At 63.2% G+C, this 56299-nt stretch carries 51 protein-coding genes (1 of these 51 cut by a window edge); 24 read left to right on the plus strand and 27 right to left on the minus strand.

The window, feature by feature from the left end; all coding sequences use genetic code 11:
- The first annotated feature begins 214 nt into the window (after positions 1-214).
- Positions 215-832 carry a hypothetical protein gene (locus MKD49_RS24125; protein WP_252697555.1) on the plus strand — a complete coding sequence of 206 codons (618 nt, stop codon included), beginning with the start codon at positions 215-217 and terminating at the stop codon, positions 830-832.
- A 352-nt stretch (positions 833-1184) separates the two neighbouring features.
- Here MKD49_RS24125 and MKD49_RS24130 read toward each other — a convergent pair whose 3' ends face one another.
- From MKD49_RS24130 to pcaH, 4 genes are all read right to left on the minus strand, one after another.
- Positions 1185-2447, minus strand: a complete 1263-nt coding sequence (locus MKD49_RS24130) for an alpha/beta fold hydrolase (RefSeq protein WP_252697556.1) — start codon at positions 2445-2447, stop codon at positions 1185-1187.
- Between the two features lie 52 nt (positions 2448-2499).
- Positions 2500-3867: a 3-carboxy-cis,cis-muconate cycloisomerase gene (gene pcaB / locus MKD49_RS24135; RefSeq protein WP_252697557.1), complete on the minus strand. Its 1368-nt coding sequence runs from the start codon at positions 3865-3867 to the stop codon at positions 2500-2502.
- A 100-nt stretch (positions 3868-3967) separates the two neighbouring features.
- Entirely contained in the window at positions 3968-4480 is a 513-nt protein-coding gene (locus MKD49_RS24140; RefSeq protein WP_252697558.1) for a protocatechuate 3,4-dioxygenase, read from the minus strand.
- A gap of 19 nt (positions 4481-4499) precedes the next feature.
- Complete coding sequence (gene pcaH / locus MKD49_RS24145; RefSeq protein WP_034336159.1) at positions 4500-5192, minus strand: protocatechuate 3,4-dioxygenase subunit beta; 693 nt, start codon at positions 5190-5192, stop codon at positions 4500-4502.
- Positions 5193-5442: 250 nt separating this feature from the next.
- On the opposite strand from pcaH, the gene MKD49_RS24150 reads away from it, so the two are divergent.
- On the plus strand, positions 5443-6240 hold the full coding sequence (locus MKD49_RS24150) for an IclR family transcriptional regulator C-terminal domain-containing protein (RefSeq protein ID WP_121045773.1): 798 nt from the start codon (positions 5443-5445) through the stop codon (positions 6238-6240).
- A gap of 75 nt (positions 6241-6315) precedes the next feature.
- Here the strand turns inward: MKD49_RS24150 and MKD49_RS24155 are convergent, their stop codons facing one another.
- Entirely contained in the window at positions 6316-7227 is a 912-nt protein-coding gene (locus MKD49_RS24155) for a helix-turn-helix domain-containing protein (protein ID WP_121045774.1), read from the minus strand.
- Positions 7228-7446: 219 nt separating this feature from the next.
- On the opposite strand from MKD49_RS24155, the gene MKD49_RS24160 reads away from it, so the two are divergent.
- Complete coding sequence (locus MKD49_RS24160) at positions 7447-8613, plus strand: 4-hydroxybenzoate 3-monooxygenase (protein ID WP_252697559.1); 1167 nt, start codon at positions 7447-7449, stop codon at positions 8611-8613.
- Between the two features lie 69 nt (positions 8614-8682).
- Entirely contained in the window at positions 8683-9261 is a 579-nt protein-coding gene (locus MKD49_RS24165) for a pyridoxamine 5'-phosphate oxidase family protein (protein WP_227022555.1), read from the plus strand.
- A 12-nt stretch (positions 9262-9273) separates the two neighbouring features.
- Here MKD49_RS24165 and MKD49_RS24170 read toward each other — a convergent pair whose 3' ends face one another.
- Positions 9274-10134 carry a CPBP family intramembrane glutamic endopeptidase gene (locus MKD49_RS24170; protein WP_252697560.1) on the minus strand — a complete coding sequence of 287 codons (861 nt, stop codon included), beginning with the start codon at positions 10132-10134 and terminating at the stop codon, positions 9274-9276.
- A gap of 145 nt (positions 10135-10279) precedes the next feature.
- Here MKD49_RS24170 and MKD49_RS24175 point away from each other — a divergent pair, with 145 nt between their 5' ends.
- On the plus strand, positions 10280-11158 hold the full coding sequence (locus MKD49_RS24175; protein WP_252697561.1) for a GyrI-like domain-containing protein: 879 nt from the start codon (positions 10280-10282) through the stop codon (positions 11156-11158).
- A gap of 26 nt (positions 11159-11184) precedes the next feature.
- On the opposite strand, the gene MKD49_RS24180 is transcribed toward MKD49_RS24175, so the two are convergent.
- Positions 11185-11616, minus strand: coding sequence for a hypothetical protein (locus MKD49_RS24180; RefSeq protein ID WP_134134428.1), 432 nt, complete (start codon positions 11614-11616; stop codon positions 11185-11187).
- A 238-nt stretch (positions 11617-11854) separates the two neighbouring features.
- On the opposite strand from MKD49_RS24180, the gene MKD49_RS24185 reads away from it, so the two are divergent.
- On the plus strand, positions 11855-12376 hold the full coding sequence (locus MKD49_RS24185) for a response regulator (protein ID WP_039784031.1): 522 nt from the start codon (positions 11855-11857) through the stop codon (positions 12374-12376).
- Positions 12377-12467: 91 nt separating this feature from the next.
- On the opposite strand, the gene MKD49_RS24190 is transcribed toward MKD49_RS24185, so the two are convergent.
- Entirely contained in the window at positions 12468-12947 is a 480-nt protein-coding gene (locus MKD49_RS24190) for an Lrp/AsnC family transcriptional regulator (protein ID WP_006461679.1), read from the minus strand.
- Between the two features lie 307 nt (positions 12948-13254).
- Between MKD49_RS24190 and mdeB the strand changes: the two genes are divergently transcribed.
- Together mdeB and MKD49_RS24200 are read left to right on the plus strand one after the other, a co-directional pair.
- On the plus strand, positions 13255-15936 hold the full coding sequence (mdeB, locus tag MKD49_RS24195; protein WP_252697562.1) for an alpha-ketoglutarate dehydrogenase: 2682 nt from the start codon (positions 13255-13257) through the stop codon (positions 15934-15936).
- 161 nt (positions 15937-16097) lie between these two features.
- Complete coding sequence (locus MKD49_RS24200) at positions 16098-16856, plus strand: SDR family oxidoreductase (protein ID WP_252697563.1); 759 nt, start codon at positions 16098-16100, stop codon at positions 16854-16856.
- Positions 16857-16939: 83 nt separating this feature from the next.
- On the opposite strand, the gene MKD49_RS24205 is transcribed toward MKD49_RS24200, so the two are convergent.
- From MKD49_RS24205 to grxD, 3 genes are read right to left on the minus strand one after another with little or no spacing between them, the layout of a single operon-like run.
- On the minus strand, positions 16940-17338 hold the full coding sequence (locus MKD49_RS24205; protein ID WP_252697564.1) for a type II toxin-antitoxin system HigA family antitoxin: 399 nt from the start codon (positions 17336-17338) through the stop codon (positions 16940-16942).
- A gap of 14 nt (positions 17339-17352) precedes the next feature.
- Complete coding sequence (locus tag MKD49_RS24210) at positions 17353-17955, minus strand: UbiX family flavin prenyltransferase (RefSeq protein ID WP_252697565.1); 603 nt, start codon at positions 17953-17955, stop codon at positions 17353-17355.
- Between the two features lie 22 nt (positions 17956-17977).
- Entirely contained in the window at positions 17978-18289 is a 312-nt protein-coding gene (grxD, locus tag MKD49_RS24215) for a Grx4 family monothiol glutaredoxin (protein WP_039784040.1), read from the minus strand.
- A gap of 161 nt (positions 18290-18450) precedes the next feature.
- Between grxD and MKD49_RS24220 the strand changes: the two genes are divergently transcribed.
- The gene (locus tag MKD49_RS24220) at positions 18451-18597 is read left to right on the plus strand and encodes a hypothetical protein (RefSeq protein WP_252697566.1); all 147 of its coding nucleotides are present in this window, start codon (positions 18451-18453) and stop codon (positions 18595-18597) included.
- Between the two features lie 62 nt (positions 18598-18659).
- Here the strand turns inward: MKD49_RS24220 and hpf are convergent, their stop codons facing one another.
- From hpf to MKD49_RS24260, 8 genes are all read right to left on the minus strand, one after another.
- Complete coding sequence (gene hpf, locus MKD49_RS24225; RefSeq protein WP_034331451.1) at positions 18660-19022, minus strand: ribosome hibernation-promoting factor, HPF/YfiA family; 363 nt, start codon at positions 19020-19022, stop codon at positions 18660-18662.
- Between the two features lie 152 nt (positions 19023-19174).
- Complete coding sequence (locus MKD49_RS24230) at positions 19175-20665, minus strand: RNA polymerase factor sigma-54 (protein ID WP_252697567.1); 1491 nt, start codon at positions 20663-20665, stop codon at positions 19175-19177.
- Positions 20666-20796: 131 nt separating this feature from the next.
- Positions 20797-21540 (minus strand): LPS export ABC transporter ATP-binding protein, encoded by a 744-nt coding sequence (gene lptB, locus MKD49_RS24235; protein WP_121045785.1) that lies wholly within the window; start codon positions 21538-21540, stop codon positions 20797-20799.
- A 2-nt stretch (positions 21541-21542) separates the two neighbouring features.
- Positions 21543-22169 carry a lipopolysaccharide transport periplasmic protein LptA gene (gene lptA, locus MKD49_RS24240; protein WP_121045786.1) on the minus strand — a complete coding sequence of 209 codons (627 nt, stop codon included), beginning with the start codon at positions 22167-22169 and terminating at the stop codon, positions 21543-21545.
- Between the two features lie 51 nt (positions 22170-22220).
- Complete coding sequence (lptC, locus tag MKD49_RS24245; RefSeq protein ID WP_034331443.1) at positions 22221-22829, minus strand: LPS export ABC transporter periplasmic protein LptC; 609 nt, start codon at positions 22827-22829, stop codon at positions 22221-22223.
- Positions 22826-23380 (minus strand): HAD family hydrolase, encoded by a 555-nt coding sequence (locus MKD49_RS24250; protein ID WP_034331440.1) that lies wholly within the window; start codon positions 23378-23380, stop codon positions 22826-22828. The genes lptC and MKD49_RS24250 overlap by 4 nt, the downstream gene beginning before the upstream one ends.
- Positions 23380-24408, minus strand: coding sequence for an SIS domain-containing protein (locus MKD49_RS24255; protein ID WP_252697568.1), 1029 nt, complete (start codon positions 24406-24408; stop codon positions 23380-23382). Before MKD49_RS24255 ends, MKD49_RS24250 begins: the two co-directional genes overlap by 1 nt.
- Positions 24405-24731, minus strand: a complete 327-nt coding sequence (locus tag MKD49_RS24260; protein WP_252697569.1) for a hypothetical protein — start codon at positions 24729-24731, stop codon at positions 24405-24407. Before MKD49_RS24260 ends, MKD49_RS24255 begins: the two co-directional genes overlap by 4 nt.
- A gap of 50 nt (positions 24732-24781) precedes the next feature.
- On the opposite strand from MKD49_RS24260, the gene MKD49_RS24265 reads away from it, so the two are divergent.
- Entirely contained in the window at positions 24782-26773 is a 1992-nt protein-coding gene (locus MKD49_RS24265; protein ID WP_039784052.1) for a cation:proton antiporter, read from the plus strand.
- A gap of 252 nt (positions 26774-27025) precedes the next feature.
- Complete coding sequence (locus MKD49_RS24270; RefSeq protein ID WP_121045789.1) at positions 27026-28681, plus strand: methyl-accepting chemotaxis protein; 1656 nt, start codon at positions 27026-27028, stop codon at positions 28679-28681.
- An 86-nt stretch (positions 28682-28767) separates the two neighbouring features.
- Here MKD49_RS24270 and MKD49_RS24275 read toward each other — a convergent pair whose 3' ends face one another.
- The 3 genes from MKD49_RS24275 to MKD49_RS24285 form a co-directional block, all read right to left on the minus strand.
- Complete coding sequence (locus MKD49_RS24275; RefSeq protein WP_252697570.1) at positions 28768-29535, minus strand: phytanoyl-CoA dioxygenase family protein; 768 nt, start codon at positions 29533-29535, stop codon at positions 28768-28770.
- A gap of 163 nt (positions 29536-29698) precedes the next feature.
- Entirely contained in the window at positions 29699-32566 is a 2868-nt protein-coding gene (uvrA, locus tag MKD49_RS24280) for an excinuclease ABC subunit UvrA (RefSeq protein WP_134223400.1), read from the minus strand.
- 328 nt (positions 32567-32894) lie between these two features.
- Positions 32895-34649: a glycosyltransferase family 39 protein gene (locus tag MKD49_RS24285; RefSeq protein ID WP_252697571.1), complete on the minus strand. Its 1755-nt coding sequence runs from the start codon at positions 34647-34649 to the stop codon at positions 32895-32897.
- A gap of 539 nt (positions 34650-35188) precedes the next feature.
- Between MKD49_RS24285 and MKD49_RS24290 the strand changes: the two genes are divergently transcribed.
- Positions 35189-36430, plus strand: coding sequence for an MFS transporter (locus MKD49_RS24290; RefSeq protein WP_084319844.1), 1242 nt, complete (start codon positions 35189-35191; stop codon positions 36428-36430).
- Between the two features lie 18 nt (positions 36431-36448).
- Positions 36449-36979, plus strand: coding sequence for a single-stranded DNA-binding protein (gene ssb, locus MKD49_RS24295; protein ID WP_121045793.1), 531 nt, complete (start codon positions 36449-36451; stop codon positions 36977-36979).
- Between the two features lie 79 nt (positions 36980-37058).
- Here ssb and MKD49_RS24300 read toward each other — a convergent pair whose 3' ends face one another.
- Positions 37059-38222 carry a branched-chain amino acid ABC transporter substrate-binding protein gene (locus MKD49_RS24300; protein ID WP_252697572.1) on the minus strand — a complete coding sequence of 388 codons (1164 nt, stop codon included), beginning with the start codon at positions 38220-38222 and terminating at the stop codon, positions 37059-37061.
- Positions 38223-38604: 382 nt separating this feature from the next.
- On the opposite strand from MKD49_RS24300, the gene MKD49_RS24305 reads away from it, so the two are divergent.
- Positions 38605-40281, plus strand: coding sequence for a methyl-accepting chemotaxis protein (locus MKD49_RS24305; RefSeq protein WP_252697573.1), 1677 nt, complete (start codon positions 38605-38607; stop codon positions 40279-40281).
- A 153-nt stretch (positions 40282-40434) separates the two neighbouring features.
- Here MKD49_RS24305 and MKD49_RS24310 read toward each other — a convergent pair whose 3' ends face one another.
- Both MKD49_RS24310 and MKD49_RS24315 read right to left on the minus strand, forming a co-directional pair.
- Positions 40435-41523 carry an ATP-binding protein gene (locus tag MKD49_RS24310; RefSeq protein WP_204727102.1) on the minus strand — a complete coding sequence of 363 codons (1089 nt, stop codon included), beginning with the start codon at positions 41521-41523 and terminating at the stop codon, positions 40435-40437.
- Positions 41524-41546: 23 nt separating this feature from the next.
- Positions 41547-42287, minus strand: a complete 741-nt coding sequence (locus MKD49_RS24315) for a response regulator (protein ID WP_166675089.1) — start codon at positions 42285-42287, stop codon at positions 41547-41549.
- Positions 42288-42457: 170 nt separating this feature from the next.
- Here MKD49_RS24315 and MKD49_RS24320 point away from each other — a divergent pair, with 170 nt between their 5' ends.
- From MKD49_RS24320 to MKD49_RS24330, 3 genes are all read left to right on the plus strand, one after another.
- A complete protein-coding gene (locus MKD49_RS24320) occupies positions 42458-45568 on the plus strand; it encodes an efflux RND transporter permease subunit (protein WP_252697574.1) in 3111 nt (1036 codons plus the stop codon).
- Entirely contained in the window at positions 45565-45837 is a 273-nt protein-coding gene (locus tag MKD49_RS24325; RefSeq protein WP_227022551.1) for a hypothetical protein, read from the plus strand. Before MKD49_RS24320 ends, MKD49_RS24325 begins: the two co-directional genes overlap by 4 nt.
- Positions 45838-46170: 333 nt before the next feature.
- Positions 46171-47628 (plus strand): APC family permease, encoded by a 1458-nt coding sequence (locus MKD49_RS24330; RefSeq protein WP_034335319.1) that lies wholly within the window; start codon positions 46171-46173, stop codon positions 47626-47628.
- A 250-nt stretch (positions 47629-47878) separates the two neighbouring features.
- Here MKD49_RS24330 and MKD49_RS24335 read toward each other — a convergent pair whose 3' ends face one another.
- Positions 47879-49333 carry an aldehyde dehydrogenase gene (locus MKD49_RS24335; RefSeq protein ID WP_039784155.1) on the minus strand — a complete coding sequence of 485 codons (1455 nt, stop codon included), beginning with the start codon at positions 49331-49333 and terminating at the stop codon, positions 47879-47881.
- Between the two features lie 125 nt (positions 49334-49458).
- Here MKD49_RS24335 and MKD49_RS24340 point away from each other — a divergent pair, with 125 nt between their 5' ends.
- On the plus strand, positions 49459-49635 hold the full coding sequence (locus MKD49_RS24340; protein ID WP_252697575.1) for a hypothetical protein: 177 nt from the start codon (positions 49459-49461) through the stop codon (positions 49633-49635).
- 181 nt (positions 49636-49816) lie between these two features.
- Entirely contained in the window at positions 49817-50794 is a 978-nt protein-coding gene (locus MKD49_RS24345) for a helix-turn-helix domain-containing protein (RefSeq protein ID WP_134223358.1), read from the plus strand.
- A 62-nt stretch (positions 50795-50856) separates the two neighbouring features.
- Here the strand turns inward: MKD49_RS24345 and MKD49_RS24350 are convergent, their stop codons facing one another.
- Entirely contained in the window at positions 50857-51591 is a 735-nt protein-coding gene (locus MKD49_RS24350; RefSeq protein WP_252697576.1) for an IclR family transcriptional regulator, read from the minus strand.
- A gap of 317 nt (positions 51592-51908) precedes the next feature.
- On the opposite strand from MKD49_RS24350, the gene MKD49_RS24355 reads away from it, so the two are divergent.
- The 5 genes in view from MKD49_RS24355 to MKD49_RS24375 are tightly spaced (at most 57 nt apart) and all read left to right on the plus strand, a layout consistent with a single transcriptional unit that may run on beyond the window.
- The gene (locus tag MKD49_RS24355) at positions 51909-53465 is read left to right on the plus strand and encodes an acetolactate synthase large subunit (protein ID WP_252697577.1); all 1557 of its coding nucleotides are present in this window, start codon (positions 51909-51911) and stop codon (positions 53463-53465) included.
- Positions 53466-53522: 57 nt separating this feature from the next.
- Positions 53523-54317, plus strand: a complete 795-nt coding sequence (locus MKD49_RS24360) for an SDR family NAD(P)-dependent oxidoreductase (RefSeq protein WP_121045800.1) — start codon at positions 53523-53525, stop codon at positions 54315-54317.
- Between the two features lie 30 nt (positions 54318-54347).
- Positions 54348-55385 (plus strand): glycosyl hydrolase, encoded by a 1038-nt coding sequence (locus tag MKD49_RS24365; protein WP_252697578.1) that lies wholly within the window; start codon positions 54348-54350, stop codon positions 55383-55385.
- Positions 55386-55409: 24 nt separating this feature from the next.
- Positions 55410-55895, plus strand: coding sequence for a VOC family protein (locus MKD49_RS24370; protein ID WP_121045802.1), 486 nt, complete (start codon positions 55410-55412; stop codon positions 55893-55895).
- A 54-nt stretch (positions 55896-55949) separates the two neighbouring features.
- Positions 55950-56299, plus strand: partial view of an amino acid synthesis family protein gene (locus MKD49_RS24375; protein WP_121045803.1) — the 5' portion only. Its footprint extends 253 nt past the window's final position; 350 of the gene's 603 nt are visible here — the first part of the coding sequence; its start codon is at positions 55950-55952; the stop codon falls past the right edge of the window.

Raw genomic sequence — 56299 nt, forward strand, 5'->3', positions numbered from 1 at the left:
ATAGAGTCGCTTCGCTCCCACTATCCTTCTGATCCACTTTTCGCTCCGCTGCGGCGGCTGGCTCTATGGGGACGGCAGCCCCCCACGGGCTCGCCTTCGGCCTCGCCTCGTCTCCTACTCGCCTTCGGCTTTGGTCGGGGTTGGTACGCTTCTCTCGCATTGAGATGGATATCGACAGATAATCTTTCCTCCCCTCTTTTCGAAAGACCCAATCATGACCCTGACCACCCAACGCTGGGATCTCACCTGGAAAAAATTGGGTCTGGTTTGCCCCGATACGCACTTGTTTGACTCGGTCCTCTCACACTACCGCGAACCCCATCGCCACTATCACACCCTTCAACACCTCGATGAATGCTTTGCAAAGTGGGAAGAGCTGCACACCGAGTCCTCCCACCCTGGCGAAGTTGAACTGGCACTCTGGTTTCATGACGTCATCTACGACGTCAAACGTCAAGACAACGAAGAGAAGAGCGCTGATTGGGCTCGGCGTTGTCTGGTCGATGCGGGCGCATCGGAAGAGATTGCGCAGCGCGTGCACGCACTGGTGATGGCAACCCGGCACCATCAGCCCAGCGTGGAGGGTGACGCGTCGTTATTGGTGGATGTGGACTTGTCGATATTGGCCGCGCCACCGGATCGTTTTGAAGAATACGAACGGCAGATTCGTGCGGAATACGACTATGTTCCGCTAGCGTTGTTCATGCAAGAGCGGAAGAAGATTCTGCAAGAGTTCTTGAATCGTCCGTGGATATACCGAACGAAGACCTTTTTCGACCGCTATGAGGCAACAGCGAGAAAGAATTTGGAGAGGGCTCTCGAAGGACTATAGCGAGAAAGTCCGAAGCCGAAGGCGAGCAGTGTCCGTCGCGATGCCGAAGGCGAGCCGGGCAGGCTGTCCGCATCTGCGCCGCCGCTTCAGTACCCGATAAAACGGATCAGAAAAATAACCGGAGCGAAGCGACTTTATTTTTCCCGTTTTATCGGGTACTGAAGCGGGGACCCTCCGAAGGAGGGCGGCGGAGTTGCGGTCGCCTTCTTTTGCTTACTTTTCTTGGCGAGACAAGAAAAGTGAGCGGCTGCCGGGCCGCCCCCGGCGCGTTCTCCCGACCGGAGAGAGAAAATAGTTAAGCTAGAGCGCAGGAAGAAATTCCGTGCAGACTACGCCCAAAAACCTAACACCATCAAAGCCCGCCGATAAACCCAAGAACCAATTCAGCAAACGCAACAGGCTGCTCAACAGCACTGACATGAGAGGCATCGGCAATGACCTCAAGCCGAGAGCCAGCGATACCGTCCACCAATGCCTGAGCCATGGCAACCGGCGTCCCCTGATCCAGCTCCCCTGCGATCACCAGCGTAGGGCCAAGAATGGCCCCCAACCGGGACGAAGTATCAACAGTCCCGACAGCATGACAGCACCCCGCATACCCCACCGCATCGGTAGTGACCAGCCGCTGCCGATAGCGCGCCACGGTAGCCGCCTGAGCAGCACGGAATCCATCGTGGAAATACCGCCCCATGACCGCATCCGCAATCACCTCGATCCCTTGATCCCGCACGGTAGCAATCCGCTGCTGCCAAACTTCGCGCGCCGCCTCCGGATAGGCGGAGGTGGTGTTGGCCAGCACCAGTGCCCGCACCAGCCCCGGATGGCGCAAGGCCAGCTCCTGCCCCACCATGCCCCCCATGGACAAGCCCACCCACACCACCGGCCCGGTATCCAGCTCCCGCAACAAGCGCGCAGCATCATCAGCCAGGTCCGCCATGCTGTAGAGCCCGTCGACCTTCTCCGAACTGCCATGCCCGCGATGATCGTAAGCGATCACCCGGCAATCGGCCGCCAGCAGATTGGCCAGTCCGTCCCACATCATCAGGTCGGTCCCAAGCGCATGCGACAACACCACCGTATGCCGCGGCGCCTTGCCATTGCGCGGCTCCCGCAAGGTGTAATGCAGCGCCGGTGAAGAAGAAGTGCGCCCCTCACGCCCCACCCCCGGATGCACGCTGGCAGCAGGTGCCTGCGGCACCACCGCGTAACCGATCTGCTCACCCACTTCACGCAGGATCTTCTGCGCATGCGTGAACGCCGTATTGCCCGCCGGTACACCCGCATAAACCGAAGCCTGGATCATCACTTCCTTCATCTCATCCGGCGTCAACCGCGTAGCCGGATCGGCAGTCAGCCCGGCGCGCACGTGCAGTTCAAATTCTTCCCAGCGTCCCAGCGCAATGGTGATGGCCAACACGATGATGCGCCGGGTCTTGTGGTCCAGCCCGGGACGGCCCCAGATTTCATTCCAGGCAAAGCGCGTGATCAGGTTCTGGAAATCGGCATTGAAATTGGTGGCGTTGGCCACCGAACGGTCAACCCATTGGTCGCCCAGCACACTGCGGCGATTGCGCATGCCGCGCTCGAAATCATGGTCCAGCGGATCGTAGCTCATGAGGTGTTCTCTTTTGTCTCGTGATGTGGAGGATGGTGGAGAAATCAGTGGTTCAGCGCGCCAGCATCGTGCGCAAATGTTCAAGCTGCCCTTCAGCAATGCGGCGCGCAGGCCGCGTCGCCTGCACCGGATCGAACAGCCCGCGCAACATGGCCAGGTCGATCTCCTTGCCCAGCTGCGCATCGGCCTGTACGGCATCGACCAGCACATCGACCAGTTGCGCGCCATCGGCCACGGCCTTGCGCGTGAGCTGCTCCAGCAGACTGTGCGCACGCGGACGGCCGATCACGCCCGCCAGTGCAATTGATGCGGATTCGGCAAACACCAATCCCTGCAGCGCATCGATATTGCGCAACATGCGCGCCTCGTCAATGACCAGTGCGGCAAACGCATCATTGAGCGCACGCAAGGCCCCGTGCACGCCCAGGAACAAGCCCGGCCATTCGGCCAGTTCGGCCTGCCAGTTGCCCAGCCCGCGTTCGTGTTGCTGCGACATCGCCCCCAGCAGCGCAGCGGCCTGTTGCGGCGCACGGGTGGCGGCAGCCAGGGCGATCATGGACGACACCGGATTGCGCTTGTGCGGCATCGCCGATGATCCGCCCCGGCCATTGCCGGAAGGCTCGGCCAGTTCGGCAATTTCACCCTGCGCCATCAGCGACAGGTCAGTCGCGATCTTGCCCAGGCTGCCCGCCAGCACGGCCATCTCGGTACCCAGCCGTATCCATTCGTCGCGCTGGGTATGCCACGCCGCATCGGGTGTCTTCAAGCCGAGCGCCGCAGCCATGCGTGCGGCCACGGCCGGACCCTTCTCGCCGAGTACGGCCAGCGTGCCTACTGCGCCGCCCAGTTGCAGCTGCAGGGCGCGTTCGGCCAGCGCCTGCAGTTGCGCGCGCGAGCGCAGCAGGGGCGCGGCCCAGTTGCAGAACTTCAATCCCAGGCTGGTGACTTGCGCCGGTTGCATCAGCGTGCGCGCCAGCACCGGCGTATCGAGATGGGATTGCGACAAGTCCAGCAAGCGCTGCGCCAGCTGGCCCAGTTCGCCATCGACCAGTCGCAGGGCCTCACGCGTAACCAGTACCATGGCCGTATCCAGCACGTCCTGGCTGGTACTGCCCCAGTGCACGTGGGTGGCGGCTTCCTCGCTGTAGAGGGCGACCGTGCGCTGCAATTCCTTGACCAGCGGAATGGCCAGCGCACCGGCACGGCGGCCGGCGACGATGAGCGCGTTGATGTCGTAGAGCGGGGCGCGGCATACGCTGGCGATGGCGCGCGCGGCGGCCTCGGGGATGATGCCCTCGGCGGCTTCGGCCTCGGCCAGGACTTGTTCGAAGCGCAGCATGGCTTGCACCACCGCCTGGTCGTCGAACACCGCAATCATGTCGGATGTGGTGAGGAAGCTGTCGAAGATCGAAACGCTCATGAAGTCTCCATTGCCTGCCCGTCCGGCGCGATCCGACGCAAACGGGATCCGGCAGGCCAAAGCCTGCGGATCCCCTCGCGCGTCACGCCGCAACGGGCGTTCAGGTGTAGTCGAAGAATACCGTCTCGCTCGCGCCCTGCATGTGAATATTCCACAGGTAGCTGCCATCGGCTTGCTTGCGGGCGATCAGGGTGTGGCGGCGGTCAGCCGGGACCTGCTCCAGCAGGGCTGATTGCGCCAGCGCCGGATCATCTTCCAGGAAGACGGCCGTGAACTGGTGCTTGACCAGCCCGCGTGCAAACACGGTCACGTAAGCCACCGGCTTGCCGGCCGGCGCTTGCGGCTGCGAAATCGAAAAAGTGAACCCGCCCTCTTCATTGGTGGGCACGCGGCGATATCCGGGAATGGCATGTGAAGTTTCTGCCGCAGCGCTGCCCGGCAGCCAGGCTTCGGCCCAGGCGTCGTTGATGGGGATGCCGTCGCCATCGATGATGGCGCCCTTGATCTTGACCTGCGGCGCGCTGCTTTCCACGCGCGAAGTCAGTTCCACGGCCCAGGCCCAGGCTTCGTGCGGGAAGGGGCCGATGGTTTGCGAAGTGGTGATGTTGCTCATGTGGTCTCCTGCCTTGTGTTCAGATGCCCATGGGCGTGGCGTTGCGGCCGCGCAGGACGATGTCGAATTCATAGCCCAGCATCTTGTCGTCCACCGTCTCCTCCAGCGAGAAGCGCGAAATCAGGCGCTGGCGGGCGGCCTCGTCAGGGATGCTCTGGAAGATCGGGTCATAGGCGAACAGCGGATCATTGGGGAAATACATCTGCGTCACCAGGCGCTGCGCATAGACGTTGCCGAACAGCGAGAAGTGGATGTGCGCCGGACGCCAGGCCTTGTGGTGATTGCCCCAGGGATACGGGCCGGGCTTGATGGAGACGAAGCGATAGCGGCCATTGTCATCGGTGAGCATCTTGCCGAAGCCGGTGAAGTTCGGGTCCAGCGGCGCATCGTGCTGGTCCTTCTTGTGGAAGTAGCGACCGGCGGCGTTGCACTGCCAGACTTCCAGCAGCGAATTGCGCACCGGCTTGCCATCTTCATCGAGCACCCGGCCGGTGACGACGATCTTCTCGCCCAGCGGTTCGCCCTTGCCTTGCGCGGTCAGGTCCATGTCGTGCGGCAGGATCAGCTTGGGCGAGGCGAACAGGTTGGTGCCGGTGGCGGTCTCGTCGCGCACGCGCAGCGGCGCTTGCGTGGGGCCGCGCTTGGCGGTGGACTTGTACGGGGGATAGATCAGTTCCGGATAGACACCGGGTTCGATGGCATCGAATTGCATGAGGTCTCCTCAGTCGACGGGGTGAATGCGGCGTCGTCTTCGGATTCCTTGCCTGCCGGAATGGGCGAATGGCGCGCCGTGCTTGGGTGTGGACAGATACTAGGCAAGCCGATCCCCGCTCTCAAGGCCAACGCAGCGCAGCATATCCGCCCTGCGCCCGCTTTGTGCGAGAATCGCACAAATGGCCGATTTTCTGCAGCGAACGGAAGACGGTGCGCATCAGCTTGTTTTATCCACAGGGCAGGGAAACATGCAGCAAGAACACATCGAAGAAGTGGAGGAGGGCGCAGACGGTCCTCTCAAGCGTGACCTGGTCGCCGGTCTGGAAAAGGGCCTGCAGGTGATCGAAGCGTTTGACCAGGAGCGCTCGCGCCTGACCATCGCCGAGGTGGCGCAACTGACGGGCCTGACCCGCGCCGCCGCGCGCCGCTATCTCATCACGCTCACGCACCTGGGCTACATGCGGCACGACAACAAGACCTTCTCGCTCACCCCCTTGGTGCTGCGGCTGGGCCAGTCCTACCTGCATTCGGCGCGGCTGCCACGCATCGTGCAGCCGCTGCTGTACCGGCTGGCGTATTCGCTGGGCGAGGCGGCGTCCTGCGGGGTACTCGATCACGACCAGCTGGTGTGCGTGGCGGCGGTGAGCGCGGGGCAACTGGTGTCGACCACCTTGCAGCCCGGCACGCGGGTGCCGGCCTACTGCACCGCCAATGGCCGCATCCTGCTGGCCAATCTGCCACCGGCGCAGCTCGATGCCATCCTCGCGCGCGCCCAGCCAGAGGCCATCACCGCCCACACCATTACCGACGTCGAACGATTGGGACTGGAAATCGCGCGCGCCCGCGCACAGGGTTATGCGCTGGTGGACCAGGAACTGGAACTGGGCTTGCGCACCATGGCCGTGCCGGTGCGCAACTTCCGTGGCGAGGTGGTGGCGGCGATGAACATCAGCGTGCATGCGGCCCGCATGAAACTGGAAGACATGGTGGAACGCTGCCTGCCGGCCATGCTGAAGATTCAGGTGGAGCTGGGAGCGCTATTGTGAGGCGTGGCTGACTTTCGAAGATGGCGCACGGATTTTCGTTTTTGCGCCAACGTCGGAAACGGCACACCGGCACATTTATTCTTCCACATGCGTGCGCCGATATTCCTTGGGCGTCAGCCCCATGTGCCGCTTGAAGAGCCGGCTGAAATACGCCGGGTCTTGAAAGCCCAGTTCATAGGCAATCGTCGAAATGCCTGAGGGCACATAGGTCAGCTTGCGGCAAGCCTCCAGGATCAATCGCTGCTGCGCCAGGTCGAAGGCCGAATGCCCGGCCAGCTTCAGGCACAGGCGATTGAGGCGGCTGGGCGTGATGCGCAGCTTGTCGGCATAGACCGCCACCTGCCACTGCTCCTTGAAATGCTGCTCCACCAGCGCGCGAAAACGGCTGAACAATTCAAAGTCGCCGCGTCCGGACAATTCCGCCGAGCGATGATCCGCTTCCAGCCGCACCAGCAAGAGCATGACGCTGCGCGCCAGCCATTCCAGCATCAGTGTGTGGCCGGTGCGCGGTGCGGCCGATTCGGCAATCAACAGACGCAGCAGCGTCTCCATGCGCTCGCGCAGTTCCGGTACGCGCCCCAGTTCGATGGCCATCGGGCGCAGGAACAAGGGCGAAAACAATTCGCCGTGCCCCTCGCTGCCGCCGGCCGAAAACACCACGTGCGGATCCACCGTCAGCACGAATCCCACGGCCTGTTCCGAGAAATCGAAACCATGTACCAGGGACGGATGGATGGTGATGACCACCGGACCATCGACTTCCCAGACCTCTTCCTCCATCAAGGCACTGACGTGTCCGGACATTAAAAAAAGTACCTGAAAAAGTCCGGCATGGGTGTGCGGTGCAATATGCCAGTCATGCACGCGGCTGCGCGTCTCGATCAGTTCGATGTGCACCGGCTCCGCATCTTCCGGCCGGGAAGCCTCGCCGTACAAGGAAAATTGCGGTACATCGCTGGTGCGCGGTTTGCTGCGGGGCAAGGGCATAGGGTCTCCATCCTGTGCGTTGCGAGGGGGCGGCATGGTTGTGCTCTGTAAAAATAGTACAAGTAATTGGCGGGATCATCCATTTTTTATCAGAACACCACCGTCTAAGATTCTTCTCACACCAAGAACAAGAACAGATCAACTGCCACCCGCTTCGGCTCGCGCCATTGCGTGCCGGGAACGAAAACGGTGCCTGACCTTTACACGGAGACCTCCATCATGCGTACCCAAGTCGCCATCATCGGCGCCGGCCCGGCCGGTTTGTTGCTGTCCCACCTGCTGCACCTGAAGGGCATCGAATCGGTCGTGCTGGAAACCCGTACCCGCGAAGATATCGAATCCACCATCCGTGCCGGCGTGCTGGAACAAGGCACCATGGACATCCTCAACGAGACCGGCGTGGGCGAGCGCATGAAGCGCGAAGGCGCGCTGCATCACGGCATCGAGCTGGCCTTCGGTGGCCGCCGCCATCGCATCGACCTCACCGAACTGACCGGCAAGGCCATCACCGTCTATGCCCAGCATGAAGTGATCAAGGATCTGGTGGCTGCGCGTCTGGCCGCGCAAGGGCAATTGCTGTTCGGTGTGAGCGGCACCAGCATCGAAGGCGTCGAGACCAGCAAGCCGCGCGTGCGCTTCATGCACGAGGGCGAGCAGCATACGCTGGAGGCGGATTTCATCGCCGGTTGCGACGGCTTCCATGGCGTCTCGCGTCCTGCCATTCCGGAAAGCAAGCGCCAGGATTACCAGCGCATCTATCCCTTCGGCTGGTTCGGCGTGCTGGTGGAAGCGCCGCCGTCCTCGGACGAACTGATCTATGCCCAGCATGATCGCGGCTTCGTGCTCATCAGTACCCGTTCGCCAACGGTGCAGCGCATGTACTTCCAGTGCGATCCCAAGGACAGCGTGGACAACTGGAGCGATGACCGCATCTGGAATGAATTCCATACCCGCCTGGAAAACGGCGACGGCTGGCGCGTCAAGGAAGGCAAGATCTTCCAGAAGGGCATCATCGGCATGCGCAGTTTCGTCTCTACGCCGATGCAGCATGGCCGCCTGTTCCTGGCCGGTGATGCCGCGCACATCGTGCCGCCCACTGGCGCGAAGGGTTTGAACCTGGCGGTGGGTGACGTGAAACGCCTGGCCCAGGGCATCGAGGATTTCTATTGCAGTGCCAGCGAGGAAGGTCTCGCGTCCTACACCGAGCAAGCCCTGAAGCGCATCTGGCGTGCCGAGTATTTCTCGTGGTGGATGACCAGCATGCTGCATACCTTCGACGATGCCTCGCCCTTCCAGCGCCAGATCCAGCGCGCCGAACTGGAGAACGTGGTCAACTCGCGCGCCCTCTCGACGGCGCTGGCGGAGAACTACGTCGGCGCATTCTGATTCGCCGGGGCGACCATGCTGCCACGCTAGGGCCTGCCCGGTGCATGCGCCAGGCCCTACAATGGCGCCATGAACTTCAACCTGAACTTGCCTGAGCTCCACTCCCTGATCTGGGACGAACTGCGTCGCGGTGCCAGCCCGACGCGCTCGCCGTTTACCATCTGGCAACTGGCTACGCTGGGTCTGGATGGTACGCCCCAGTTGCGTTCCATTGTCCTGCGCGAGGCGGATGCGACTGCCGGGTCGCTGTGCTTTCACACCGATCTGCGCTCTCCCAAACTGGCCGAGATTCGGGCCGACGGGCGGGTGGCCATGCTGGCGGTGGACCTCGAGCGCCATCTGCAACTGCGCGTCAACGGCGTGGCTCAGGTGGTGCAGGATGCGGCCCGCGTGCGCGCCATGTGGACGGGGGCCCGGCCACACACGCTGATCCTGTACAAGACACCGCATGCCCCCGGCACGCCTGTTGTGCAACCGGAAGACGCTCACGTGCAGCCGCACGTCAGCAGCGATGGTGTCGAGAATTTTGCGCTGGTGGAAGTGCGGCTGGAGCGCATCGAATGGCTGGACCTGACGCCAGACCAGCATCGCCGCGCCCGCTTCGCGCGCGGGCAGGATCAATGGCAGGGGCAGTGGATCGCGCCGTGAGGCGAGCGCGACTCAGGCCAGCGCCGGATAGGTGAACGCGAGGAAGTGCACCGCATTGAGCGTGAAATGCAGCAGGATCGGTGCCTCGATCCGTCCGCTGCGCTGGAACACCCACGCATAGCCGAGGCCGGCCAGCCCGGCAATCGTCGCATAGGTCATGCCGCCCCCGAGATGCGCGGCACCGAAGAGCAATGCCGACGCCGTCAGCGCCAGTCCGCTACCGCAGCGCATCCCCTGCAAGGCGGATTGCAGACGCTGCTGGATCACGCCACGGAAAAAGGCTTCCTCGGCCACCACGGTCAACAGCAGGTTGATGGCCAGGAACTCTACCGTGAAGCCAGGCCACTTCAGTGCCGGTTTGACCAGACCTGTGAACCAGCCCACGCCCATCACCAGCACGATCGTCGAGATGCCCGGCAGCAGCGTCCTGGCGATGCTCTCGCGCCATTCCCGCCACGCATGGCAGCGGGGTGCCAGCAGCGCCAGCAACAGCAGTCCGGCACTCCCTTTGTCGAGATTGGCGAACAGCATGAAGGGCCGCGCATCCGCAGTGATGGCCGCTGACGGGATCACCAGCACATTGTGGAAACCGAGCCAGCGATGCAAGGCCAGCAGCAGCGCGAGCAACAGTGTGAACGCCAGCAGACTGCGGCGTTGCCATGCGTGTGGCGCATGGGTCGTGCCCCGGGCAGCGAACCCCAACAGGACGATGCCCGCGACGGCGATGGCATCGAATTGGCCGTCATGCAGTCCCAGCGCGAGGGCCAGCCCCAGCAGCGGCAGCCACGGCGCGAGGGATCGGCCAGCAGGCAAGGGCAGGGCGGGCAACCAGACGCTGCAGATCGCCAGCATCAAGAGGAGAGCGGAAGGCATCGGATAAAAAGGCGGAACGCGACGAAGCCCGTGTTTTAACATGACGGCCATCGAGACTGCCAGAGGTTCTGATGACGATGCGCAATTTCGGTCAGGATTTGTGGCGCGCTTTCTTGCACAGTACGTCCCGTGAACCGAGGAACCGATGAACGACGACCGCAAAACCAGCAGCCAGGCCCGCTATCAAGCCCGATTCGAGCGTGTGCTCGACCATATCGAGGCGCATCTCCATACGCCCCTGGAGATGGAGCAGCTGGCGGCCGTCGCGCATTTTTCGCGGTTCCATTTCCAGCGGCAATTTGCCGATTTCACCGGCGTCGGGGTGGCGCGTTACATCCTGCTGATGCGCCTGAAGCATGCCAGCCTGCAACTGGCCTTCCAGCCGCAGCGGCGCATCATCGACATCGCCCTCGAAGCCGGTTTCGAAAATCCGGAATCGTTTACGCGCGCTTTCAGGAGTGCCTTCGGCCAGTCGCCCTCGCAGTTCCGGCGCACACCCGACTGGCCCTCCTGGAACGAGCGTTTCGTCTTCCGCATCCCTGAAAGGAAAGTGGACGTGCAAGCCGAGATCGTCAACGTCGAATCCATCCGCATCGCCATGCTTATGCATCGCGGTCCCGTCAATCAGCTCAATGGCACCGTCGGGCAGTTCATCGACTGGCGCAAGGCCACGGGCCTGTCACCGGTGGACCGCTGTCGCACCTTTGGTCTGGCCTGGGACAATCCCGATACCACGCCGCCGGAGCAATTCCGCTTCGGCATCTGCGGCGAGGTGGAAGGGGACGTGCCGGACAATCCGCAAGGCGTGGAAGCCTTCCTGATTCCCGGCGGGCGCTGCGCGCGCGTACGGCATGCGGGCGCGCATGACCGGCTGGGCGAGAGCATCTATCCGCTGTATCGCCAGTGGCTGCCGGAGAGCGGCGAGGAACTGCGGGATTTCCCGCTGTACTTCCACTACCTCAACCTGCTGCCCGATACGCCGCCGGGCGAGCTGCTGACGGATATCTACCTGCCCTTGAAATAGGGCCGCTCAAAAAACGGGAAGAAACTTCACGCCACCAGAGCGCGCGAAAAGTGCGCCATCTGGTGCGTAGGCACCAGCAGCGGGACGAAGGAAGCTTCGTTCACAGCGAGCCAATAGGACAGGTGCGGGCTGGCATCGAAGCCATAGTTGCTGCCGTCGAGCTGCCAGAAGCGCGGGATCGCCAGCGCGGGGCGGACGCGATGCTTGAGCTGGTCCAGGCTGGCCAGGCGCGCAGCGCACGGCTGGAAAGGTGCCAGCGCCGCTGCTTCTCCGCTGGCTGCGAAACCTGCCGTGGCGAACCACTCCAGTACCTTGCGCGGACTGGCGTTGAGGCTCGCCCAGTCCTGCATGGCATCGGAACGCCCGGTGATGATGCGGGTGCAGCTGCTGACATACAGCTCGACCTTGCCCAGCAAGGCAGTGGGGACAGGGACTCGGACTTTGGCAAACGGCAGCATCGGCGGGGGGCTTCCTTGGTGCGGAGATGGGCGGATCCGGGTGGAGCGGATCATTGAGGTTGTCACTGTAGCCATCCTGTGCGGGGCTGGCGATCGGGGAAATCCTGACGGCGCGTCAGCCAGCAGATTGGCGGCGGTCAGGAATTTCCCGATGCCGCAGTGGTCATCACTCCTGTAAAACGTTTGCTGTAGCCATCCCGTGGCTTGTGCACTTCTTACAGGACTGTCCCCCCGCAGCATGAGCTTTCCCAGCATCATCATGATCGACCCCAGCCAGGAGGCCGCTGAACTGGCGCGCTTCGCCTTGTGGCGTGCCGGCTTGCATTGCGCCTTCCGTGCGTGTCCTGACCTGGCCACGGCGCGCCGCTGCCTGCTGCAGGGACGCCGCCAGGGCGATGACATTGCACCCAGCCTGATCCTGCTGGAGTCCGACATGGAATGCGGAGAGGGACTGCAGCTGCTGCGCGAGTTGCGCGCCAGCAAGCATCTGGCTGATGCGCCGGTGGTGGTCTTCCCTTCCTACGAGACCGAGGGCGAGCGCGAGGCGCTGGCCGCCGGCGCGACCGAATACCTGCCCAAGCCGGTCGATGGCGAACACTATGCGCAGTGTGTGGTGGAGATGGTGGAGCGCTGGTGTGATGTCAGCGAGGCCGCGGCACCGTTGTCCGCAGACGTGATGCGCGATGCGCTGGCCGGTCTGCCCGGGCATCCGCAGCGGCGCCAGGAAGATGGCTCTCCGCAAGGCGGGCGCTCACACTGAACTGCGTGCAGCGGCTTGGCGTAAAAACAAACAAAGGGCCGCAAGGCCCTTTTTTCCGCCATGGCAGCGCAGGCGCGATTTCGCTCCCAGCTCAGCGCCGCGTCTTGATCTTGGGCGTGGGCAGGGCGGTCTTGTACTTGATCTGCTTGAGCGCAAAGCTGGAGCGGATGTTCTTGATGCCGGGGATCTTGGTCAGGTGGTCGACGATGAAGTGCTCCAGCGTCAGCAGGTCCGGCACCACAATGCGCAGCAGATAATCCTCGTCGCCGGTCATCAGGTAGACTTCCATGACTTCATCAAAGGCACTCACGGCCGTCTCGAACTGGGCCAGTGCTTCGGCACCCTGGCGCTCCAGGATCACCTTGACGAACACGTTCACCTTCAAGCCCAGCAGGTGCGGATCGGCCAGCGCCACATAGCGCGAGATGATGCCTTCGGTTTCCAGGCGCTTCACCCGGGCCAGAGTCGGCGAGGGCGAGAGGTTGATGCGGCTGGCCAGCTCCAGATTGCTGATCGAACTGTTCTCCTGCAGGATGTTCAGGATGCGCAAATCGGTGGTATCGAGTTCCATTATCGAAATTTAATTCTGTCAGTTTCAGTTTCGCAGCACTGGATGCTGAATATTGTACGGCAACTTCCAATTTTAAGTGACTCATGCCGGGGCATCCGGCGTATCGTAAGCCGGTGGTTCCATCACACAGCTAGCCCTCAACGACAACAAGACCGAAAAGGCGTCGGGCGCGGGGAGACGGATGGCGCGGCCTGTGTTTTACCGGCTTTTTGTCTCTTTGCATAGCAGCGATTGCAGTGCCGGCACGTTTTGTGCTGACTGCAGGCGAGCGGCCCGGCGCGCCCAGACAGGAGAACAGGAAGTGGACATGTCCCGCCCCAGTGACAGCGATATCCCGCAGGATATCGATCTCGATGCCCAGGAAACTCAGGAGTGGCTGCAGGCGCTGCAGAGCGTGCTGGCCGAAGCCGGCCCGGAACGCGCGCGCTTTCTGCTCTCGCGGCTGTCGGCGGCGGCCCAGCAATGGGGCGTGAACTGGCGCGATGCGCGCAATACGCCTTACGTCAACACCATCCGGCCTGAACAGGAACCGCCTTTTCCCGGTGGCTCCGATGCGCAGGCCATCGAGGAACGCATCGCCAGCATCATGCGCTGGAATGCGCTGGCCATGGTGGTACGCGCCAATCGCGCCTACGGCGAGCTGGGCGGGCACATCGCCAGCTTTGCCTCGGCGGCGGACTTGTTCGAGGTCGGCTTCAATCATTTCTTCCGTGCGCGCGATGCGCAGTTTGCCGGTGACGTGGTCTACTTCCAGCCGCACTCCGCGCCGGGTATCTACGCGCGCGCGTTTCTTGAAGGTGCATTGAGCGAAGAAGACCTGGCCTACTATCGCCGCGAGATCGAGGCCAAGCGCGTGGGACGGCAGGGACTGTCGTCCTATCCGCATCCCTGGCTGATGCCGCATTTCTGGCAGTTCCCGACCGGCTCCATGGGCATCGGTCCCATCAATGCCATCTACCAGGCGCGCTTCCTGCGCTACATGGAGCATCGCGGCCTGCTGCAGGATCAGGGACGCAAGGTGTGGGGCGTGTTCGGCGATGGCGAGATGGATGAGCCCGAATCGCTGGCCGCACTCTCGCTGGCCTCGCGCGAGAAGCTGGACAATCTGATCTTCGTGGTCAACTGCAACCTGCAGCGGCTCGATGGTCCGGTGCGCGGCAATGGCCACATCGTCGATGAACTGGAAACGCTGTTTGCCGGTGCCGGCTGGAACGTCATCAAGCTGCTGTGGGGCTCGGACTGGGATGGCCTGTTTGCGCGTGACAAGGACGGTGAACTGGTCGATGCCCTGAACCGCACGGTGGATGGGCAATTGCAGACCTTCGCCGCCAATGACGGTGCGTTCAATCGCCAGCATTTCTTCGGCCAGACACCGGGCACGCGTGCCATCGGTGCCACCCTCACCGATGAGGAAATCAATCGCCTGCGCCGTGGCGGCCACGACATGAAGAAGATCTTCTCGGCCTACCAGGCAGCGGCCAGCCATCGCGGCCAGCCCACGGTGATCCTGGCGCAGACCAAGAAGGGGTACGGCATGGGCGCGGCGGGCGAGGGCAAGATGACCACGCACCAGCAGAAGAAGCTCGATGAGGAAAGCCTGCTGCAATTCCGTGACCGATTCAAGCTGCCGCTGAGCGATGAGCAATGCCGTGAGCTGGCTTTCTACAAGCCGGCTGATGACAGCCCGGAGATGAAGCACCTGCATGCACGCCGTGCCGCACTGGGCGGCTACCTGCCGCGCCGCCATGCGGGCGATGCACGGCGTACCGTGCCGCCGCTGGAGGCGCACAGCAAGTTCGCGCTGGAAGCCGACGGCAAGGAAATGTCGTCCACCATGGCGCTGGTACGCCAGCTCGGCAACCTGTTGAAGGACAAGGACTTCGGCCAGTATGTGGTGCCCATCGTGGCCGATGAGGCGCGCACCTTCGGCATGGCCAACCTGTTCCGCCAGGTCGGCATCTATTCTTCGCAGGGGCAGTTGTATGAGCCGGAGGATATCGGTTCCATCCTCTACTATCGCGAGGCCAAGGATGGCCAGATTCTGGAAGAGGGCATCACCGAGGCGGGAGCGATTTCCTCGTGGACGGCAGCGGCCACCGCGTATTCGGTGCATGGCACGCCGATGTTGCCGTTCTACATCTACTACTCGATGTTCGGTTTCCAGCGCATCGGCGACCTGATCTGGGCGGCGGCGGACCAGCGTGCGCGCGGCTTCCTGATCGGTGCCACCTCCGGCCGCACGACCTTGGGCGGCGAAGGACTGCAGCACCAGGACGGCAACAGTCTGGTGACGGCCGCATCGATTCCCAACTGTGTGTCCTATGATCCGGCCTATGCCTATGAGCTGGCGGTGATCCTGGATGAGGGTATGCGGCGCATGATGGAACGCGGCGATGACGTCTTCTACTACATCACCGTCACCAACGAGAACGAGGCCCAGCCCAGTCTTCCGGACGGCGTGCAGGAGGGCATCCTGCGCGGCATGTACTGTCTCGGCCGCAATCCCGGGGCGCCAGTGCGGCTGCTGGGTTCCGGCCCCATCCTCAAGGAAGCCGTGACGGCGGCTGCGCTGCTGCAGCAGCACTGGCAGATCGAGGCCGAGGTGTGGAGCGTGACCAGCTATACTGAACTGGCGCGGGATGGCGTGGCGGCACAACGCGCACAGCGCTTGTCGGGCAGCGATGGCCAGCCCTATGTCACAGCGCAATTGCAGGGCAGTGTGGCGCCCGTGATTGCGGTCAGCGATTACATCCGTACCTTGCCCGAGAGCATTCGCGCCTTCGTGCCGGCACCCTATGTGACGCTGGGGACGGACGGGTTTGGCCGCAGTGATACGCGGGTGAATTTGCGGGACTTCTTCGAGATCGATGCGCGCTGGATTGCCTATACGGCCTTGTGTGAAGTATGGGTCGATGAACGTGCGCGGCTTGAAGAAGCAGCGCGTACATTGGGTATCGATACGAACAAGCCCTTGTCGTCCTCGGTATGAAGTGGAGCGATAGATGAACGGTGGCCAGCCGGATTGAAAATCTCTCATCTGGCCCGCCGCCGTGTTTGCTATAGTGAAACCGCCCGTGCATCACGGGCGGTTTTTTTATGGCTCCGTGATGCGCATCGTCCATGACCTACAGTGAGTGAGGAGTACACACGATGGCTGCACCCAAACGTATCGCGCTGGTGACCGGCGCAGGTTCCGGCATCGGCCGGCAGATCACGCTCGCGCTGCTGCGCGAAGGCTATGGCGTCGCCCTGGCCGGACGCCGCCAGGATGCGCTGGAAGAGACCGTCAAGCTGGCCGGCGAACATGGTGTCAACGCGCTGGTGGTGGCGGCCGACGTGACCGATCCGGCCTCGGTGAAGCAGCTCTTCGCCCAGACCCGCGAGCGTTTTGGACGGCTGGACATGCTCTTCAACAATGCCGGCATCTTTGCGCCGCCGGTGTCGCTGGAAGAACTTAGCGTGGAGCAGTGGAAGGCGGCGGTGGATATCAACCTGACCGGCGTTTTCCTCTGCACGCAAGAAGCCTTCCGCATCATGAAGGATCAGTCGCCGCGCGGCGGGCGCATCATCAACAACGGCTCGATCTCGGCGCATGCACCGCGCCCGTTCTCGGCCTCCTATACGGCCACCAAGCACGCCATCACGGGGCTGACCAAGGCCACCTCGCTGGATGGTCGCGCCTATGACATCGCCTGCGGGCAGATCGACATCGGCAATGCGTCCACCGACATGACTACGCTCATGAAGAAGGGCACGCTGCAGGCTGATGGCTCGACCAAGGTCGAGCCGACCATGGATGCCGAACACGTGGCCCGTGCCATCCTCTACATGGATAGCCTGCCGCTGGAGGCCAATGTGCAGTTCATGACGGTGATGGCGACCAAGATGCCGTTTATCGGGCGGGGTTAAGCCGGGTTATATTCGCCAGATGAAGAAATGGCCGCGGTGATGAGCTGCGGCCATTTTTTTGAAGCGGTGAAAAGCGCGATGCGCTAGCCGATGAACACGGCCGGACCGACACCGAAGCGCTCGGCCAGTGCCTTGACCTGGCGCAGATTCAAATCGCGCTTGCCGCGCAGGATCTCGGAGACCACGCCTTGTGAGCCGATCTCCGGGAGGTCGGATTGCGTCAGCTGATGCTGCTCCATCAGGAATTGCAGGACCTCTATCGGAGAAACCTGCTGCAGCGGGAAGTGCTTGTCATCGTATTTGGCAATGAGGCTGCCGAGCGTGTCGACCAGGTCGGCCAGCGGATGCCGTTCATCGCTGGCACCGGCATCGAGCAATTGATTCAGCGTGGCGACCGCGCGGTCGTAGTCGTCGTCGGAACGAATCGGCCGCAGCGGGATGAGGGACGACAAGGCTGCAAAGTGCGAGGTGATGTCGTCCATCCTCCTCTCGTCCATCACTCGGTCCCGCCCGTCATGCCCTGCCACTCCGGCGTCAACTGCATGGAAATCCCGAACATGTCCAGCACGCGTCCCAGCGTGTGATCCACCATCTCTTCCATGGAAGCAGGGCGCTGGTAGAAGCCGGGCAGGGGCGGGAAGATCACGCCGCCCATTTCGGTGACGGATGTCATGTTGCGCAGATGGGCCAGATTGAACGGAGTCTCGCGCACCATCAGCACCAGCCGGCGGCGTTCTTTCAGGACCACATCCGCAGCGCGGGTGATGAGATTGTCGGACAGTCCATGCGCTACGGCGGCCAGGGTCTTCATCGAACAGGGCGCCACCACCATGCCGGTAGAGGCGAACGAGCCGCTGGCGATGCAGGCGCCGACATCGCGCACGTTGTGCACCACATCGGCCAGCGCTTCCACATCCTTGCGCCGCATGTCCAGTTCCTGATGCAGATTGAGCACGCCAGCTTCGGACACCATCAGGTGCGTTTCCACCTGGCCATGCTTGCGCAGATGCTCCAGCAGCCGCACGCCATAGATGGCACCGGTGGCACCGGTGATCGCAACGATCAGGCGCTGGCGCGGCTGGCTGGAAGAACTGCTCATGAGTCAGTCAGGCAAGTAAAACTCAGCCCTTGATCAGGGTCTGCAGTTCGCCGGACTCGTACATCTCGGTCATGATGTCGGAGCCGCCGACGAATTCACCCTTCACGTACAGCTGGGGAATGGTCGGCCAGTTCGAGTATTCCTTGATGCCCTGGCGCACGTCCGGGCTTTCCAGCACGTTGACGGTGACGATGTTCTCGGCACCGCTGGCCTTCAGCAGCTGGATGGCCTTGCCGGAAAAGCCGCATTGGGGGAACTGTGCAGTGCCCTTCATGAACAGCACCACGGGGTTTTGGGTCACGGTTTCTTTGATCCAGGATTGGACGTCGCTCATGGCTGTGCCTTTAAAAATGGGATTGCCCGACATTATAGGGAAAAGCCGGCGGGCGCGTTGAAATCGCCTGCATGCTGGTGGCCTGTCTGAACGGGCAAAAAATTGCATCGAGGAAATGATTTATATCGTATGCAAATTCTTGTGTTGAAGATGAGGGTGCCGTGAAGACATTCAAGCCGTCCCTTGCATCATCGTCAGCAGCGGCGGTGGAAAAGTTGCTTTACGCAATGATTTATATCTTTTCCACAGGCTTGGCCAGTTCGGCGGCCACAAATGAAAAAGGGCGCTTGCGCGCCCCTTCCTCATGAAATTCGGCTGGCTTTCTCAGCAGCCTTGCGGCTGCGAGGTGGCTTGCCGAGGGTGTCCTGGCTTATGCCGCTCCGGCCACCGCATCCTCCGGCGTTTCGTCCGGCAGGCGCTTGGCCATGGAGTGATGCTCCTGCAACTTGTCCTTGTGCTTGATGACCTGGCGATCGAGCTTGTCGATCAGCGTGTCAATGGCAGCGTAGAGGTCGTGTGCGATGCTTTCCGCATGTAGATCCTTCCCCTTGATGTGGACGTTGATTTCCGCTTTTTGGCGCTTTTCCTTTTCTGTGAGTTTATCTACGCTCAGGATCACGCTGACGTCGATCACGTTGTCGAAATGGCGCTTGATACGCGAGAGCTTGCTTTGCACGTATTCCCGGATGGCGGGGGTCAGTTCGAGGTGGTGTCCACTGATGGTCAGATTCATACAAGACTCCTATCGTGAAGTCACTGGAGGTTCGTGCAATCGATCCTGCTGCAGCTGTACCACGGGCACGGTCTTCGTGTCAGATGGCGCGGGCATCAGTCGGATGCTTGCCTGAACACAGCAACGGTACTGCAGAAAAACTGAGGAAAAACTCAGAGGGACTTGCGGAGATTGACCGGCGGAATCTTCAACACTTCGCGGTATTTGGCGACTGTGCGTCGCGCGACCACCATGCCTTGTTCTGCCAGCATATCCGCAATCTTGCTATCGGATAATGGGGTCTGCGGGTTCTCGGCTCCTATCAACTGTTTGATCAGCGCCCGTATCGCGGTGGAGGAAGCTTCACCTCCGGTTTCAGTCGCGACATGGCTACCGAAGAAGTATTTCAACTCAAACATTCCATGCGGAGTGAGCATGTATTTCTGAGTCGTCACGCGAGAGATGGTGCTCTCGTGTAGACCCAGTGTATCAGCAATTTCACGCAGCACAAGGGGGCGCATGGCCACTGCCCCATGTGAAAAGAAGTTTCTTTGACGTTCCACAATAGCCTGCGCGACGCGCAAAATTGTATCGAAACGTTGCCGCATGTTCTTGATGAGCCACTTGGCTTCCTGCAACTGCGACGACAGCGAACCTTCTCCCTTGGCTTGCTTCAATGCACTGGCATACATCGCATTGACGCGCAGCTTGGGCATGACCTCATGGTTGAGCATGACCTGCCAGCCGTTCTTTGTCTGCTTGACAATCACGTCCGGCACCACATAGTCCGAGGCATCACGCGCGAATTCCGCACCCGGATGCGGACGGCACTGGCGGATCACGGCCTGCGCTTCGCGCAGGTCTTCGTCATCGCAATCCAGGGCCTTCTTGATCTTGTTGAAATCGCGCTGGGCAAACAGCGGCAGGTAATCCTCCACGATCCTCAGCGCCAGCTTGCGCGTGACAAAGGGGATCTTGGGCAGGCGGCGGATCTGCAGGGCCAGGCATTCGCCGGCACTGCGCGCACCGACACCCGCCGGGTCCAGGCTCTGCAGCAGCTTGAGCGAAATCGACAGCTCTTCCATGTCGATGCCCAGCTCTTCGGGCAGGCGTGCGTGGATGTCTTCCAGCGGCTCTTCCAGATAGCCGCTCTCGTCCAGCGCATCGGTGAGCAGTTCCAGCAGCGCACGATCACGCAGGGTGCGTGCGGTCACGCGGATCTGTTCCAGCAGGTGTTCGCGCAGGGTCAGTTCGTGCGCTTCGAGTTGCGGACGGGCATCGTCATCGTCTGGCGACTTGCCGCTGCGCGCGACGTCGTCGAAGCTCCAGTCGGCATCCCCCGTGACACCGGCTTCCGGCGTGTTGTCCTGGTAGTCGAAGCTGGAATCGCCATCGCTGGCGGCCGGGGCCGCTTCGCCGCTGCCTTCGTGACTGGTTTCGGCAACGCCGCTGGAGGGCGAATTGGAGACCGCGCCATCGGCCAGCAGACGTACCGAATTGTCGAGCGCGTCGTCGAGGCGTTCCAGCAGGGGATTGTCGGAGAGGATCTGTTCCAGTTCCTGGTGCAGTTCCAGCGTCGACAGTTGCAACAGTCTGATCGACTGCTGCAGTTGCGGCGTCAATGCGAGGTGCTGCGAGGTACGTAACTGGAGCGACTGTTTCATCTGTCTTTCTGAAAGCGGCGTGGCCCGCTGGTTGCTCTGCCGGTCGTTGCGTATTGCGTATTGCTTGTTGCGTATTACGTGATGTGCACTCTGTATTTCTTCAAGCGTATCGGGCAAGCCGACTGCACCGCTTACATGCGGAAATGCTCGCCCAGATACACGCGGCGCACCGACTCGTTGGCGATGATCTCTTCCGGATTGCCGCTGGCCAGCACCGTGCCCTGGTTGATGATGTAGGCGCGATCACAGATGCCCAGCGTTTCGCGCACGTTGTGGTCGGTGATCAGCACGCCGATGCCGCGTTCCTTCAGGAAGCGCACGATGCGCTGGATCTCGATCACGGCAATCGGGTCGATACCGGCGAACGGTTCATCCAGCAGCACGAAGCGCGGATCGGTGGCCAGTGCGCGGGCGATCTCGACGCGCCGGCGTTCACCGCCCGAGAGCGACAGCGCCTGGCTTTCGCGCAGCTTCTCGATCTGCAGTTCGTGCAGCAGGTTGTTGAGGCGGCCTTCGATTTCATCGCGCGAGAGCGGCTTGCCCTCTTCCTGGCGCAGTTCCAGCACGGCGCGGATATTGTCTTCCACCGTCAGCTTGCGGAATACCGAGGCTTCCTGCGGCAGGTAGGACAAGCCCATGGTGGCACGCTTGTGGATCGGCATGCGCGAAATGGACGCGCCATCGAGGTCGATCTCGCCACCATCGGAGGGCACCAGCCCCACGATCATGTAGAACGAAGTGGTCTTGCCGGCACCATTCGGGCCGAGCAGGCCGACCACCTCGCCGCTGCGCAATTCCATCGAGACATCGCGCACCACCTGGCGCGCGCCATAACTTTTCTTCAGGCCGCGAACGACCAGCGAGCTGGCTACCATTGTCACTGGTCCTTTCCGCTGTCGCGACGCGTTGCAGGCTGCGCAGCGTTGTTCTTGCCCGCGGGCTGGGCCGGCGCGGTGCTGCCTGCCGGCGGCGGATTCTTGGGCTGGATCACCGCAGTGATGCGGCCTGCGCCCGGCTTGCTCTCGCCGGTGGCGGTGTTGTTCACGGAATAGAATTCGGCGCGGCTGTCATAGGAGATGAATTCGCCGTTGACTTCATCGGTGATGCGATCGCCGTCCATGCGCTGGATGTGCGCGCGCTGGAACAGCTTGGAGATTTCGGTCTGCTCCGAATACTCGATGCGCTCGGCCTGGCCTTCGATCCACAGGTTGGGACCGCCGTCACGCTTCTGGCGGAAGTTGGCCAGCGCGCCCGGGGCCGCATACAGCACCGCATTTTCATAACCGTACTGGTCGGTCGTCAATACCACGCGGCCGGCCTTGATGATCAGCGTGCCGCGGGTCATGACCACGTTGCCGGTAAAGGTCTTCACCTGGCGCACGTCATCGTAGACCATCTGGTCTGCCTCGATGTTGGTCGGCTTGGTGGAGTCCGCCTTCTCGGCGTTGGCCACGCCGCACACGGCAGCCAGCATCAGCATCGGCAGTAAGAATGAGCGTTTCATTGGGTTCCTGTCTGATCGGTTCTTGGCGTTTTTATCCCGGAGTCATCCGGCTTAGCGTTTCTTCGGAGTGGGCTCGTAATAGCCGCGGACATTGCCGAACAGCTGCACCACCTGGGTCGCATTGTTGGCCACCATGCCCACGCCGTTCAGGCGCGTGGTGCCCATGGTCATGGCCACCGGCTTGTCGGTCTTGACGATTTCATCGTCAGGCAACAGCAGCAGGTATTCCGACACCAGATGCATCTGCTCGCGGCCCTTGTAGGGCGCGCGGATGGCGTTGGCGTTGCCGTACATGTGGATCTGCGTCTGGTCGTCGGTGACGCGCGCGGTATCCGAGTAAAGCTCCATCGGTGCCTGGTTCTGGTCCAGGTTGTGCACCACCGGCTTGGTGATCTCGAAGGAGTCATCCGTGGGGTAGTGCACCATCTTCGTTCCCGCAACGTCATAGCGCGGCAGACCGGTCGGGCCCATGCGCACGTAGTTGAAGTTTTCCAGGTAGTAGTCGGGTTTGCCACGCGGACGCTGCGCCGGTTGCTGGTCACCCGCGGCCCGCATGGCCTGCATCACCCAGAAGCTGCCCAGGGCACCGGCGATCAGGATCACCAGAATCACCGCCAGGCGGATGCGCTCGGCGTTGCGTTCTCCGCTGCGCCCGCTCATGCCAGGTACGGCGCGAGGGCCGCCTCGTAGTTGCCTTGTGCTGCCAGCACCAGGTCGCAGATCTCGCGCACGGCACCATGGCCGCCGCTGGCCTGGGTCACGTAGTCGCTGCGCGACTTCACCTCGCGATGGCCGTTGGCCACGCAGGCCTTGAATCCGACGCGGGTCAGTACCGGCAGGTCGATGATGTCGTCGCCCAGGTAGCCGCAATCCTGCGGCGTCAACTGCACCTGCTGCAGCAGCTGTTCGAAGGCCTGGCGCTTGTCGTGGATGCCCTGGAATACATGGGCGATGCCGAGATCGCGCGCACGGCGCAGCACATAGGGCGACTGGCGCGCGGTGATGATGGCGGCAGCGGTGCCGTATTGCTGCATCATCTTGATGCCGTGGCCATCGAGCGCGTTGAAGCGCTTGAAGGCCTCGCCGTCCTCGCCGTAGAACAGGCCGCCATCGGTGAGCACGCCATCCACGTCGAAGATCATCAGGCGGATCGTTGCCGCCTTGGCGAGCGCGGCAGCGGGCAGGGTGCTGGCGAAGGCTGGCGCGTTCATCAGATCACCTTGGCGCGAGTGAGATCGTGGATGTGCAGCGCGCCCGTGAGCACGCCGGCCGCATCGGTAACCAGCAGCTGGTTGATGCGGAATTGTTCCATCAATTGCACGGCATCCACGGCCAGCTGGTCCTGGTTGACGGTCTGCGGATTGGCATGCATGACGTCGGCGATGTAAAACTTGGAAAAGTCCTGGCCACGCTCCAGCAAGCGGCGCAGGTCGCCGTCGGTGAAGACGCCGACCGGGCGGAACTGCTCATCCACCACGGCGGTCATGGCCATGCCCTTGCGGGTGATTTCCATCAGCGCTGCCGACAGCGACACGTCCGGGCGCACGGCGGGAATGGCCTCGCCGCTGCGCATCACGTCGCGCACGTGGGTCAGCAGGCGGCGGCCCAGTGCACCACCGGGATGGGAGCGCGCAAAATCTTCCTCGACGAAGCCGCGCGCATCCAGCAGCGACACCGCCAGCGCGTCGCCCATGGCCAGCGTGGCCGTGGTGCTGGCGGTCGGGGCCAGGTTGAGGGTACAGGCTTCCTGCGCCACGCCCACGTTGAGGTGGACGGCGGACAGCTTGGCCAGGGTGGACTGGTCATTGCCGGTCATGGCGATGATCACCGCACCCATGCGCTTGACGATGGGCACGATGGCCAGCAGCTCGGCCGTTTCACCGGAATTGGAAATGGCAATGAAGACATCGCGCGCCGTCACCATGCCCAGGTCGCCGTGCGCGGCTTCGGCCGGATGCATGAACAGCGAGGGGGTGCCGGTAGAGGCCAGGGTGGCGGCGATCTTGCGGCCGACATGGCCGGACTTGCCGATCCCCGAGACCACCGCACGTCCGTCGCATTGCAGCAAGGTCTGCACGGCAAGTGCCAGGGGTTCGGCGCTGTCGTCGCGCAGGCGGTCTTTCAGGGCCAGGATGGCATCGGCTTCGATCTGCAGGGTCTGGCGTGCCAGTGCGATGGCACGGCGGGCAGCCCCGGCCGAAAAAGATGCAGGCGTGGTTTTGTCATCGGTTACACTCATAACCGAAGTATAAACGAATTAGCAAAGCAAAAAACTTGCCAGATGTAAGGGAATGCTGCCGGATTTGACGTGATGTGCAGCGTTGCATCGCGCCGCAGCACCGCTGCCACGGGGGATTTCCGGCCATTGCCGGGATGGGGCATGGCATCGCAGCAGGCGCGGAGGGCTTCCGGTCGCGGTGAATTACTCTGCTGTTGTGGAGCCACACGTATGAATTTCAAGGCGATTTCGCGCCTCGCCGCCCGAGGTTTTCCTTCATATTGCACACTGGTCAGGTGAACTGCCTTTTGCTGGTGCGTTGCCAATTTTACAAATTCATTCATATCGAACCCCGCCGCAGCCCGGCGGCTTTTGACAAGAAACCCCAACAGCAATGTTTTCCGGACTGGAACTGACCCTTTTCCTTCTGGCTGCCGCAGTCCTTGGCGTGGTCGCCTTCCGCATGATGCAGTTGCCGCCGATGCTGGGCTACCTGGTGGTGGGCATCATCATCGGCCCGCACGGCCTGGCTTTTGCCGAGGACAATGAAACCACCCATGCGCTGGCCGAGTTCGGCGTGGTGTTCCTGATGTTTTCCATCGGTCTGGAGTTTTCGCTCTCCAAGCTCTCGGCCATGCGCCATATTGTCTTCGGCCTGGGCGTGGCACAGGTGGCGGCGACCATTGCCACCACCATGCTGGTGGCCTGGGGCGCGGCCATGGTGCTGCCGCAGTTCGCCAACGTCAGCTGGCAGGCGGCCTTTGCGCTGGGCGGGGCGCTGACCATGTCGTCCACGGCGATCGTTTCCAAGCTGCTTACCGAGCGGCTGGAGCTGGAGACCGAACACGGCCGCCGCATCCTCGGCGTGCTGCTGTTCCAGGATCTGGCGCTGGTGCCGCTGCTGATCGTCGTGCCGGCGCTGGCCAACAATTCCGGCAACATCATGGTCACGCTGGGCTGGGCGGTGGGCAAGGCGCTGGTGGTGCTGGCGCTGCTGCTGTTCTTCGGCAGCAAGCTCATGCGCGGCTGGTTCCGCATCGTGGTCAAGCGGCGCTCGCAGGAACTGTTCATGCTGAACCTGCTGCTGATCACCCTGGGCGCGGCCTGGATCACCGAGAAGGCCGGCCTGTCGCTGGCGCTGGGGGCCTTCATCGCCGGCATGCTGATTTCCGAGACCGAGTTCAAGCATCAGGTGGAAGAAGACATCAAATCCTTCCGCGATGTGCTGCTGGGCCTGTTCTTCATCACCATCGGCATGCTGCTCAATGTGCGCACGCTGGTGGATCACTGGTTCCTGGTGTTGCTGCTGCTGACCGGGCCGGTCCTGCTCAAGTTTGCCCTCATCGCCGGACTGGCGCGCCTGTTCGGCTCCACCACCGGTGTGGCGCTGCGCGTGGGCCTCGGTTTGGCGCAGGCCGGCGAGTTCGGCTTCGTGCTGCTGAGCCAGGCCGGCGGCCTCAAGCTGGTCGATCCCATGCTGATCCAGGTGATCCTGGCCGCGATGGTGCTGTCGATGCTGGCCACGCCCTTCATCCTGGCCCAGTCCGACGCCATCGTCATGAAGCTCTCGGCCAATGAATGGATGCTGCAATCGCTGGCCCTGACGCAACTGGCGACCCGCACCATGGGTGTGCAGAAACACGTGATCATCGCCGGCTTCGGCCGCAGCGGCCAGAGCCTGGCGCGCCTGCTGGAAGAGGAGGGGATCGCCTACCACGCCCTGGAGATGGATCCGGAACTGGTGCAGGACGCCCGCAATGGGGGCGCCAATGTTTCCTACGGTGACGCGGCCCGGCGCGAGAGCCTGGTGGCCGCCGGCATCCACCGCGCGGCGGCGCTGGTGGTGACCTATGCCAGCACACCCTCGGCATTGAAAGTCTTGCATCACGCCCACGAGCTGGAACCGGAGCTGCCGGTGATCGTGCGCAGCCACGATGATGCCGACCTGGAAAAGCTGCTGGCCGCCGGTGCCACCGAAGTCGTGCCGGAAGCGCTGGAAGGCAGCCTGATGCTGGCCTCGCATGCGCTGGTGATGCTGGGCGTGCCGCTGCGCCGCGTGGTGCACCGCGTGCAGGATGCGCGCGATGAACGTTACGCTTCACTGCGCGGTTATTTCCACGGCATGTCCGATGCCGAAGCCGATGGCGTGGGCATGAACGTGCGCCTGCAATCGGTCACCCTCATCGGCGGTGCCAGCGCCATCGGCCATACCTTGGCCGACATCGACCTGCCGGCCCAATGTGGTGCCGAAGTCGCCATGCTGCGACGCGGCAAGCAACGGCTGGAAGCGCCGCAAGACACCGAGCTGATGGCCGGCGACATCGTGGTGCTGCGCGGCAGTTCCGAAGCCATCCTGCGCGCCGAAAAACGCCTGCTCAGCAAATAGCCGGAGCGCGCCGCTGGCAGCCGATGCGCAGCGGCTCGCGCCGCACACTTCAGCACATCTGCTCATCATTCCAGCCTGCCAAAAATAAATGTTCACTTCCCACATCCCGGACCTGTTCCCCTGGTACGGGAAATGCTAGTGTTTCCGGGTGGCAGCGACGCGGCCTTATCGGCGCGCGCTGGACGCATCAGGACTACGGGTCCACACAATGAATCCGTTGTAGAGAAAACAATAGTGAAGTCCGGGAGGAACATGTTCAGCAAATTAACCATCAGGGCACGCCTGATTTTCGTCATCGGCTTTCTGGCGCTGATGCTGGTCGGCTCAGGCGTATTGGGCCTGGTCGGATTGCGTTCGACCAATGCGCAGATGCGCTCGCTCTATGAAGACCGCCTGGTCGCCTTCTCCCAGCTGGAGCGCATGTCGGCGGCGCTGGATGCGGCGCGCAATGGCATCTCCACCTCCATCGTCGGCGACTCCGGCGACATCGATGCCAACATGGACCGGATCGAGAAGGCCATCAAGGCCAACGACGCCATCGTCAAGCAATACCAGGACACCCAGCTCACCAGCGATGAACGCGTGCTGCTGGACAAGCTCATTCCCCAGCGCCAGAAGTTCGTCACCGATGGCATCAAGCCGGCGGCCGAAGCCTTGCGCAATCGCGACTTCCAAGGTGCGATCGAACTGTATGGCGGCGTCATGCTCAAGCTCTACGCCGATGCCCATACCACGCTGGCGCAACTGATGGACCTGCAGCGCACGGTCGGGCGCGAGCTGCACGAACAGGCACAGCAGCGTTACCAGACCCTGCTCGTGGTGATGGGCGTGGCCATGGCGGCGGGTTTGTTCGTGGCGCTGCTGATGGGCGTGCTGCTGGTGCGGGCGATTTCGCGTCCGCTGCAGCGTGCGGTCACGGTCGCGCAGGCCGTGGCTGCCGGAGACCTCACCCAGCAGATCGACGTCCACAGCCAGGATGAAACCGGCCAGCTGATGCAGGCGCTGCGGCAGATGAATGACAACCTTCAGGGCATCGTCGGTCAGGTGCGCCTGAGCACGGATACCATTGCCACCGCTTCCAGCGAAATCGCGCATGGCAACCTCGATCTCTCCTCGCGCACCGAGCAGCAAGCCGGGGCGCTCGAAGAAACGGCGTCCGCCATGGAACAGCTGACTTCCACCGTGCGCCACAATGCCGACAGTGCGCAGCAAGCCAAGGAACTGGCGCACTCCGCTTCCGAAGTGGCGGTGCGCGGGGGCGAGGTGGTGCGCCAGGTGGTCGATACCATGAGTTCCATCAATCAGTCTTCCAGCAAGATCGTCGACATCATCAGCGTGATCGATGGCATCGCCTTCCAGACCAACATCCTTGCCCTGAACGCCGCAGTGGAAGCGGCGCGCGCGGGTGAGCAGGGACGCGGCTTCGCCGTGGTGGCGTCGGAAGTGCGTTCACTGGCACAGCGTTCTGCGGCCGCAGCCAAGGAGATCAAGGTCCTGATCGATGATTCGGTCACGCGGGTGGGGACCGGCAGTGCCCTGGTGGCACAAGCCGGACAGACCATCGACGAAGTGGTCAGGAGCGTGCAGCGCGTGAGCGAAGTGGTGACGGACATCAGTGCAGCCGGGCAGGAGCAGAGCCAGGGCATCGAGGAAGTCAACAACGCCATCACGCAGATGGATGAAACCACGCAGCAGAACGCCGCGTTGGTGGAACAGGCCGCAGCCGCCGCACAGTCCATGCAAGAACAGGCGGCACGCCTGTCGGAAGCGGTCAGCGTGTTCCGGCTCGGCGGTACCGCCGTCGCCGGCGTACCGGCAGCCCAGGCGGTGGCCGCGCGCGCAACTGTTACGGTGGCCGTACCGGCATCGGCGGCCTTGCCGGGCAAGGGTGGCTTGCTGCTTCACTGACACCGCAAGTCACTGCGTCTTTCCGTACCGGTACGGTCACTTCGACCTTGCCGGTACAGTGATCCGCCCCCAGCCAGTACAGTCGTTCAAGTGTCCAGGGCCACATCCTCGGACGCAGCCGAACGGGTACCGGGCAGGGGCGGATTGCTTTTGCCGTGATAGGCGAACACGGCCGAACACTTGACCTGTTCACTGTCGTTGCGGCCGGCGGCATGGAACAGGCCACTGTGGAACAGCACCACGTCGCCCGGCGCCAGTGACAGCGCAATGCCCTGCGCAAACAGGGCCTGGTTGGCGGCCACGTCGGGGCGCAGGAAATCCAGTTCATCCATCTGTTCCGGCTGCAGCTTGAGCTTGTGCGAGCCGGGGATGAATTTGAGCGCGCCGTTCTCCGGCGTTTCCGCACCGAGCGCCAGCCACACCGAAATCAGTTCATTGCGCGGGAAGGACCAGTAGCGGATGTCGCGGTGCCAGCCGGTGGCGGTGCCGAAGGCCGGGTGCTTGGTCATGATGCAGTTGTGATGCGCCAGCGTGAGACAGACCGGTTCCTCGAACAACTGATGCAGCATGGCCACCAGTTGCGCATCGGCGGCCCATTCTCGATACACCGGATCGCGCTGCCAGGCCGCACGCAGACGCCGCGCGGTGCGGCCGCCTTCGGCCTCCAGCGAAACGGGAGCGCCTTCGTAGCCGACCTCGGCTTCGTATTCCAGCGGTGCGACAGCACGTTGCAGGTGATCTTGCGTGACGGCGAGCAGGCGTTCGCGCAGGGCGTCAGGGACCATGCCCTTGAGCAGGAGATAGCCCTGTTCGCGGAAGAAGGCGACCTGGGCGGGTGACAGCGGGTTCGACATGATGGACTTTCGGGGTTGCACGGCAGCCCGTCCATGGCGGACGGGCGAGCCTTCATTGTGCGCCGGATGGCGGCCAGGTGCATGACTGTATGCCATGGCCGGCGCAGCGCAAGATACAGATGGGCAGCAATTCTGTATCGTTTGCGCGTGCGCAAGTCCGGACTTATTTTTCTTGCTTCGACTTCTTCTTCAGCAGCGGACCCAGGTACTTGCCGGTGACGCTGGCCGGATTCTTCGCCACGTCCTCCGGCGTACCGGCCGCCACGATGCGGCCACCGCCGGCACCGCCTTCGGGACCGAGATCGATGATCCAGTCGGCGGTCTTGATGACGTCCAGGTTGTGTTCGATGATGGTCACCGTATTGCCCTGGTCGCGCAGGCGATGGATCACTTTCAACAGCAGGTCGATATCGTGGAAGTGCAGACCGGTGGTCGGCTCATCCAGGATGTAGAGCGTGCGGCCGGTATCGCGCTTGGACAATTCCAGCGACAGCTTCACGCGCTGGGCTTCGCCGCCCGAGAGGGTGGTGGCGCTCTGGCCCAGCTTGATATAGCCCAGGCCCACATCGAGCAGGGTCTGCAGCTTGCGCGCGATCAGCGGCACGGGCTTGAAGAATTCGTGCGCGTCTTCCACCGTCATGTCCAGAATCTCGGTGATGTTCTTGCCCTTGTACTGCACTTCCAGCGTTTCGCGGTTGTAGCGCTTGCCGTGGCAGACATCGCAGGGCACATACACGTCCGGCAGGAAGTGCATTTCCACCTTGATCACGCCATCGCCCTGGCAGGCTTCGCAGCGGCCGCCCTTGACGTTGAAGGAGAAGCGTCCGGCGCTGTAGCCGCGTTCTTTGGCCATGGGCACGGTGGCGAACAGGTCGCGGATCGGCGTGAACAGGCCCGTGTAGGTGGCCGGGTTGGAGCGTGGCGTGCGGCCGATCGGTGCCTGGTCCACCGCGATCACCTTGTCGAAGTGTTCCAGTCCGCCGATGGCTTCGTGCTCGGCCGGTTCGGTTTGCGAACCGTACAGGTGGCGTGCCGCCGACAGGTACAGCGTATCGTTGACCAGGGTCGACTTGCCCGAACCGGAAACCCCGGTCACGCAGGTCAGCAGGCCCACCGGCAGTTCCAGGTCCACATTCTTGAGGTTGTTGCCGGTGGCGCCCGTGATGGTCAGCATGCGCGATTCATCGCAGGGCGTGCGCTTCTTGGGCACGGCGATTTCCAGCGAGCCGTTCAGGTACTTGGCGGTCAGCGACTTCTTGTTCTTGAGGATGTCCGGCAGCGAACCATGGGCGATCACGTCACCGCCATGCACGCCCGCGCCGATGCCCATGTCGACCACGTAGTCGGCAGTGCGGATGGCGTCTTCATCGTGCTCCACCACCAGCACGGTGTTGCCGATGTCGCGCAAATGCTTGAGGGTATCGATCAGGCGGTCGTTGTCGCGCTGGTGCAGGCCGATGGAAGGTTCATCCAGCACGTACATCACGCCGGTCAGGCCCGAGCCGATCTGCGAGGCCAGGCGGATGCGCTGGGCTTCGCCGCCGGAGAGCGTATCGGCGCTGCGTTCCAGCGAGAGATAGTCCAGGCCGACGTTGTTGAGGAAGGTCAGGCGCGAGACGATTTCCTTGATGATGCGGTCGGCGATTTCCTTCTTGGCACCGGTCAGCTTCAGGGTCTCGAAGAAGGACAGGGTCTCGCGCAGCGGCGTGGCAGCGACTTCGTAGATGGCACGCTGCTGCTTGCCGCTACCCACCTTCACATAGCGCGCTTCCACCCGCAGGCGGGCACCGTGGCAGGACGGGCATTGCTTCTCGTTGATGAACTTGGCCAGTTCTTCCTTGACCGCCATCGAATCGGTTTCGCGATAGCGGCGCTGCAGGTTGTTGACCACGCCTTCGAAGGTATGCTCCTTGACCACCGTGCGGCCACGCTCGTTGACGTAGGCGAACGGAATGGTCTGGCGGCCCGAACCGTACAGCACTGCCTGCTGGGCCTTGTCGTCGAGCTGCTCGAAGGGCACATCGAGGTCGAAGCCGTAGTAGGCGGCGATGCTGGTGAGCATCTGGAAGTAGAACTGGTTGCGGCGATCCCAGCCCTTGATCGCGCCCGAGGCCAGCGACAAATTGGGGAAAGCCACGATGCGCTTGGGATCGAAAAACTCGATGTGGCCCAGGCCATCGCATTCCGGGCAGGCACCCATCGGGTTGTTGAAGGAGAACAGGCGCGGCTCCAGCTCCTGCAGCGAATAGCCGCAGATGGGGCAGGCGAACTTGTTGGAATACAGGTGTTCCTTGCCGCTGTCCATTTCCAGTGCAATGGCGCGGCCATCGGCCAGGCGCAGCGCGGTCTCGAAGCTTTCGGCCAGGCGCTGCTTGATCTCCGCCTTGACCTTGACGCGGTCGATGACCACGTCGATGGTGTGCTTCTCGGTCTTCTTCAGCTTGGGCAGGTCATCGACCTCGTAGACCTTGGCCGACCCGGTGCCGCTCTGGATGCGGAAGCGCACGAAGCCCTGGGCCTGCATCTCCTCGAACAGGTCGGCGTGCTCGCCCTTGCGGTTGGCCACCACGGGGGCCATGATCATCAGCTTGGTGTCTTCCGGCAGCGCCAGCACGGCATCGACCATCTGCGAGACCGATTGCGCCTCCAGCGGATGCTCGGGGTGGTCCGGGCAATAGGGCGTACCGACGCGGGCGTACAGCAGGCGCAGGTAGTCGTGGATCTCGGTGACGGTACCGACGGTGGAGCGCGGGTTGTGCGACGTCGCCTTCTGTTCGATCGAGATGGCCGGGGACAGGCCCTCGATCATGTCGACATCGGGCTTTTCCATCAGCTGCAGGAACTGGCGCGCGTAGGCCGACAGCGACTCCACGTAGCGGCGCTGCCCCTCGGCATACAAGGTATCGAAGGCCAGCGACGACTTGCCCGAACCGGACAGGCCAGTAATGACGATGAGCTTGTTGCGGGGGAGGTCTAGGTTGATATTCTTGAGATTGTGCGTACGTGCGCCGCGAATGCGAATTTCTTCCATGGATGCCTTCAGCTAGGGGTTGCCTGCCCCCGCGTGCGATCAGCCGATGAGCGATCACGCATTGTGCGGAGCAGCGATGGGGACAACATGTAACTATAACAGGACTGCGAATGGCCGGCAGGCGGGGCTGCAGCGGCAGATGACCCATGTGGGCATGCATCGTCGAATTGAAAGCGCGGCCGTGGAGAAAGCCATGGCTTTGCAGCGCAAATGCCGCAGGAAATCGTCTGCGTGGCGGATCCGGTGCAGGGATTGCTGATGAATGATGAAGCAGACAAGAAAAAGCCGGCGCGTGGCCGGCAGTTTCTTGTCATGCAATAGCTTGCCCTCAGTGGGCGCGTTCGTAGATCTTGAACAACTGTCCTTCATCGCCGTCGCGGCGGCCTTCCCAGAACAGGGTCCAGTGACCATGCGGACGCTTGCCGGCGTCGGGCATCTCCTGGATCAGCCAGCGGCATGCGGTGTGGCGGCCGCCGTCGATGGGCTGGTGCAGGATGCCGGTGTAGTAGTACAGCATCGGCGCTTCCGATTCGCCCAGTGCCTGGCTGGCCATGCAATCGCCCTCTCGCCAGGCCGGACCGATCTTGGCCTGGAGATCGGCGTAGACATATTCATAACTCTTGCCGTAATCGGCCCAGGGCAGCAGCAATGTGAAAGCCAGGCCCCACATCAGGGTGATCCCGCCAAACCACGAGAACGCGCCACGCCACTGGCCGGCACGGCTCAGCAGGCCCAGCGAGGCGATCCACAGGATGCTCATGGCGCCCGCGGCCAGCACGGCCAGCGGCTGGATCGGCGTCACGAAGCTCAGCGGCAGCCACTTGCCCATGAACGCGATGGGCTGGTGCTGGTCGGCCGGCCAGGTGGAGACGATGTAGGTCGCCCAGATCCCCACGGCCAGCGCCCCGAAGGCCAGGCGCGAGAACCAGTCCCACGCCAGGTTGGCCAGCGCCGGCAGGCGCGGCACGGCGCGCGCGCCCAGCATCACCAGCGGCAGCAGTACCGGCAGCAGATAGAGCTGGCGGGCAGTGGCGGAGCTCTGCAGCACGGCCAGGCTGATGGCACCAAAGGCCAGCGGCAGCGCCACCTTGCTGGTGCCGACCTGACGCCAGTCGCCGCTGCCCAGCGCCACCAGCGCCAGTACCGAGCCGGGCAGGGCAAAGCCGCCCAGGGCGCGCAGGATCACGGTGTGGTCGTTGTCCGAGCCCAGTTTCTTGACCGAGAAGCCGAAGAAGCGGCCGACGTTGTTGTCCCAGAACCATTCCATGAACAAGGGCATGGAGTGCTGGGCCAGCAGTGCCGGCCAGATCACGAAGAAGGGCAGCGAGACCAGCACGGCGGTGCCGACCATCTTCCAGTACGAGCGCGAGCGGCAGGCCGGCACCATCACGCCGACGGCCATCGCCGTGGCGGCGAAGGTGAGCGGCACGAACAGGCCCTTGGTCATCTCGGTGATGCCCACCCCCAGGCCGAACCAGAAGGCCGCGCTCCACGCGGGCGTGCGGCGCTCCTCGTTGAGGGCGATGGCCAGCAGGCCGTAGGTGGCCATGACGCCGCCGGTGACCAGGGCCACGTCGGTGAACATGTCGTGGGCGTGCTTGACCATGCCCGGCGTACCGGCGAACAGGGCCAGGGTAGCCAGTACCGGCAGGCTCATCAGGTTGCGCTGGCCCCACATCATCTTGGCAATCCTGGCCACGAACACCAGCGTGACCAGGTTGTAGAGCACGCTGGCCAGGCGCGCGCCCTCGTGATACGGCAGCAGTGGATAGGCCAGCTTGGCCAGCAACGCGGCGGTCCAGTAGTACAGCGGCGGCTTTTCCATGAAGGGCTGGCCGGCATTGGTGGGAACCAGGTACTCGCCGGAGACCAGCATGTGATGGATCATGCCGAAGGTATAGGTCTCATCCTGTTTCCAGGGACCATGGCCGAACACGCCCGGCAGCAGCCAGGCGGCACCGGCCAGGATCAGCAGCAGCCAGGCCAGACGGGCGGGCAGGGCTTGCCCGCCGGCAGCAGAGACCGGTTGCGCAGAGCGGGAAGTGCTCGTCTTGCCTTCGTTGAGCGAATCAAATAGGAACATGCTGAATATACGGATGCGAGCGGCCTGCGCCGCCAGCGCAACAAACAAAAAACGGAAAAAAACTGAAAACCGGAGGACATCGAGGATGCGCACGACACCAGCGTGCCGCCGCATGCGGGACACCGCTTGACCTGTTCGCCATCCTCTGCGTCCGGGTTCTCCCCCCCATTACGCGTGATTGCCTTCTTTTTCTTGGCGAAGTTTATGGCCGGGCTGAAATCTTCCGTTCAGGAAGGGGCGGCTGTTATGAGCACTGCAGAAAAAATGAGCAATGCGCTATTTTGGCATAAGGTGTACCTAACATGACAGGTTTGTCAGGAAAGTTGTGAAGATTCGCGACACTCCCGTCCCGCTGTCATCATCCGGCGGGGCCGCCGAAGTTGACCCAGGACATGGAAGTGCCTCAATCCTGCGGGCCGGGAGTGCAGGGGCTGGGCGGTGCTGCCGGTCGGCCGGACTATCCTGTTACCATACGGCTTTTGCCCCGGCCGGTTTTTCCTTGCAGGGCCGGGCAGTCGCCAACGCCAGTCACGAACCGTATGTCCCACCACTCCCGTTCCACCGCACAGCCTGAAAAATCCGGCATGTCGCGCGCCGAGGTGCGCGCCAGCGTTTCCCTTGCCTCCATTTTTTCCCTGCGCATGCTGGGCCTGTTTCTGGTGCTGCCGGTGTTCGCAGTGCACGCCCACAGCCTGCCCGGCGGTGACAGCGACACCCTGGTCGGCATCGCCCTGGGCATCTACGGCCTGGCGCAGGCGTTTGGCCAGATTCCCTACGGCATCGCTTCCGACCGCTACGGGCGCAAGCGCATCATCGTCATCGGGCTGCTGCTGTTTGCGCTGGGTTCCTTCGTGGCGGCCGCTGCCCACAGCGTGCTGTGGCTGCTGATCGGACGCGCGCTGCAGGGTTCGGGCGCGATTTCGGCGGCCATCACGGCCTTCATCGCCGATTCCACCCGAGAAGAACACCGCACCAAGGCTATGGCCATGGTCGGTGCCTCCATCGGGGTGACCTTTGCGGTGTCGATGGTGGCCTCGCCGCTGCTCTACAAGTCCATCGGCATGGGCGGCATCTTCGGCCTGACGGGCATCCTGTCGCTGATCGCCATCGCGGTGGTGGTGTGGGTGGTCCCGGCCGCACCGATGGTGGCGGCACGTCGCGTCTCGCTGTCCGAGGTGTTGCGCCATGCGGAGTTGCTGCGACTCAACTTTGGCGTGTTCACCCTGCACCTGACCCAGGTCGCCATGTTCATGGTGGTGCCGGCGGCGCTGGTGCAACTGGCCGGCATCCCGCTGGGCGAGCACTGGAAGATCTACCTGCCGGTGGTACTGGCGTCCTTCGTGCTGATGCTGCCGCCGATCTTCGTGGCCGAGAAATATGGTCGCATGAAGCCGGTCTTCCTCGGGGCCATCGGGCTGATGCTGCTGGTGCAGCTGGGTTTCTGGGCGGTGCTGTCGCATCCGCTGGCGCAGGTGTGGATGCTGGTGGCGCTGCTGTTCCTGTTCTTCGTCGCCTTCAACATCCTGGAGGCGGCCCAGCCGTCGCTGGTGTCGCGCATCGCGCCGCCGGCCGCCAAGGGCGCGGCGCTGGGCGTCTACAACACCTTGCAGGCGCTGGGGCTGTCTTGCGGCGGCGCCTTGGGGGGCTGGCTCAAACAAAATGTGGGGAATTCCGCCGTGTTTCTCTTGTCAGCCGTCCTCACGCTGACCTGGCTTATAATCGCGGCTAACATGAAAAACCTGCCGCGCCGCGCTGCGCAGGCGGCGGGTGCAACAGCCTAAACGTATTCAGGAGAAACAATGGCATCGGTCAACAAAGTCATCATCGTCGGCAATCTCGGGCGCGATCCGGAAACCCGCTACATGCCCAACGGCGAAGCCGTCACCAACATCGCCGTCGCCACGACCGAAAGCTGGAAGGACAAGAACACCGGCGAAAAGAAGGAGCTCACCGAATGGCACCGCATCACCTTCTACCGCAAGCTCGCTGAAATCGCCGGCCAGTACCTGAAGAAGGGCTCGCAGATCTACGTCGAAGGCCGCCTGCAGACCCGCAAGTGGCAGGACAAGGAAGGCGTCGAACGCTACACCACCGAAATCATCGCTGACACCATGCAGATGCTGGGCGGCCGCCAGGGTGCGGGCGGCGGTGGCGGTGGCATGGACGAAGGCGGCTACGGTGGCGGCGGCGGTGGCGGCAGCTACGGCGGCGGTGCTCCGCGCCAGAGCGCCGGCGGTGGCGCAGCAGGTGGCGGCGGTGCCCCGCGCCAGCAGCCGGCCCAGCGCCCGGCGCCGAACTTCTCGGACATGGACGACGATATCCCCTTCTGATCGGACCTCGTTTCATTACGCCAGACAGTCCAAAGGCTCGTTCCCCCCGGGAACGGGCCTTTTGCTTTGCAGGTTCCGCTTACTGGCATTTCTCGTTGATCCCCGCGCCGCGCGGAAACACGCCCACCTGCTGCCATTGCCCCCTGCTGCGATACTGGTACAGCCGGAAGCGCGGCGCCGCATTGGCACCGTCGGCCGCAAAACTGATCGGTCCGCTCAGTCCCGCATGGCGTAGCTGGCGCAAGCTGGCCGCGATCTTTTCGCCATCGGTCGAGTCGCTCTGCTGGATGGCGGCGATCAACACGCTGGCCGCGTCATAGGCATAGTAGGAATAAGGACTGGGGGCGGCGTTGTAGCGCCGCATATAGGCCTGGGTGAACGCCTTCCAGCGCGGACACTGCTCACGTGCCAGTTCATATTCCAGCACGTAGGCCTGCGGCAGCGCCGCCTCGCCGAAGGACAGGCTGCTGGCCCCGCCCACCAGCAACACCTTGGCCTCCGATCCGGAGCGCCGGACTTCCTCCATGAACGCTGCCGCCTGCGGAAACAGCGCGAGGAACACGATCACATCCGCCTGATACTGATTGGCCGCCTTGATGGTGGCATTGAAGTCGGTGCTACGCCGGCCGACCAGATAGCGGGTGGCGGTCAATCCCGGCCGGTTGACCAGGCGCGCGGTCAGCTCATCGGTGAGTGCATTGCTGTAGGCCGAGTCATTGTGAACGACGAAGACCCGCTTGCCCTTCAGGTCGGTGGTGATCACCTCGGCCATCGTCAGGCCGACCTCGGCGGTTCCGCCCACGACCCGGAATGGCATGCGATGGCCCTGGCTGGTCCACTGGCTGGTGCCGGCCGTAAAGCCGATCTGCGGGATGCGGGCGGCCTCGTACAGTTCGGCCGTCGCCATGGCCGCGTCGCTGCTCCAGGGCCCGATGACCCCCGCGACTTTTTCCTTGATGAAATAACGGGCGACATTCACGCCGAAATTGGCCGACCCCTGGTCATCCTGGGCCAGCAGGCGAAAACGCCATGAAGATTTCTTCCTGGCGGCCATGGCGTTGGCATCCTCCACCGCCAGCTCCGCACCGTGCCAGGCACTCTGCACGATCGGCTGCGTGATCCAGGCACTCAGGCCCAGCGTCACCTGGCGGACTTCCTCGGCCTCGGCCGGCCGCATCGTCCACGGCTGCAGACAGACAATCAGGACGATCCAGGCCGCCCTCATGATGGTGACTTTGCGCATCTCACTCCCCCATTCCCGGCGGAACCTGCCCGGGACCTTGATCTTGTGATGGTTGTTATTTCTGCACAGGTACGCGGCCCAATATACACACCCTGGCGTGATTGAGCCATGCGCCAGTGCAAGGATTGCATCCGCTCCGATCTCTGCCCCCGCAAGCGTGAATCACCCCGCCAAATTGAGCACGATCAAAAAAAACCAAGCTCTTCATTAAATCACATTGATTTATTGAATTCGCTCAATAAACTAAATTTCGTATTTTATTTCCGAAAAGTATTAGATTTAATGATTTTTTGCAATAGATCAAGTAATTCAAGCCACCTCAATTCGGAGCGCAGGCGGCTGGACCGTTCCGATTGCATCCACTCTTTCCAACGGGGTTTTCATGAACGTCTCATTCATAGGCCGTTTTACCATCCGCCAGATCTTCATCCTGCTTACCGGCGTCATCAGTGCGCTCATGCTGGCCATCGCGCTGGTCGCTCTGGCGCTGGAACGCAGCGACGCCACGCTCAATGCCGCCAACGAGAGCCGCTATGCCTCGTTCCAGCTGGCCACCGAATTGCGCCAGAGTTCGGACGACCTGACCCGCCTGGCACGCACCTACGTCATCACGGCTGACCCCGCCTATGAAAAACAGTACCAGGCGATCCTCGACATCCGCGATGGCAAGAAGCCCCGCCCGGAAAACTATGGCCGCATCTACTGGGATTTCGTCGCCGCCGACGGCAAGCCGCCGCGCCCGGACAGCTCGCGCAGCGTCGCCTTGATCGAACTGATGCGGCAAGCCGGGTTCACCGACGCCGAACTGGCCAAGCTCAGCGAAGCCAAGGCCAATTCGGACGCCCTGGTCAAGACTGAAACGGTGGCCATGAACATGGTCAAGGGCCTCTACGAAGATGCGCAAGGCAACTTCACCCGGCGCGGCGAACCCGACCTGGCGCGTGCACGCGAACTCATGCACGACCATGCCTACCACGTGAACAAGGCCAGCATCATGCGCCCGGTAGACCAGTTCTTCGCCATGCTGGACGCCCGCACCCTGGCCCAGGTGGAAGATGCCAGGGCGCATTCGGCCACGATGGCGCTGATCTTCTACGCGCTCATGGGGGTGGCGGTGGTGGTGCTGGCCTGTACGCTCATGCTGGTCTACAAGGCTATCCGCGATCCCCTGGCGCATGCCGCCAGGGTGGCACGCCGGGTGGCGCAGGGCGATCTGACGGCCGAGATCAGCCACCACGTCAGGGGCGAAACCGGCGCATTGCTGGAGGCCCTGCGGACCATGCAGACCGGCCTGCAAGTCATCGTTACCGATGTGCGCGACGGTGCCCATCGCATCGACAATTCCGCTACCGAGATCGCGGCCGGTACGCTGGACCTGTCCACCCGCACCGAGCAGCAAGCCAGTTCGCTGGAAGAAACCGCATCCTCGATGGAAGAGATCACCTCCACCGTCAAGCAGAATGCCAGCAACGCCCTGCTGGCCAGCGAACTGGCCAGTACTGCGTCGGCGGTGGCGCAGCGCGGCGGAGCCGTGGTCTCGCAGGTGGTGGAGACGATGGGGGCCATCAATGCCTCGTCGAAGAAGATCGTCGACATCATCGGCGTGATTGACGGCATCGCGTTCCAGACCAATATCCTGGCACTCAACGCCGCCGTGGAAGCGGCCCGGGCCGGCGAGCAGGGCCGCGGTTTTGCGGTGGTCGCCAGCGAGGTGCGCAACCTGGCGCAACGCTCGGCGGCCGCCGCCAAGGAGATCAAGGAACTCATCGACAACTCGGTCTCCAAGGTCGATGCCGGCAGCACGCTGGTCAACCAGGCCGGCTCCACCATGGATGAAGTGGTCGCCAGCGTACAACGCGTTACCGAAATCATTGCCGGCATCAGTACGGCCAGCCAAGAGCAGTCCGCCGGCGTGGAGCAGATCCAGCAGGCGATCAGCCAGATGGATAACGTGACCCAGCAGAATGCCGCCTTGGTGGAGCAGGCCTCGGCCGCCGCCGAGTCGATGCAGGAGCAGGCCCACAAGCTCAGCGGACTGGTCGGGGCCTTCAAGACCTAGCGCAGGCGAACACGAACTCCCACTGGCGGGGGGCTGGAGGGCGATATGAAGAGAACATCAGCACGCTGCCGTCCATGCGGCCCAGGCGGGGGCCAGGCAGCCACCGGCGTGAAGAGTAGGGCGATTTTCAGGGAGGCGTGGTGGCCCCCGGTTTCATTTCGGCCAGCGCAACTCGAAGCAGGCACCGCCCAGGGTCGAGGGTTGGCAATCCACCGTGCCGCCATGCGCGCTGGCAATGGCCCGCACTACGGCCAGTCCCAGCCCGCTACCCTTGGCGGCCGTGTCGCCGGTACGGGGCCCACGCTGGAAGGCATCGAAGATGCGCTGCGCGTCGCTGGCGGACAGGCCAGGACCGCTGTCCTCCACGCGCAGGCAATGCTGGCCATCGACGACCAGGGTACTGATGCGCAAGGGGCCCGGCGTGGCGTGTTGCAGGGCATTCTCCAGCAGCGCCAGCAGTGCCTGGCGGATGCGTACCGGGTCGCATGCCGGTCGCTCCGCGCCCAGCGCCAGGGTGAGCGTGAAGCCCTTGTCGTGCAGCGCCGATTCACAGGCTTTCAGCACCGTCATGATCTCCTGCCGCAGATCGGCCTGCTGCAGCTGGATGCGCAAGTGGCCGCTCTCGGCCAGCCCCACGATGCGCAAGTCCTCGATCAGCCGGCCCAGTCCTTCCACCTGCACCAGCAGGCTGGAAAAGAGCGCCGGATCGGGCTGGAACACGCCATCGGCCAGGCCCTGCAGACGCCCGCGCAGGATTGTCACCGGCGTGCGCAGCTCGTGCGCAATCGCGGCGTTCCAGAAGATGCGTTCCTGCTGCACCCGCTCCAGCCGTTCGGCCATGGCATTGAAATCGCTGATCAGTTGCGAGGCTTCGTCCAGCGGCTGCCGGTCTGCCGCGGCGCGCGCGGCCAGGTCACCCTGCGCCACGCGGCGCAAACTGGTGGCCACCGAATTCAAAGGCGTGAGGATGCGGCGCGATAACCGGATGGCCACCCACACCGCAATGGCCACGCCGATGAGCGTGGTCACGAAGATCCAGCCCCATTCAGCGGGCGAGGGCAGCCAGCTGTCTGGTGCAGATAGCGCCGTGGGCAGGAAGATGAACAGCGTCGAATAAAACGCGTAAGACCCCAGCAGCACCATCAGCATGATGGTCAGTGCCAGGATGGCGACGGAACTGATGATCTGGCGCGCCAGTCCCTTGCCGCGCCAGAGGGTCAGGAGATCGATGCCGGGTTTCATGGATGCGTATCGGGTGCGTGCAATCAGCCGCCCTGCTGGAAGCGGTAGCCGACCCCGCGGATGCTCACCGGGATACCGGCCAGTCCGAGGTCTTCCAGCTTCTTGCGCAGCTTGCTGACGTGGCTGTCCACGGTGCGTTCCAGGGTGTCGCCCTCGGGCAGGCAGGTGGCCAGCAGTTCGGCACGGCTGAATACGCGGCGCGGGGCGCGTGCCAGTTGTGCCAGCAGCTTGAATTCAGTCAGTGTCAGCATCAGCGTGTGGCTCACGCCCTCGATTTCGGCCACCACCTCATGCTGTTCGAAATCGATCACGAAGGGCGGGGCGCGCAGGATGCGGCGGTCTTCGCGCTCCTCGCGCGGCAGGCTGCGGCGCAGTACCGCTTCCACGCGCGCCACCACTTCGGCCGGGTTGAAAGGCTTGACCACGTAGTCATCAGCACCGATGCGCAGGCCCGTGAGCTTGTCCACGTCCTGGTCCAGCGCGGTGAGCAGGATGACCGGCGTGTTGTCGCGCTGGCGGATCTGCGCCAGCACCTGCCAGCCATTGACCTGCGGCATCTGAATATCGAGCAGCACCAGGTCCGGCTTGAGCGAGAGATGCAGCTCCAGTGCCCGCGCGCCATCGGCCGCATGCACGCTGCGCATGCCGCTGCGGGCCAGGTAGGCGGCCAGGATCTCGGCGATCTCGGGTGCATCCTCGGCGATGAGGATCAGCGCACCCGTGGCCGGTGCGGCCTCGCCGGCTTTCACTTGGGTTGCCGCCATTCTTGCCATCTCCATCAAAACTCCATCGTTGTATCGCGCAAACCTCACGCGCATGCCCCAGACTCCGCCTTCGCTCGCGATTGTACTGTCGGGCAGCCCGTGCGGCAAAAAAGCCGTGGGTTGACCGGCAGGCGCTGTCCTTCGCGTGTTTCCCCCGATGGAGTTCCTGCATGCCTCGCTTCTTTATCGACCGCCCCATCTTTGCCTGGGTGGTCGCGCTGTTCATCGTGCTCTTCGGCGTGATCGCCATGAGCCAGTTGCCCATAGCCCGCTATCCCTCGGTGGCCCCGCCCAGCGTGACGATCAACGCCACCTATCCGGGGGCCACGCCGCAGACCATGAACGATGGCGTCATCAGCCTGATCGAGCGCGAATTGTCGGGCGTGAAGAACCTGCTCTATTTCGAATCCTCGGCCGATACCTCCGGCAGCGCCCAGATCACCGTGACCTTCAAGCCCGGCACTGATCCGGAGTTGGCCCAGGTCGACGTGCAGAACAAGCTCAAGGCCATCGAAGCGCGCCTGCCGCAAACGGTGCGCCAGAATGGCGTGACCGTGGAGTCGGCGGCCTCGGGCTTCCTGCTCATGGTCAGCCTGACCTCGGTGGACGGCCGCCATGATGAAATCCGCCTCAACGATTACCTGGCTCGCAACATCGTCGAAGAACTGCGCCGCGTCGACGGCGTAGGCCGCGTGCAACTGTTCGGTGCCGAGCAGGCGATGCGGATCTGGATCGATCCCTTCAAGCTCAATGCCTTCGGACTGTCCGTGACAGATATCAGTACAGCGGTCAGCCAGCAGAACGCACAGATTGCTCCCGGACGCCTGGGCGATACGCCAACTGTACCGGGCCAGCAGATCGCCGTTCCCCTGACAGTACAAGGACAGTTGCAGTCACCGGACCAGTTCGCTTCCATCGTGCTCAAGGCCAAGGCCGATGGTTCGCGGGTGCTGCTGGGCGACGTGGCCCGGGTCGAACTGGGCGCGCAATCCTATGCCTTCGCCAACCGTGAAGACGGCAAGCCGGCAGGCGTGGCCGCCGTACAGCTCTCACCCGGTGCCAACGCGGTCCGCACGGCTGCAGCGATCCAGGCGCGCATGGAAGAACTGCGCCCCAGCCTGCCGCAGGGCATGCAGTTCTCGCTGCCCTACAACACCGCGCCCTTCGTCAAGATCTCCATCCAGAAAGTGGTGCAGACCCTGATCGAGGCCATGGTGCTGGTGTTCCTGGTGATGTATTTGTTCCTGCAGAACGTGCGCTATACCGTCATCCCGGCCATCGTCGCGCCCATCGCGCTGCTGGGCACGCTGGCGGTGATGCTGGTGGCCGGCTACTCGGTCAACGTGCTGACCATGTTCGGCATGGTGCTGGCCATCGGCATCATCGTCGATGACGCCATCGTGGTGGTGGAAAACGTCGAGCGCATCATGGCCGAGGAAGGCCTGGGTCCGCGCGAGGCCACCATCAAGGCGATGGGGGAGATCACCGGTGCCATCATCGGCATCACCCTGGTGCTGACCGCCGTCTTCATTCCCATGGCGCTGGCCGGGGGATCGGTGGGCGTGATCTATCGCCAGTTCTCGCTGGCCATGGCGGTATCGATCCTGTTCTCGGCCTTCCTGGCGCTGAGCCTGACGCCGGCCCTGTGCGCCACCTTGCTCAAACCGGTGGCCCCCGGCCATCACGAGAACCGTGGTTTCTTCGGTGCCTTCAACCGTGCCTTCGCACGCCTTACGCGCCGCTATGAATCGCTGCTGGGCCGCTTGATCGAGCGCGGGCTGCGCATGATGCTGCTCTATGGCGCGCTGTCGCTGTTGCTGGTGCTGGGTTTGCGGGCGCTGCCTTCGGCCTTCCTGCCGGAAGAAGACCAGGGTTATTTCATGACCAGCTTCCAGCTGCCCGCCGATGCCACCACCGAGCGCACGGCGCGTGCCGTGGATCAGTTCGAACGCTACCTGAAAACGCGCGAGGATATCGGTGCCAATCTGTCGGTGCTGGGATTCGGTTTCTCCGGTTCCGGCCCCAATGCGGCGATGGCCTTCACCGAACTGAAGGACTGGAAGGAGCGCAAGGGTTCCACCGCCGCCATCGAGGCCCAGCATGCGCAGGGGGCCATGGAGAACGGAGTGGATGGCATGGTCATGAGCCTGCTGCCGCCGGCCATCGAGGAGCTGGGCAATTCCTCCGGCTTTGCCATGCGCCTGCAGGACCGTGCCAACCAGGGCCACGCCGCGCTCAAGGCGGCCGAAGCGCAACTGCTGGCAATGGCGGCACAGAGCCCCAAGCTGGCGGGCGTGTATGCGGATGGCCTGCCACCGGGCGCGAGCCTGCAGCTCAATGTGGATCGCCACAAGGCGGCCGCGCTGGGCGTTTCCTTTGCCAGCATCAGCGATACGCTCTCGGCGGCCATGGGTTCCTTCTATGTAAATGATTTCCCCAATGCGGGCCGCATGCAGCAGGTCATCATTCAGGCCCAGGCGCAATCGCGCATGCAGATCGAGGACCTGATGAAGCTGTATGTGCGCAACCAGAACGGCGGGATGGTGCCGCTCTCGGAAATGGCACAAGCCCAATGGCAGGTCGTGCCGACCCAATTGCAGCGCTACCAGGGCTTCCCGGCGGTGCGCATCTCCGGCAGTGCTGCGCCGGGCGTGGCCAGTGGCGATGCCATGGCGGAGATGGAAAAGCTGGCGCAGCAACTGCCGCCCGGATTTGCCGTGGCATGGACCGGCCAGTCCCTGCAGGAACGCCTGTCGGCGGCCCAGGCACCGATGCTGATGGCCTTGTCGATGCTGGTGGTGTTCCTGGTGCTGGCGGCCTTGTACGAGAGCTGGCGCATTCCGCTGTCGGTCATGCTGGTGGTGCCGCTGGGCTTGATCGGTGCGGTCGCAGCGGTGATCCTGCGCGACATGCCCAATGACGTGTTCTTCAAGGTTGGCATGATCACTGTCATCGGGCTCTCGGCCAAGAACGCCATCCTCATCGTCGAGTTTGCGCGTCAGTTGCGCGCGGAAGGCGCGGGCCTGGTGGAGGCGGCGACCAAGGCGGCAGTGCTGCGGCTGCGTCCCATCCTCATGACTTCGCTGGCCTTCGCGCTGGGCGTGGTGCCGCTGATGCTGGCCTCGGGCGCGAGTGCCGAGACCCAGCGCGCCATCGGCACGGGCGTGTTCGGCGGCATGGTCAGTGCCACGGTGTTGGCGGTGCTGTTCGTCCCCTTGTTCTTCGTGCTGGTGCTGGGGGCGGGAGTTCGCCGCAGCGCGCAGCGCGTGCAGGAGGCATGATGTGTCCGCGCAGTGATTTGCGGCTCTATGGCCGCCGGCTCCTCAACGACCGCGAGCAGATCCACCACGCCCAATACCGGGGCCACGATATCCGGGTCATTGCGTTCCAGGGGCAGCATGGCTGGGAGATGAGCCTGCGCATCTTCCACGGCGGCAAGCGCATCCTGCGTTACCGGCAGGACAGCCCTTTGTATCTCGATTTCGAGCATGCGCGCATTGCCGGCATGCTGCGTGCGTACGAGATCATCGAACGCCGCGTGGCGGCCTGATTCTCTTCCCTCGGGAGCGCACCGTCAGCGCTTCGTCAGCCAGTGCGGCCGGCTTGCCACAGTGCAGGCCGTGCCGCCATCTTTCCGGCTTGCCTTCCTTACTTTTTCGCACGGCTGCCGCCTACAATCCATCAGGAGTACGTGGCGGCACTGCCGTGTCCGGCCTCTGCCGGACTGCCAATTTGGGTTAAAGAAAAAAGCCGCCCCTCTCTAGAATGCCATCACCCCTCACGCTGCCCGCAGGGCGCGCAAGATGCCGGCGCACGGACGTAAAACTGTCCGCTGCCACGGCGATGACGAGACGCAGGTGTTTTCAGAAAAGGTAAGGGTCCGATGAGCCAGCTCGATTGCAGCAAGCATGACAAGGAAGAAAATGCGCTGAGGAAAAACGCCCTCGGCGTAGGTTTCATCATCTTCTTCGTGGTCTCCGCCGCCAGTCCCTTGAGCGTGATCGCCGGCGGATTTCCGATCGGCATCATGCTCGGCAACGGTCCCGGCACACCGGCCTTGCTGGTGCTGATCCTGTTGCTGTTGCTGGCCTTCTCGGTCGGCTATACCACCATGGCGCGCCACGTCACCAATGCCGGCGGCTTCTATGCCTTCTCCAGCGCCGGCCTGGGCGGCATGGCCGGCGGCGTGGCCGGGGTGCTGGCCATGTTCGCCTACAACATCCTGCAGATTGGGCTTTATGGCATGTTCGGCGGGGTGATGTCGGCCACCATCTTCGACATCTTCGGAGTGCAACTGGCGTGGTGGGTCTATGCGGCCCTGGCCATGCTGAGCGTGGCCGTGCTCGGTTACCGCAACATCGACCTGTCGGCGCGCCTGCTGTCGGTGGTGGTGGTGGCCGAGTACCTGGCGGTGCTGGTGCTGGACTTCTGTATCCTGCGCGCCGGCGGTGATCATGGCGTCAACCTCGATTCCTTTGCACCGGCCAATGTCATGAGCGGTACGCCCTCCATCGGCCTGCTGTTCGCCTTTGCCGCCTTCATCGGTTTCGAAGCCACCACCATCTATGGCGAAGAGGCCAAGAATCCCAAGCGTGCGATACCGATTGCCACCTATACCTCGGTGCTGCTGATCGGTGCCTTCTATGGCATCTCGCTGTGGGCGCTCATCATCGGGGCCGGCAGCGACAAGGTGGTCAAGCTGCTGGAACACATGCAGGACCCGACCGCCTTCATTTACGTCATGTCGGACCACTATGCCGGGGGCGGACTGACGGCTGTGATTCGTATCCTCTTCGTCATCAGCATCTATGCCGGCTTGCTGGCCTTCCACAGTTCGGCCGCACGCTATTTCTATGCGGTCGGGCGGGACGGCCTGCTGCACCGCCTGCTGGGCACCACCCACAAGACCTATCAAAGTCCGCACATGGGTTCGGCTCTGCAGAGCGCCATTGCGGCCGTGGTGGTGACGCTCTTTGCGGTCTCGGGGGCGCATCCCATCCTGCATCTGTTCGCCTGGTTTTCCAGCCTGGCGGCACTGTGCCTGATGCTGCTGATGATCATGACCTCGGCGGCCGTGATCTGCTATTTCCGGCGGCGTCCGGAGGCCTGTGACAGCGCCTGGCGGGTGCGCATCCTGCCGGCCGTCTCGCTGGTCGCCTTGCTCTACATTCTCTGTACGGCCATCCTGCATTTCGATGTCTTGACCGGGGCCAGCAAATCCATGTCCTGGGCGCTGTGCTCGATGATCCCGCTGGCCATCGTCATCGGCGTGATGCTTGCCAGCCGCCTGCGCCGTTGTGCGCCGATGCGTTTCGCTGCGCTGGGGAGTCACAAGCTGTAGCCGCGCTCCGGCCGGGCAGGAACCGTTGCTCAACGGGTCTCGCATGGCGAGGCCCGTTTTCTTTGGGCTGCGTTTTTCGGTACAGGAAAGAGGCATGATTTGATGCGTGAATTCATGCGCGAATTCATGCGTCAATTCGGGCGTGGATTCGCGCGTCAATTCACGCCCGTATTCGGGCGCAAAAAAACGCGGCACAGCTTGCGCCGCACCGCGTTGTTGCTCCGTGCGCCGATGATCCGGCGCGTCGACTTCAGGATGCCAGCAGCACCGTGATGGTCTTCTCTTCGGTATAGGCCAATGCGCCGGCCAGTCCGCCTTCGCGGCCCATGCCGCTGTCCTTGATGCCGCCCCAGGGCAGGTTGGCATCCAGCGGGCTCCAGCAATTGACACCGATGGCACCGACCTTCACGCCAGCGGCCACCCGATGCGCGCGGGCCAGGTTGCCGGTCCAGACGGTGGCGGCCAGGCCGTAGCGCGAATCGTTGGCCAGGGCGATGGCTTCTTCCTCGGTATCGAAGCTGATGATGGTACCGACTGGCCCGAAGATTTCCTCACGGGCGATGCTCATGCCGTTGTTGGCATCGGCAAAGATCGTCGGCTGCACGAACCAGCCCTTGTCCGGCCGCGAGACGCCGCCGGCCAGCAGGGTGGCCCCCTCGTCCAGGCCCTGCTGGATGTAGCGGTTGACGCGCTCGAACTGCGCCTTCTTGGCCACCGGCCCCATGCGCACGCCCGGCTGGCGCGGATCGCCCACGGTGATGCCGGCGGCGGCCTCGGCCAGTGCCTTGGCAAAGCGTTGCGCCAGGCTGCGCTGTACCAGAATGCGCGAACCGGCCGCGCATACCTGTCCCTGGTTGACGAACAGGCCCAGCGTGCAGCCGAACAGGGCGTCTTCGAAAGGCGCATCGTCGAACACGATCTGCGGGCTCTTGCCGCCCAGTTCCAGCGTGACGCGCTTGAACTGTTCCCCGGCGATGCGCTGGATCGCGCGGCCCGCTTCGGGGCTGCCGGTGAAGCTGATCTTGGCCACGTCCGGATGTTCGCAGAGGGCACGGCCGACCTCGTTGCCGTAGCCGGTCACCACATTGATCACGCCATCCGGGAAGCCCGCTTCCTGCGCCAGGCGCGCCAGGTGCAGGGCCGATTGCGGGGTTTCTTCGGCCGGCTTGATGACCACCGTGCATCCGGCAGCCAGCAGCGCGGCGACCTTCCAGCTGGTGATCATGAGCGGCGCATTCCAGGGCAGGATGGCACCGACCACGCCGATCGGCTCGCGGATCGTGTAGGACAGCGTGGGCTTGCCCATGTAGCCGGCCGTGGGAATGGTGCGGCCTTCCATCTGGTTGGCCCAGCCGGCGGCGGCGCGCAGGTGGCTCACGGCGTTGGGCACGTCCATCATGCGCGGCTCCATGGGCGAGCGACCGATGGCATTGGCATCCATGTCGGCCAGCAGGTCGGCATCGCGCTCGACCAATGCGGCCAGCGCATGCAGCAGGGTGCCGCGCTGCAGGCCCGAGAGCCGGCTCCATGCGCCGCCGTCCAGCTGCGCGCGTGCCGCCGCCACGGCCCGCGCCACGTCCTCGGCCGTGCCTTGCGCGGCGCTGGCGTAGACTTCCTCGTTGATGGGATTGACCAGGTTCATGCGCTGGCCACCGGAGGCCTCGCTGGCCTGGCCTGCAATAAAGTGCTGAAGATGGAGAGACATGCTCATTCTCGTGGTGGGTTGTCGGGAGAGTGCATGCGGGTCATGCGCAGCGTCCTGCGGACGGGCGCACCTGGGCCTGCATGGAGCCAGAATGTATAGAGGGCAGGGCCGCGCAGTTAGCCCAAATGAGCAATTTGGCTGGCGATGGCAGTGAAGCTGTTGATGCACGGAAAGAAGGACTGCCCTGTTCTCGTCCAGCCTGCATTGATGTTGTGCATAAAAAACTAAAGTTGCACTATTTTGAAATATCGAGCATGACAGCTTGGAAAATTGTAAAAGTATTTGCTAAATTTTGGCACTGAGATAAATTTGCATAAAATTAGCCGAAAAGGCAGACACTGCGCGGCCCCCGGACCGGATCTCATCCAGGTCCCTTGCACTGACGCAGACATCCCATCAAAACAATGAAAATGCAGGCACGTTAAATGCATGGAGACAGAGCCACGCTCGCGGGGGCAATCGCGGCTCACTTGGAGAGAGACCATGTTGCAAAGCATTCACCGTTTTCAGGATGTGCATGTGCACGCCGCCGCCATTGGCGCGTGGAAGCAGACCTATGCACAGATTTCCGCCGGCAAGCTGGAGAGCTCGCTGATGCAGTTGTCGACCCGGCGCTGCCACGCCTTTCGCGAGCGCATCAACAAGCGCGTGGTCCAGCATGGCGAGGCACCGAAGGACCAGATCTGCTTCGCCTTCCCGATTGCCGCACCGGGTGCGGCGCACGTGCAGGGGCGCGAGGCTGATGAGAAGAGCATCCTGTTCCTGCAGGGCGGCGAGGAATTCATGTTCCACATGCCGATGGATACCGACCTGCTGTCGCTGACGTTTGATCGCGACCTGTTCGAGGAGCACCTGCACCAGATGCCCGACCCCGACCGTATCAGTGCGTTGCTGCGGCAGCCGGTCATCAAGGTGCCGCCCAAAGGCTTGCGTGCTTGTCGCGAACGCTTGCTCAACCTCTTCTCGCAATCGATGCTGCAGATCGATGGCGGGCAGTGGCAGGCCGATGCGCAGGCGGAGCAGCGTGAGCAGGCGCTGGAGTCGTCCTTGCTGGGTGAGTTGCTGGGCTTGTTGTCGGCGCCGGATTCTGATCCCGTGCGCCAGATGAGCACCACCCGCAGCTACATCGTCGAGAAGCTGCATCGCCAGGCCATCGTGGACGCGGCCAATGTGCCCAGCATTTTCGAGGTATGCCAGCGGCTGCAGGTGAGCCGGCGCACGGTGCAGAACAGTTTCCAGACGGTGGCCGAGACCACGCCCCTGAATTACCTGCGCTGCGTGCGGCTCAATGGCGTGCGGCGCGAATTGCTCTCCACCACGCATCAGGAAGCCTCCATCGGCGACGTGGCCTCACGCTGGGGCTTCTTCCATCTGAGCCACTTTGCCGAGGATTATCAGGAGCTGTTCGGGGAGTTGCCGTCGCAGACGGCGCGGCGCGTGCCGCAGAAGCTCTTCCAATAAGCAAGCGAGTACCAGTGAAAACGCCGGTCAGGTGACCGGCGTTTTTGTTTTTTTTGCTGGCGTCAGCCGGCAATGCGCGCCGTAATCTTGCGCGCCGCATCCGTAATCAGCCCCGACAGGAACTCCCGGTTGAATGCGTTGACCCGTTCCGTATTGCCGGCCAGCGTGATGCTGCCAAGAATGCGTTGCTTCTCATCGAAGATGGGCGCGGCGATACCGGTCTTGCCCGGGTCCAGCTCACCCTCGCTGACGCAATAGCCATCCTTGCGGATCTTCAGCATCACCTTCGAGAAATCTTTCCAGTTGCTCCCCACCAGCCGCAGTTCCTCCGCCGTGGCCCCATCGAAATGCCTGCGCAATTGCCGTGGCAGCAGATAGGCCAGGATCACCCGCGCCGTGGCGCTGTGGAACAGGTCCATCGGCGTGCCCCGCCCATAGTTCAGGCGCGCGTCATTGTTCCCGGACTCCTGCAGGATGTTGATCACCGTTGAACCATACAGCTCGCTGATGAGCAGCTCCAGCCCGGTCTGCGCCACCAGGTCGCCGACGATGTCGCGGCTGGCCGCCAGCAAGGGATCGAACTGCGTCATGTGGCGATCCAGCTCGATCACCTTCGGACCCACGGCATAGCCGCGCGGCATCTTCACCAGCAAACCGGCATGGCCGAGTTCGCGCACGTAGCGATAGGCGCTGGCCGGGGTGTAGCCCAGCTGGGCACAGATGATGTCGATGTCGATGACGGGTTGGCTGGGCTTGAACAAGGTCAACACTTCCAGCATGCGGCTCAGGCTATTCATGGTCTAGGGCAGTAAGGGCCACAGGGCCCGGTGGCAGGCATTGTACGACCACCCAAGCGCCAGGTACGCCGGGTCGTCACCAATTGCCGATTTGGGCTCAAGGCTATTGCACAAATCTCTTATATTCAAAATCAAGCAATAAATCATTGAGCCTGTGAACACAATTATGTACAGATTTCGTCTATACGAAAATACATGATTTTACCCCGGGTTGATTGCGATACCGCAAACCAGCCTGCTGCTGCGGCCGGCTGGTTTGCCCGATCCTGTAGAAGCGCCTGTGCGCGGCGCTGGCCGCCGGCGGCAAAGGAAGAGAAATGACCCGATACACCGGAGCACACGCCTTATGGGCCGGTCTGCTGGACCAAGGTGTGGACACCTGTTTCGCCAATCCCGGCACTACCGAACTGGACCTGGTCCGTGGCCTGGAAAGCTTTCCCAGGCTGCGCTGCGTCGTCGCCCTGCAGGAAAATGTCTGTACCGGCGCGGCCGATGGCTATGGCCGCATGCTGGGCCGTCCGGCCAGCACCTTGCTGCACCTGGGACCCGGATTTGCCAATGGCATCGCCAACCTGCACAACGCACGCCGCGCCCGTACCCCCATCGTCAACATCATCGGCGACCACACCAGCTGGCACCTGCCTTACGACGCACCGCTGACCTCCGATATCGAATCGCTGGCCCGTCCCGTCTCGGGCTGGGTCCACCGTATCACCGGCACCGACGACATCGCCTCTGCGGCCGCTGACTCCGTGCGCCAGAGCACGGCCGCCGGCGGGCAGGGCAGTACCCTGATCTTCCCGGCCGATTTCCAGTTCGCCGACATGGCTGAGGCCCAAGCCGTGGCTGCCGTGAAAGAATCCACGGAACCCGCAGACGATTACCAGCCGGCCCAGGCATTGGCGCGCCTCCGCGAGGCCAAGCGCGTGGTCTTCCTGCTGGGCGGCGGTGGCGAGGAGAGCGGTCTTGGTGCCCGCGCCCAGCGTGCCGTGGCGCGGATCGCCGCCCATACCGGCTGCAGCGTCTATGCAGAAACGTTCCCGGCCCGCGCCGAGCGCGGCCAGGGCTTGCCTTCCTTCGACCGCCTGCCGTATTTCCCCGAGCCGGCGCGCAAGGTCCTCGATGAGGCAGACGTGGTTGTACTGGTGGGCGCGCTGCCGCCGATTACCTACTTCGGCTATGTCGGCCATCCCAGTGCGCTGGTGGCTCCCGAGCGCCTGCTCACCATCAGCCTGCCGGGCCGTCCTGCCGCTGCGCGCGTGGAACAGCTGGCCGATGCGCTCGGTGCGCCGCCCTACGCAGTGCCGCAGCACGCCTTGCCAGCGCTGCCCGAGGGCGAACTGAACCCGCAGAAGATCGCCGCCGTGCTGGCGCGCGAGTTGCCCGAGCACGCCATCGTCTCGGTTGAGGGCGGTACGTGCGGCTATCCCTTCTATGCGGTGTCGGATGCGGCGCGCCCGCATACGGTGCTCACCAATACCGGTGGCGCCATCGGCCAGGGGCTGCCGGTCGCGCTGGGCGCGGCGGTGGCCTGCCCGGACCGCACGGTGGTCGGCCTGCTCTCCGATGGCAGCACGCAATACACCATCCAGACCCTGTGGTCGCTGGCCCATGAAAACGCCCGGGTCGTGGTGCTGATCGCCGCCAATCACCAATACGCCATCCTGCGCAATGAACTGCGCCGCGACGGCGCGCCGCTGGGCGAACGTGCCGCGCAGATGACGGCACTCGATCATCCGCGCATCGACTGGGTTGCGCTGGCGCAGTCCTATGGCGTCCCCGCCTCGCGTGCCGAGACTGCACAGCAATTGCAGCAGCAGTTGCAGGCGGCCTTTGCCGGCAGCGGCCCGGCCCTGATCGAGATGGCGCTGTAAATCATTTCCGCATCAATCACATCCGACGCACACCACGGCATAAAACAAGGAGCAAGCATGGAACTGAATCTGCAAGGCAAGACCGCCATCGTCACCGGCGGCAGCCTGGGCATCGGGCGGGCAGTGGCCGAGGCACTGGCGCGCGAAGGCGTGCGCGTGGCCATCGTCGCGCGCAGCAAGGGCAAGCTGGAAGAAGTGGCCAAGGAGCTGACCCACACCACCGGCACTGAAGTCATCGCCGTGGCTGCCGACGTCAGCAATACCGAACAGGTGGAAGCGGCCGTGGCACAGGCTGCGCAGCACTTCGGCGGCATCGACATCCTGGTCAATGGCGCAGCCCATCCGGGCGGGCTGGTGCGCTCGGAAATCCAGCACGCCAGCCCCGAAGGCCTGCTCGAAGACATCAACATCAAGGTGGTCGGCTACATGCGCTTTGCCAAGGCGGCCGCTGCGCACATGCGCACCGGTGGCTATGGCCGCATCATCAATATCGGCGGGCTCACCGGCCGCGGCAGCAAGCAGTTGTCCGGCATGCGCAACGTGGCCATCTGCCATCTCACCAAGACCCTGTCGGACCAGCTCGGTCCGGACGGCATCACCGTCAACGTGATCCACCCCGGCGTGGTCGAGACCCCGCACATCCACGAACTCTACGAGAAGGAAGCCAAGCTGCAAGGGCTGACCCCCGGGCAGGTCGAGCAGAACTATGCCAAGGCCACGCCAATCCGGCGCGTGCTGCAGGTGGAAGAGATCGCCGACGTCGTGCTGTTCCTGGCTTCGCCCCGCGCGGCGGCCATCACCGGCGAATCGATTGCGGTGGATGGCGGCATCACCCGCGGCATCTACCTCTGAGCAGACTGAACTACTGAAAAGGACACCATCATGCAAGGAACCATCCTGGTCGGTACCGCCGGCCAAGGCATCGTGCGCAGCGTCGACAATGGTGCGACCTGGCACCGCCTGGGCCTGAAGGAAGCCATCGAATTCGACGGCGTGGTACGCAGCCTGGCCGTCGATCCCTCGGACGCGTCGCGCGTACTGGCGGGGGCCGATGCCGGCATTTGCCTGAGCACCGACGGCGGTGCCCATTTCAAGCGCATCGCTTCGCCCGCCGATGACCAGACCGTCTGGTCGATTGCCTTCAGTCCGAGCAATCCGAAACTGGTCTTCGCCGGCACCGGCGCACCCTCACGCGCCCGCATGTATCGCTCGCGCGATGGCGGCCTGTCGTGGCAACAGCTGGATGTGGAGTTGCCGGAATTCTGCTCGGGCGTGCACAAGCCGCGCATCCTGACCATCTTCGTGCGCGCCGATGCGCCGCAGGAAGTCTGGTTCGGCGTCGAAGAAGGCGGTGCCTGGCGCAGCAATGATGAAGGCGATACCTGGACCCGCATCGATACCCCGGGCCGTGGCATCAACAATTCCGACATCCACGCCATCACCGTGCTGCCCGCGACCGCCGATGCGCCGGTCAAGCATGTGGTGGTGACCGTCAACTCCGTCTGCGAGAGCACCGACGATGCCGCCAGCTTCACGGCCAAGGCCTCCAAGGAACGCTTCGACGGCATGTACTACACCCGCACCATCCAGGCGCTGGACCCGCAGGGCAATCAGCTGCTGCTGGCCATCGGCGACGGCACGCCCGGCACGCGCACCCGCATCTATCGTTCCGAAGATCGCGGCCAGAGCTGGCAGCCCAGCGTGCTGCACACCGCGCCGAACTCCACGGTGTGGGCCTTCGGCGGCCATCCGTCCGATCCGCAACTGCTGTTCGCCGGCACCAAGTACGGCTACCTGCTGCGCTCCACCGATGGCGGAAGCAGCTGGTACAAGGAATGGCGCGACTTCAGCGAAATCACCTCGGTAGCCTGGACGCCTTTCGTGGCCCCGGTGCATGCCCATCCGCAATCGATCGACTAGACCAACCAGACAAAGGAGGGCCTCATGTCCGCCACTGCCACCCCGGCCATGGCCATCAAGCCACGCATCCGCCGTACCCACCTGGCCCTGTTCGTGAAGGACCCGCATGGTTCGGCTCCCTGGTACGAAGACGTGCTGGGCATGACGGTGACGGCCCGCGCCGAGCGCTGGGTGTTCCTGTCCTTCGGCAAGAAGCACCACGACATTGCGCTCATCCGCGTGGACGAACCGGCCCAAGCCGTGCGCGGCGAAGTCAACATGCAGCATTACGGCCTGGAGGTGGAGGGCGACATGGAGGAATTCCGCCGCCTCTACGGCATGTTGCTGGCCAAGGGCATCGAGATCTTCAAGATCACCGATCACAAGGTCGGCTACGGCATCTACTTCCACGACCCCGACGGCCACCGTTTCGAATTCTTCTTCGAGACCGCCCACGACGACGAAGAAGGCAAGCGCCTGCTGGGCCAGTACAACGCCCCCAGCGACAGCTTCCATCTGGATCCGCTGTAGGCCCGGCACTGCTTCACCCCATTGCACCGTATCGATTCTTTCCAAGGACATCCGATGAAGACCCCCAATTTCGAGAACTTCCACATCCGCAAGTGGTACCTGCAAATCGAAGACAGCCTGGCCGGCGAGAGCGGCAAGGACGCCGATGGTGCGCCGCTGCGCAAGATCGTCATCGCCGCCTGCCTGCACAATCCCTTCGCCGGCAAGTATGTCGAGGACCTGTCCTCGTGGATCAATCCTTCGCCGCTGCTGGGCCAGGAATTCGCCCGCCGCATCCGCGAGGCCGCGCAGGGCCAGGCCATCGAGAGTTATGGCAAGGCTTGCCTGGTGGGCGTGGATGGCGAGTACGAACACGGCAACGCGCTGCTCACCAATCCGGCCGCCAATCCGGTGCGCGACGGCGT

The organism is Herbaspirillum sp. WGmk3 (genome assembly GCF_023952535.1).
Lineage (GTDB): Bacteria > Pseudomonadota > Gammaproteobacteria > Burkholderiales > Burkholderiaceae_D > Herbaspirillum > Herbaspirillum huttiense.

Bases quoted from the DNA above. Each gene is read 5' to 3' on its own strand.
- MKD49_RS24125 (WP_252697555.1), top strand. From the start codon at position 215: ATGACCCTGACCACCCAACGCTGGGATCTCACCTGGAAAAAATTGGGT.
- MKD49_RS24130 (WP_252697556.1), bottom strand. From the start codon at position 2,447: ATGAGCTACGATCCGCTGGACCATGATTTCGAGCGCGGCATGCGCAAT.
- pcaB (WP_252697557.1), bottom strand. From the start codon at position 3,867: ATGAGCGTTTCGATCTTCGACAGCTTCCTCACCACATCCGACATGATT.
- MKD49_RS24140 (WP_252697558.1), bottom strand. From the start codon at position 4,480: ATGAGCAACATCACCACTTCGCAAACCATCGGCCCCTTCCCGCACGAA.
- pcaH (WP_034336159.1), bottom strand. From the start codon at position 5,192: ATGCAATTCGATGCCATCGAACCCGGTGTCTATCCGGAACTGATCTAT.
- MKD49_RS24150 (WP_121045773.1), top strand. From the start codon at position 5,443: ATGCAGCAAGAACACATCGAAGAAGTGGAGGAGGGCGCAGACGGTCCT.
- MKD49_RS24155 (WP_121045774.1), bottom strand. From the start codon at position 7,227: ATGCCCTTGCCCCGCAGCAAACCGCGCACCAGCGATGTACCGCAATTT.
- MKD49_RS24160 (WP_252697559.1), top strand. From the start codon at position 7,447: ATGCGTACCCAAGTCGCCATCATCGGCGCCGGCCCGGCCGGTTTGTTG.
- MKD49_RS24165 (WP_227022555.1), top strand. From the start codon at position 8,683: ATGAACTTCAACCTGAACTTGCCTGAGCTCCACTCCCTGATCTGGGAC.
- MKD49_RS24170 (WP_252697560.1), bottom strand. From the start codon at position 10,134: ATGCCTTCCGCTCTCCTCTTGATGCTGGCGATCTGCAGCGTCTGGTTG.
- MKD49_RS24175 (WP_252697561.1), top strand. From the start codon at position 10,280: ATGAACGACGACCGCAAAACCAGCAGCCAGGCCCGCTATCAAGCCCGA.
- MKD49_RS24180 (WP_134134428.1), bottom strand. From the start codon at position 11,616: ATGCTGCCGTTTGCCAAAGTCCGAGTCCCTGTCCCCACTGCCTTGCTG.
- MKD49_RS24185 (WP_039784031.1), top strand. From the start codon at position 11,855: ATGAGCTTTCCCAGCATCATCATGATCGACCCCAGCCAGGAGGCCGCT.
- MKD49_RS24190 (WP_006461679.1), bottom strand. From the start codon at position 12,947: ATGGAACTCGATACCACCGATTTGCGCATCCTGAACATCCTGCAGGAG.
- mdeB (WP_252697562.1), top strand. From the start codon at position 13,255: ATGTCCCGCCCCAGTGACAGCGATATCCCGCAGGATATCGATCTCGAT.
- MKD49_RS24200 (WP_252697563.1), top strand. From the start codon at position 16,098: ATGGCTGCACCCAAACGTATCGCGCTGGTGACCGGCGCAGGTTCCGGC.
- MKD49_RS24205 (WP_252697564.1), bottom strand. From the start codon at position 17,338: ATGGACGACATCACCTCGCACTTTGCAGCCTTGTCGTCCCTCATCCCG.
- MKD49_RS24210 (WP_252697565.1), bottom strand. From the start codon at position 17,955: ATGAGCAGTTCTTCCAGCCAGCCGCGCCAGCGCCTGATCGTTGCGATC.
- grxD (WP_039784040.1), bottom strand. From the start codon at position 18,289: ATGAGCGACGTCCAATCCTGGATCAAAGAAACCGTGACCCAAAACCCC.
- hpf (WP_034331451.1), bottom strand. From the start codon at position 19,022: ATGAATCTGACCATCAGTGGACACCACCTCGAACTGACCCCCGCCATC.
- MKD49_RS24230 (WP_252697567.1), bottom strand. From the start codon at position 20,665: ATGAAACAGTCGCTCCAGTTACGTACCTCGCAGCACCTCGCATTGACG.
- lptB (WP_121045785.1), bottom strand. From the start codon at position 21,540: ATGGTAGCCAGCTCGCTGGTCGTTCGCGGCCTGAAGAAAAGTTATGGC.
- lptA (WP_121045786.1), bottom strand. From the start codon at position 22,169: ATGAAACGCTCATTCTTACTGCCGATGCTGATGCTGGCTGCCGTGTGC.
- lptC (WP_034331443.1), bottom strand. From the start codon at position 22,829: ATGAGCGGGCGCAGCGGAGAACGCAACGCCGAGCGCATCCGCCTGGCG.
- MKD49_RS24250 (WP_034331440.1), bottom strand. From the start codon at position 23,380: ATGAACGCGCCAGCCTTCGCCAGCACCCTGCCCGCTGCCGCGCTCGCC.
- MKD49_RS24255 (WP_252697568.1), bottom strand. From the start codon at position 24,408: ATGAGTGTAACCGATGACAAAACCACGCCTGCATCTTTTTCGGCCGGG.
- MKD49_RS24260 (WP_252697569.1), bottom strand. From the start codon at position 24,731: ATGAATGAATTTGTAAAATTGGCAACGCACCAGCAAAAGGCAGTTCAC.
- MKD49_RS24265 (WP_039784052.1), top strand. From the start codon at position 24,782: ATGTTTTCCGGACTGGAACTGACCCTTTTCCTTCTGGCTGCCGCAGTC.
- MKD49_RS24270 (WP_121045789.1), top strand. From the start codon at position 27,026: ATGTTCAGCAAATTAACCATCAGGGCACGCCTGATTTTCGTCATCGGC.
- MKD49_RS24275 (WP_252697570.1), bottom strand. From the start codon at position 29,535: ATGTCGAACCCGCTGTCACCCGCCCAGGTCGCCTTCTTCCGCGAACAG.
- uvrA (WP_134223400.1), bottom strand. From the start codon at position 32,566: ATGGAAGAAATTCGCATTCGCGGCGCACGTACGCACAATCTCAAGAAT.
- MKD49_RS24285 (WP_252697571.1), bottom strand. From the start codon at position 34,649: ATGTTCCTATTTGATTCGCTCAACGAAGGCAAGACGAGCACTTCCCGC.
- MKD49_RS24290 (WP_084319844.1), top strand. From the start codon at position 35,189: ATGTCCCACCACTCCCGTTCCACCGCACAGCCTGAAAAATCCGGCATG.
- ssb (WP_121045793.1), top strand. From the start codon at position 36,449: ATGGCATCGGTCAACAAAGTCATCATCGTCGGCAATCTCGGGCGCGAT.
- MKD49_RS24300 (WP_252697572.1), bottom strand. From the start codon at position 38,222: ATGCGCAAAGTCACCATCATGAGGGCGGCCTGGATCGTCCTGATTGTC.
- MKD49_RS24305 (WP_252697573.1), top strand. From the start codon at position 38,605: ATGAACGTCTCATTCATAGGCCGTTTTACCATCCGCCAGATCTTCATC.
- MKD49_RS24310 (WP_204727102.1), bottom strand. From the start codon at position 41,523: ATGAAACCCGGCATCGATCTCCTGACCCTCTGGCGCGGCAAGGGACTG.
- MKD49_RS24315 (WP_166675089.1), bottom strand. From the start codon at position 42,287: ATGGCGGCAACCCAAGTGAAAGCCGGCGAGGCCGCACCGGCCACGGGT.
- MKD49_RS24320 (WP_252697574.1), top strand. From the start codon at position 42,458: ATGCCTCGCTTCTTTATCGACCGCCCCATCTTTGCCTGGGTGGTCGCG.
- MKD49_RS24325 (WP_227022551.1), top strand. From the start codon at position 45,565: ATGATGTGTCCGCGCAGTGATTTGCGGCTCTATGGCCGCCGGCTCCTC.
- MKD49_RS24330 (WP_034335319.1), top strand. From the start codon at position 46,171: ATGAGCCAGCTCGATTGCAGCAAGCATGACAAGGAAGAAAATGCGCTG.
- MKD49_RS24335 (WP_039784155.1), bottom strand. From the start codon at position 49,333: ATGTCTCTCCATCTTCAGCACTTTATTGCAGGCCAGGCCAGCGAGGCC.
- MKD49_RS24340 (WP_252697575.1), top strand. From the start codon at position 49,459: ATGAGCAATTTGGCTGGCGATGGCAGTGAAGCTGTTGATGCACGGAAA.
- MKD49_RS24345 (WP_134223358.1), top strand. From the start codon at position 49,817: ATGTTGCAAAGCATTCACCGTTTTCAGGATGTGCATGTGCACGCCGCC.
- MKD49_RS24350 (WP_252697576.1), bottom strand. From the start codon at position 51,591: ATGAATAGCCTGAGCCGCATGCTGGAAGTGTTGACCTTGTTCAAGCCC.
- MKD49_RS24355 (WP_252697577.1), top strand. From the start codon at position 51,909: ATGACCCGATACACCGGAGCACACGCCTTATGGGCCGGTCTGCTGGAC.
- MKD49_RS24360 (WP_121045800.1), top strand. From the start codon at position 53,523: ATGGAACTGAATCTGCAAGGCAAGACCGCCATCGTCACCGGCGGCAGC.
- MKD49_RS24365 (WP_252697578.1), top strand. From the start codon at position 54,348: ATGCAAGGAACCATCCTGGTCGGTACCGCCGGCCAAGGCATCGTGCGC.
- MKD49_RS24370 (WP_121045802.1), top strand. From the start codon at position 55,410: ATGTCCGCCACTGCCACCCCGGCCATGGCCATCAAGCCACGCATCCGC.